Consider the following 56,657-nt stretch of genomic DNA (forward strand, 5'->3'; position numbering starts at 1 on the left):
CGCCAGCGCCGAGCGCTTGCCGCTGCGGCACAGCAGCAGGGCCACCACGTCCTTGCCGCCGATTTTCGCTTCCAGTTCGCGCGCGAAGCGCGGGTTGCGGGTCAGCGCGGTGCCGGTGGCCCAGGCCACGTGCAGGCTGCCGGGCACGTGGCCGACGAATGTGCGCTCCTCGGCGGAGCGCACGTCCACCAGCACGGCGCGCCGGGTGGAAAACAGTTCCCAGGCCACGGCGGGCGGCACCCCGCCGGCATACGGCAGGCCGGCGGCTTCGGCGGCGGCCTTGACAGCGGCCAGTTCGGGCGGGAGGGTAGGAATGGCGTCAACTTGCATGTTCAGAACCTTCACGTTGGATGGCGATAGGCGGCATCGCCGTTGACGTGAATATACGATTTCCCGACCAGCGGTAAAACGAATAAAAACAACTTCCCTCAGCAGGAAAAGTTATAAAGCGCAGGACAGTAGCGGGCGTCCCCAGGCGATGGCGCTGGGGAGTGCGGGAGGCAATAAAGGGGAGAAGTGCGGCGATGCAGGAGGCAATGCGGAGAAACGAAGAACGGCCCGGTCTACGGTGCGACCGGGCCGTCAGAGCCGGCCGGGCAGTGCTGCCCGGGGCCGGCTACCGGACAGTGATTAGCTGGCCTGGATGTTGGAAGCTTGCTTGCCTTTCGGGCCTTGCGTGACTTCGAATTGAACTTTCTGACCTTCCTTGAGGGTCTTGAAACCGTTCATGTTGATTGCGGAGAAGTGAGCGAACAAATCCTCGCCGCCATCATCAGGAGTGATGAAGCCAAAACCTTTGGAGTCATTGAACCACTTAACAGTACCTGTTGCCATAAAAGAACTTTCAATTTAAAAACGGATCACACGAGCCATAAAAGCAAGAAGCTTCCTGCCCCCTCCTCACGCCTCACTTTGCTTATCAACATGTACATTACTGCACGAGCCGATAACGCATTGTTAGCGGACCAATTTTGAAAGTCAAGCGGTTTTGTGGGCATTTTGCTACTTTCCAGAAAATTGGCTGATATGCAACTCTTGATTTTGGCGAACGCGCCTGCATCTGCAGCCCAACGAGAAGTGGCGTAAGATGGAAAGCAATTGGCAGTGCGGCACGAAATGGGCATTGCAGGAACCGCGAAAGCATTAGAATATAAGCGTATGGCAACCAAGCATGACACAGACGCCGTCCTGGAGCGGCAAGCGCTGAAACCGCCACCCCTGTACCAGGTGGCGTTGTTAAATGACGACTATACCCCGATGGAATTTGTCGTCGCCATCATCCAGGAGTATTTCAACAAGGACCGCGAAACCGCGACGCAAATCATGCTGAGCGTGCATCGCTACGGTAAGGGCGTGTGCGGCGTGTTTTCCAAAGACATCGCCTGTACCAAAGTGGAGTTTGTATTAACGCATGCGCGCAAGGCAGGCCATCCCCTGCAGTGCGTGATGGAGGAAGTATGATTGCGCAGGAATTAGAAGTGAGTTTGCACATGGCTTTCGTCGAGGCGCGCCAGGCCCGTCACGAATTCATCACGGTCGAGCATTTGCTGCTGGCGCTGCTGGACAATCCATCAGCGGCCGAGGTGTTGCGCGCCTGCGCCGTCAATATTGAAGATCTGCGCAAGACCCTGACCAATTTCATCGGCGATAACACGCCCACCGTGCCAGGGACCACCGAGGTGGATACCCAGCCCACACTGGGCTTCCAGCGCGTGATACAGCGCGCCATCATGCACGTGCAGTCGGCTTCCAACGGCAAGAAGGAAGTCACCGGCGCCAACGTGCTGGTGGCCATCTTCGGCGAGAAGGATTCGCATGCGGTCTACTACCTGCACCAGCAGGGCGTGACCCGCCTGGACGTGGTCAACTTCATCTCGCACGGCGTGCGCAAGGACCAGCAGGCCGACGCCGCCAAGGCGTCCGAAGGCGGGGAAGAAGGCGCGCCGGGCGGCGAGGGCCAGACCAAGGAAAGCCCGCTGGACCAGTTCACCCAGAACCTGAACAAGCAGGCCGCCGACGGCAAGATCGATCCCCTGATCGGCCGCGAGGACGAGGTCGACCGCGTGATCCAGATCCTGTGCCGCCGGCGCAAGAACAACCCGCTGCTGGTGGGCGAAGCCGGCGTGGGCAAGACCGCCATTGCCGAAGGCCTGGCCTACCGCATCACCCAGGGCGACGTGCCCGAGATCCTGCAGAACGCCGTGGTCTATTCGCTGGACATGGGCGCGCTGCTGGCCGGCACCAAGTACCGCGGCGACTTCGAGCAGCGCCTCAAGGCCGTACTCAAGCAGCTCAAGGACAATCCGAACGGCATCCTGTTCATCGACGAGATCCACACCATCATCGGCGCCGGCTCGGCCTCGGGCGGCACGCTGGACGCGTCCAACCTGCTGAAACCGGCCCTGGCCAACGGCCAGCTGAAATGCGTGGGCGCCACCACCTACACCGAGTTCCGCGGCGTGTTCGAGAAAGACCACGCCCTGAGCCGCCGCTTCCAGAAAGTGGACGTGAACGAGCCCACCGTGGAGCAGACCGTGCAGATCCTGCGCGGCCTGAAGTCGCGCTTCGAGGAACACCATGGCGTGAAATACTCGTCGTCGGCGCTGTCCACGGCGGCCGAGCTGGCGGCCCGCTTCATCAATGACCGCCACCTGCCGGACAAGGCCATCGACGTGATCGACGAGGCCGGCGCGGCCCAGCGCATCCTGCCCAAGTCCAAGCAGAAGAAGACCATAGGCAAGACCGAGATCGAGGACATCATTTCCAAGATCGCGCGCATCCCGCCCCAGACCGTCAACCAGGACGACCGCAGCAAGCTGCAGACCATAGACCGCGACCTGCGCAACGTGGTGTTCGGCCAGGATCCCGCCATCGAGGCGCTGTCGTCGGCCATCAAGATGGCGCGCGCCGGCCTGGGCAAGACCGACAAGCCTATCGGCTCCTTCCTGTTCTCCGGTCCCACCGGCGTCGGCAAGACCGAGGTGGCCAAGCAGCTGGCCTTCATCCTGGGCATCGAACTGATCCGCTTCGACATGTCGGAGTACATGGAGCGCCACGCCGTGTCGCGCCTGATCGGCGCGCCGCCGGGTTATGTCGGCTTCGACCAGGGCGGCTTGCTGACCGAGGCCATCACCAAGAAGCCGCACGCCGTGCTGCTGCTGGACGAGATCGAGAAGGCCCATCCGGACATCTTCAACATCCTGCTGCAGGTGATGGACCATGGCACCCTGACCGACAACAATGGCCGCAAGGCGGACTTCCGCAACGTGATCATCATCATGACCACCAATGCGGGCGCGGAAAGCCTGCAGAAGGCCTCGATCGGCTTCACCACGGCCAAGCAGGCCGGCGACGAAATGGGCGACATCAAGCGCATGTTCACGCCGGAGTTCCGCAACCGTATCGACGCCATCATCAGCTTCCGCGCGCTGGACGAGGAAATCATCCTGCGCGTGGTGGACAAGTTCTTGATGCAGCTGGAAGAGCAGCTGCACGAGAAGAAGGTGGAAGCCATCTTCAGCGAGAAGCTGCGCAAGTTCCTCGCCAAGAAAGGTTTCGACCCGCTCATGGGCGCGCGTCCGATGTCCCGTCTGATACAGGACATGATACGCAAGGCGCTGGCCGACGAGCTGCTGTTCGGCCGCCTGGTCGCCGGCGGCAAGGTGACCGTGGACCTGGACGAGAAAGACCAGATCAAGCTGGAGTTCCCGGAATCCGATCCGGCGCCGACCATCCCGCCCGAGACGGTGGAAGTGGATTAAGCGTTTCCTCTCCCAAACAAAACCGCGTTCGCCGAACGCGGTTTTTTTACGTCGAAAAAATGGTATTGCCGGATAAAAAGCTGTGACAAAATCAATGTCTTGATTCATCTCACAGCCCGCTCCGTCCATGACCATTTCCCGTACTCTCGCCGTCTTGCTGGCTTCGGCCGGCCTGTTCCCCGCTGTCCACGCCGCCGACGCTTATTACCGCTTTCCCGCCATCCGTGGCGACAATATCGTGTTCACGGCCGAGGGCGATTTGTGGCGCGCCAGCGCGCGCGGCGGCCAGGCCCAGCGCCTGACCACCCATCCGGCCGCCGAAACCAATGCCGCCATTTCGCGCGACGGCCACTGGATCGCGTTCTCGGCCTCCTACGAAGGCCCGCAGGAAGCGTACCTGATGCCGATAGGCGGCGGCCTGCCCAAGCGCCTGACCTTCGAGAACGGCGCCGTCACGGTGCTGGGCTGGACCGCCCAGGGCGAGGTGCTGGTCAGCACCCTGGACAGCAAGGGACCGTCGGCGCACCGCATCGTGGCCGCCGTCAAGCCGGACAGCCTGCAGCGCCGCGTATTCGCCGTGGCCGACGCCAACGATGCCGTGCTGGACGACGATGGCAAGACCCTGTACTTCACCCGCTTCGGCCTGGCCCTGACCAACGATAACGTCAAGGGCTACCGCGGCGGCGCCCATGCCCGCCTGTGGCGCTACACCCTGGGTGCGCAGGAAGCCGAACCGCTGCTGGCGTCCGACCCGGGCAACAACAAGCGCCCCATGTGGTGGCAGGGCCGCTTGTATTTCATCAGCGACCGCAGCGGCGCCGACAACCTGTGGTCTTCCGCGCCGGACGGCAGCGACCTGCGCCAGCTGACCACCCATGTGGACTGGGACGTGCGCAACGCCCAGCTGGGCGACGGCCGCATCGTCTACCAGCTGGGCGCCGACCTGCACGTGCTGGACTTGTCCAAACAGGGTGCGGCGGCCGACCAGGCGCTGCACTTCAACCTGGTGTCCGATTTCGACCAGACCCGCGCGCGCCAGATCCGCTCGCCGCTGGACAACCTGACCAATGTGCAGCTGGCCGGCAAGGACGAACGCATCGTGCTGACCGCGCGCGGCCGCGTGACGGTGGCCGGCACCGGCCAGCGCCGCCGCGTCGAGATCGCGGTGCCGGAAGGCGCGCGCGCCCGCGAGGCCGTGTTCAGCGCCGATGACAAGTGGGTGTATGCCATCGTGGACAGCACTGGCGAGAACGAGATCTGGAAGTTCGCCGCCGACGGTTCCGGCCATGGCGAACAGCTCACCCGCGACGGCAACAGCCACCGCTGGCAGCTCTATCCTTCGCCGGACGGCAAATGGCTGGGCCATACGGACAAGAAAGGCCGCTTCTGGCTGCTGGACCTGGCCACCAAGGCCAACACCCTGATCGACGATGCCGGCAAGTCCGGCGTCGACAAGCACGATGAAATCCTGTGGTCGCCCGACTCGCGCAACCTGGCCATCGTGCGCGCCGCCAGTACGGAGCAGCGCGAGCAGATCGGCCTGTACAACCTGGACAGCAAGCAGCTGGCCTTCGTCACCAGCGACCGCTACACCTCGCGCTCGCCCGTGTTCTCGCCGGACGGGCGCTGGCTGTATTTCCTCTCCGCGCGCAACTTCAACCTGGCCAACGGCTCGCCCTGGGGCGACCGCAACATGGGCCCCGTGTTCGACAAGCGTACCGGCATCTACGCGCTGGCGCTACAGCCGGGCAACCGCTTCCCGTTCAAGCCGGACGATGAGCTGAACAAGCCGGGCGAGAAGCCGGCCGAGGATGCGGTGGAAAAAGTGGCGGAAAAGGCGGCGGAAAAAGCGGTGGAGAAGGCCGCCGAAAAGGCTGGCGAAAAAGCGGGCGACAAGGCTGCGGACAAGAAGCCCGCTGCCAGGGGCCTGCCACCCATCGTGTACGCGGGCCTCAAGGAGCGCCTGTATGAAGTGCCTGTCGCGCCCGGCAATTACCGCGCCCTGAACGTGGACGACAAGCGCCTGTACTTCCTGGACAGCGAAGGCGAGGGCAAGAGCAGCCTGAAGACGCTGGCCATTGCCGGCAACGGTCCCCAGCCCGAGGTGTTTGCGGCTGGTGTGCGCGAGTACGACCTGGCCTTGAATAAGAAGCACATCTACTACCGCACCGGCCCGGCCGGCAGCCCGGGCGGCGACATGGTCATCGTGGAAGCGGCGGCCAAGGCGCCGCAGGATGTCAGCAAGGCCAAGGTCAAGGTGGACGACTGGACCTTCACCTCCAATCCGCGCCTGGAATGGAAGCAGATGTTCAACGACGCCTGGCGCATGCACCGCGACTTCCTGTATGACGCGAAAATGCGCGGCGTGAACTGGAGCGGCGTGCGCGACAAGTATGCGCCGCTGGTCGAGCGCGTGACCGACCGCGCCGAGCTCAATGACCTGCTGGGCATGATGGTCAGCGAAGTGGGCGCGTTGCACTCGCAGATCCGGCCCGGCGACCTGCGCCGCGCCAATCCGGAAGGCACGCCGTCCGGCCTGGGCGCGGTGCTGAGCCGCACGGCGGAAGGCTACCGCGTGGACCGCATCTACCGCAGCGAAGCGGAGCTGCCGTCCGAGCGCGCGCCGCTGGCGCAGCCGGAAGTGAATGTGCAGGAAGGCGACATCATCACGGCCGTCAACGGCAAGTCCGTGCTGGAGGCGCGCGACATTTCCGACCTGCTGCTGAACCAGGCCGACAAGCAGGTGCTGCTGCAGGTCAAGCATGGCGCGGCCGCGCCCCGTTCCGTGATCGTGATCCCGGTCAGCATGGCCAAGCAGACTTCGCTGCGCTACGGCGACTGGGAACTGGGCCGCGCCGCGCAGGTCGAGCAGGCGTCCAGGGGCCGCATCGGCTACCTGCACCTGCGCGCCATGGGCCCGCGCGACATCGCCTCGTTCGCGCGTGACTTCTACGCCAACGTCAACCGCGACGGCCTGATCATCGACGTGCGCCGCAACAACGGCGGCAATATCGACAGCTGGGTGATCGAAAAGCTGCTGCGCCGCTCGTGGGCCTTCTGGTCGTCGCCCGGCGTGCAGCCGGCCGGGAACATGCAGAACACCTTCCGCGGCCACCTGGTGGTGCTGGTCGACGAGCTGACCTATTCGGACGGCGAAACCTTCGCGGCCGGCGTCAAGGCCCTGGGCCTGGGGCCGCTGGTGGGCAAGCGCACGGCCGGCGCCGGGGTCTGGCTCAGCGATAACACTTCGCTGAGCGACAACGGCATGGCGCGCGTGGCCGAGAACGGCCAGTTCAGCACCGCCGACGGCCAATGGCTGATCGAAGGCGTGGGCGTGACACCGGACGTGGAAGTGGACAACCTGCCGCACGCCACCTTCGAAGGGCGCGACCGCCAGCTGGAAGTGGCGATCGAGCTGCTGGAGAAAAAGCTCAAGGACCAGCCGGTCAAGCCTTACCAGCCGCAGGCCATACCGTCGCTGAAAAAATAAGGTGGACCCGCAAGCCGGTGTCCGGGAATGGACAGTGTCAGCGTTCATTCCCGCACACGTCAGGCCGGATGGCGCGTGCGCAGCGCGGATTTCCCGTGGCATGGAGATTGCAGAGACGGGAAAACTTTCGCTTTACGGACGCAGACCATGGAATTGAAGGATATACGCACCGGCTGGCGCATGCTGGCCCAGGAACCGGGTTATACGGCGGCGGCGCTGCTGGGACTGAGCCTGGGGCTGGCCGCCTGCTTGCTGCTGCTCGGCTATGCGCGCCACGCATGGCAGTACAACGCCCACATCCCGCAAGTGGAGCGGCTGTATGTGGTGGCGCAGCGCTACAACGCCGATCCCGTCCGCCCCAGCTACGATGCGGCGCCGCTGCTGCTGCGCGCCGCCGCGCTCAAGCTGCCGGGCGTGGCGGACGCCACCAGCTACGTGCCCTCGCGCCCCGAGCAGCGGCCGCTGGCGGTGCGCATCGAGGGCCGGCTGCACGAGCTGCGCGGCCTGGCCGTGCTGCCCGGCTTTGCCGCCATGCTGGGACTGCAGGCGCGCCACGGCGACCTGCAGGCGGCCCTGGAGCGCCCGGAGAGCATCGCCATCACCGAGCAGGCCGCGCTGCGCCTGTACGGCCGCGCCGACGCTGTCGGCAGCACCCTGCAGGCCGAGGGCCAGGTGCTGCGGGTAGGCGCCGTGGTGCGCCAGCCGCCGGCCAGCACCACCATCCCGTTCGAACTGCTGATAGGGACCGCGTCGGTGCTGCTGGAAGCGCAGCTGCGCAGCGAGATGCTGACCGGGGAGCAGGGCTGGGTGGGCCGGGTGCTGGTGAAGGTCCGCCCGGAAGCGCGGCTGGCCGATATCGCAACCGGACTGCAGCGCGCCGTGGACGCCGCCCCCAGCGTGCAGAACATCCCGCCCGAGGCGCGCGCCCTGCTGGCCGGGCGCAAGGTGATGGATATCGAACTGCGGCCGCTGCGCGAGGCTTATTTTGACCACCAGCTGGCCAGCCACGGCCCGGTGCTGCCAGGCCCGCGCGCCGATCCCGCCGTGCCGGCGGCGCTGGCCGCGCTGGCGCTGCTGATACTGGCGCTGGCGGCCGTCAACTACGTCAACCTGGCCACCGTGCGGGTGCTGCGGCGCCAGCGCGAGGTGGCCATGCGCAAGGTGCTGGGCGCCGGTGCCGGCCGCGTCGCGCTGCGCTTCGTGGCCGAGTCCCTGCTGCTGTCGCTGCTGGCCAGCGTGCTCGGGCTGCTGCTGGCCTGGCTGGTGCTGCCGCTGTTCTCGCAGCTGATGGAGCGCGACTTGTCGGATCTCGTGTCCTGGTCCGGCGTGGCTGCCGCGCTGGCGCTGGGCGTGGCGCTGGGATTGCTGACGGCCGCGAGTCCCGTGCTGGCGGCGCTGCGCGTGCACCCCTCGCGTGTGCTGGCTGGCCGCCCGGAGACCGAATCGCGCCTCAGCGCACGCCTGCGGCGGCTGCTGACCGTGCTGCAGGTGGGCGCCGCCATGGGGCTGGCCGGCGTGACGCTGGCCATCGCCTGGCAAACCGGGTACGCCATGCGCGCCGCGCCCGGCTTCGATCCGGCGCCGCTGCTGGTGGTGGACTTGCCGGAGCCGGTGCGGTCCAGCGCCAAGGCGCGCGCCTTGCTGGCGGCGCTCAAGGCCCAACCGGGCGTACAGGGCGTGGCGGTGTCCGAGGATGCCGTGGGGCGCCAGGACGGCGGCTGGAGCCGCGAGCTGACCCGGCCCGGCGGCCCCGCCGTGTCCATGGACATGAAATCGGTCAGCGCCAATTTCTTCCAGCTGTACCGCATTGGCCCCCTGGGCGGACGCCTGTTCGATGCGTCCATCGACCAGGAGGACGACCAGATACCGGTGGTGCTCAACGCCCTGGCCGCGCGGCAGCTGGGCTGGCCCGCGCCGCAGCAAGCGGTGGGCCAGACAGTGCTGTTCACTAACTTTGACGGCAAGGTGGTCCACAAGCGCATCGTGGGCATCGCGCCTGAGCTGCGCTTCCGTTCCCTGCGCGAGGCGCCGCGCACCACGGCCTACGAACTATGGACGGCAGGCGCCACCCTCACGGTGCGCGCCGGCGTGCCGCTGGAACAGGCCGAGGACATGGTACGCCAGCTGTGGCCGCGCTACTTCCCGGATGCCATCCTCAAGATGCAGCGCGCCTCCGCCATCCTGGCGGCCAATTACGCCGACGATGCGCGCCTGGCCAGGCTGCTGGCCATCGCCAGCGGCATCGCGCTGCTGATCGCTGCTTGCGGCACCTATGCGCTGTCGGCCCACACGGTGCAGCGGCGCGCCAGGGAAATCGTGCTGCGCAAGCTGCACGGCGCCGGACGCGCGGCAGTCGGCCTGCTGCTGGCGCGCGAGGCCGCCATGCTGTTGCTGCTGGCGGCGCTGGCAGGCTTGCCGGTGGCGGCCGTGGCCATCCAGCGCTACCTGGGCGGCTATGTGGAGCGCGCGCCCATAGGCGGCTGGACCCTGTTGCTGGCGGCGGTGCTGACCGCGGTTATATCGGCGGCCGCCATCGCGCGCCATGCCTGGATCGCCATGCGCATACCGCCGGCCCGCGTGCTGCACGGCTAGCCGTTTGTTACAGGCTGGCCAGCTGCTTGAACTGGGCGGCGCGGCGGCGCGAGACTTCCACCGCCAGCTCCGTTTCCAGCAGCAGGTCCAGGCCGCCTGCCTCGTTGGGCGTCACGCTGCGCACGAAGTCCAGGTTGACGATGTGCTTGCGGCTGGCGCGGAAGAAGCGCCGCGGGTCCAGTTTTTCTTCCAGCTGGTTGAGGGAGCGCAGCATCAGCGGCCGGTGCTGGTCGAAGTAGACGCGGGTGTAATTGCCATCCGACTCGAACAGGCGGATATCCTTGAGGCCCACGAACCAGCAGCGTTCGCCGTCCTTGATGAACAGCTTTTGCGCGCCGTCGGCCAGGGCGGGCGGGCGCGCGCTGGCAATGCGGGTGCCGCAGCGCTGCAGCGCGGCAGCCATGCGGGCGGCCTGTATCGGTTTTTGCAGGTAGTCCAGGGCATTGACTTCGAAGGCTTGCAGGGCGTAGCGGTCGAAGGCGGTGGTGAAGATCACTTCCGGCACGTGTTCCAGCGCGTCCAGCACGTCGAAGCCGCTGCCGCCCGGCATTTGCACGTCGAGGAAGATCAGGTCCGGCTTGAGGGCGGCGATCTGCTGTACGGCGTCGGCCGCGTTGACGGCCTCGCCCACGATCTCCACTTGCGGATGGGCGGCCAGCAAGCGGCGCAGCTCGGCGCGCGCCAGGCGCTCGTCGTCGACCAGCAGCGCGCGGATGGCGCCGCTGGCGGCGCCGCCGTGATCCATGCCGGCGGTGGTCATCGCGCCGCTCATGCCGCCTCCGGAAGGGTCAGTGTGGCGCGCACCCAGCCGCTGTTTTCGCTCAGGTCCAGGCGCGCCTGCTCGCCCAGGGCCAGGGCCAGGCGCTTGCGGGTGTTGACCAGGCCGACCTTGGTGGAGTTGGCGAAGGGGACGATGGCGCCCGCGTTGGCGATTTCGATGTAGATCTGGCTGTCCTGGCGGTAGGCGCGGATGCGGATCTCGCTGCCGCTGGGGCTGGCCTCGACGCCGTACTTGACCGCGTTTTCCACCAGCGTTTGCAGCGACATGGGCGGAATGCGCACCCGTTCCAGCCCGGGGCCGATCTCCACGCTCACGCGCATGCGCTCCTCGAAGCGTATCTTCTCGATCTCCAGGTAGGACTGCACGGCTTCCATCTCGGCCTCCAGCGGCACCGTGTCGTGCTGGCCGGACTGCAGCGCGTAGCGCATCACGCTGGCCAGCTGGTCTATCATGCGGGCCGCCGCGTCCTGGTCCTCGTACACCAGGGCGCGCACGCTGTTCATGCTGTTGAAAAAGAAGTGCGGGTTGACCTGGGCCTGCAGGGCGCGCAGCTCGGCGTCCTTGGCGCTGACTTCCAGGCGCAGCGCCTCGGCCTCGAAGCGGTTGGCGCGGCGCAGCGACAGCACCGAGTTGTAGAGGATGGTCCAGACGCTGTCCACCAGCAGCCAGTAGAAAATGGAGCCGGGCAGCCAGTCCAGGCTCTTGACCGGTCCGTGCGGCTGCAGGACCAGGTAGCCCAGCGCCACGCTGAAGGTCTGCAGGCAGGCCAGCACCAGCATGGCAGGGGCCAGCGAATTCCATTGCGGCCTGGCGCCCAGCCAGCCGCGCCGTTTGAGCAGGCGCCGCCAGGCATGGCTCCACAGCAGGCCGGCCAACCCGGCCCAGCTGGCGATGGCGGCGATGCGCCAGGTGAGCTCGCCGACCGCATTGAACATCAGCTGCATCAGGGCGAAGAGTGTCCAGCCCAGGACCTGGAGTATCCAGTACCAGTTCAAACGGGCCAGCAGGGGAGGGCGGGTTTGCATGGTCTTGCTCAGTTCAGGAAGTTATCGATGCGAGCATACATCCAAGCCGGGTCGTCGACCATGATGAAGTGCTTGGCGGTGTCGCTGATGTCGATTTTTACCCCTGGCAGTTTTGCGTACTGGTCGGTGTAGACGCTGACCAGCGCGTCGCGCGGCGCAAAGGCCTGGAACGCGATCCAGCTGCCCAGCACCAGGGTCGGAGCCTGGATGCGCGGCATGGCGGGGCGCAGGTCTTCCGACATCATGTCGGCCATGGAGTCGATCACGGTGTTGCGGTCGGACTGCTTGACCCATGCCGCGACGCGTTCGATGTTGGCCTCTCCGCTGACCATGGTGGCGGCGTTGCGCCGGGCGTTGTCGTCAAAACTTTGCGCGGGTGCGGCTTTGATCTGGACGCGCATGCCATCCGCGATCTGTTTGAGCTGGGCGCCGGTGATGTTGGGCACCTGGCGCGCGCCCAGCGCCGGCAGGGCGTCGACGATGATGAGGCGTCCCACCTGCTCCGGGTGGTCGGCGGCCAGCTTCATGCCGAGGAAGCCGCCCATGCTGTGGCCGATGATGACCGGCTTGCCCAGCTTGTTGTCGCGGATGTAGTCGCTCAGCTGCTGTTCGACCTGCGGCAGCAGTGGACCTTCGATGGCGGGCTGGCCGGGGAAGCCGGCCAGCGTCAGCACATGGCACTGGCGGGTGGCGCCGCACAGGTGCTGGACCGTGCCGTCCCACACGCTGCCCGGCGAGGCCAGGCCGGGGATCATGATGACGGGCTGGCCCTGGCCGGTCACTTCGGCCTTGAAGGCGGGGTGGCCGGCGGCGCGGGCCGCCGGGGCGACCGCCAGCAGCAGAGTGGTGGCAATGGCGGCAACGGTGGCGAGGCGTTGGGTAATGGTGTTCATGGCTGCTCTCCTGATTTGGGTTGTCGATGGAGACATCCTAGGGCCGCCAGGGGGCGGCATGCCAGCGCGCCGGGATGAACGGTGCTAGGCCGTGATGAGCGGCGCCGCCGCACCGGTGTACACGGCCACGCTGGCATGCAGCCATGCGGTGATGGTGTCCAAAAGATGCGGCCGATGGCGTGGCCCTGTCCAGCCAGTGGTACAAGGATGGGGGCGGCAAAAGCAGGCGCTTGCTCCCCCAGCACACGCCATCGCTCCGCTGCCTGGGAAAACTCCCAAGCAGCGTGGATCATTCAGTGCCTTCCTCGCGCAGGCGCCGCCACAGCGTGGTCCGGCTGATGCCGAGGTACTGGGCCGCCGCATCGCGCCGGCCGCCGAAGCGGGCCAGCACCTGCGCCGCGCTTTCCCGCAACACCGGGGTGGATGCAGGAACAGCCGCCAGCTCAGGCGCCACGCCCAGCACAAAGGCAGGCGTCAAGGCTTGCAGCGGCTCGGCCGCCAGGAACAGCGCCAGCCGCTCGGCCAGGTTGCGCAACTCACGCACATTGCCCGGCCAGGCATGGCGCTGCAGCAGCGGCGCGCACGCCGCCAGCTCGGCCGACAAATCCGGATGCGCGCGGGCGCCCAGCGCCGCCATGGCATTCCTCAAGGACCACTCCAGCAAGGGCACGATATCCTGCGCCCGTTCGCGCAGCGGCGGCAGGGACAAACGCAGCACGGCCAGGCGGTAAAACAGGTCGGCCCGGAAGCGCCCCTCGCGCACGCGCTGCTCCAGGTCGCAATGGGTGGCGCTGATGATGCGCACATGGACCGGCACCGGCCGCGTGCCGCCCACCCGCACCACCTCGCGCTCCTCCAGCACCCGCAGCAAGCGGGTTTGCAGGGGCAGCGGCATCTCGCCTATCTCGTCGAGGAACAGGGTGCCGTGGTTGGCCGCCTCGAACAGCCCCGCATGGCCGCCGCGCCGCGCGCCCGTGAACGCGCCTTCCTCGTGCCCGAACAGTTCCGATTCCAGCAGCGATTCCGCGATGGCCCCGCAATTGACGGCCACGAAGGGCCGGTTCTGCCCCAGGCTGCGCGGCCCCTCGCGGTGGATGGCCTGCGCCACCAGTTCCTTGCCGCAGCCGGTCTCGCCCTGCAGCAGCACGGTGGCGGGGGAGCGCGCATACAGCAGCACGGCCTGGCGCAGCTTTTCCATGGCGTCCGATTCGCCGCGCAAGTCGTTCAGCCCATGCCGGGCGCGCAGGGTGCTGGCCACCGCCACGCGCTGGTGGCGGCCGGCCTCCAGCTGGGTCAGGCGCGCCACCTCCAGCGCATCGTCGAAGGCCTGGCGTATCGAGGTGGCGGAATACACGAACACGCCGGCCAGTCCGGCTTCCTCGGCCAGGTCCGTGATCAGGCCGGCGCCCACCACGGCCTGTATGCCGGCCGCTTTCAGTTCGGCGATCTGGGCCCGGGCATCGGCCTCGGTGACGTAGGTGCGCTGTTCCAGTTCCAGCCCGAAGGTGCGGGCGAAATCGTTCAGCTCCGGCATGCGGTGCTGGTAGGTCACCACGGCGATGCGCGCGGACAGGCGGCGCGCGCGCGCCAGCGCCTGCATCATGTCGTAGCCGCTGGCCTTGGCCACCACCACCGGCACCGGCAGCCGTCCCTTCAGGTAGGCCGCGTTGGAGCCGGCCGCGATCACGGCGTCGCAGCGCTCGGTGGCCAGGCGTTCGCGGATATGGCGCGCGGCTTCGTCGAAGCCCAGGTGTATGGGTTCGATGTTGGCCAGGGCGTCGTATTCCAGCGTGATGTGGCGGAACAGGTCGGACAGGCGCGACACGGACACGGTCCAGATGACCGGCTTGTCCTGATCAGGTGTAGGGGAAGGGCGCATGTTTCAATTGTAGTTCACAATGTTACGATGTTTCAAATTGAAACAGCAGGCAATATCTAAGTGCTTGATTTGAAAGATTCCGGGGCTTGGCACAGGCTTTGCACTAAATTGGCCACGCAAACCAGAAAGGCCACACCATGACCCTGCATTCCGCCGGCGCCGCTTTCCGCAAAGCCGTACTAGAAGAATCCCCACTCCAGGTGGTGGGCGCCATCAACGCCAACCACGCCCTGCTGGCGCAGCGCGCCGGCTTCAAGGCCATCTACTTGTCCGGCGGCGGTGTCGCGGCCGGCTCGCTGGGCCTGCCCGACCTGGGCATCTCCAACCTGGACGACGTGCTGACCGACGTGCGCCGCATCACCGACGTGTGCGAGCTGCCGCTGCTGGTCGATGCCGACACCGGCTTCGGCGCCTCCGCCTTCAACGTGGCGCGCACCGTCAAGTCGCTGATCAAGTTCGGCGCAGCGGCCACCCATATCGAGGACCAGGTCGGCGCCAAGCGCTGCGGCCACCGTCCCGGCAAGGAAATCGTCAGCCAGCAGGAGATGGTGGACCGCATCAAGGCCGCCGTCGACGCCCGCACCGACGAGAACTTCGTCATCATGGCCCGCACCGACGCGCTGGCGGTGGAAGGCCTGGACGCCGCCATCGCGCGCGCCGTGGCCTGCGTGGAGGCGGGCGCCGACATGATCTTCCCCGAGGCCATGACCAGCCTGGAGATGTACAAGCAGTTCGCCGCCGCCGTGCAGGTGCCCATCCTGGCCAACATCACCGAGTTCGGCTCCACGCCGCTGTTCACCGTGGACGAGCTGCGCGGCGCCGACGTCGGCCTGGTGCTGTACCCGCTGTCGGCCTTCCGCGCCATGAACAAGGCGGCCGAGAATGTGTACGGCGCCATCCGCCGCGACGGCACCCAGCAGAACGTGGTGGACACCATGCAGACCCGCGCCGAACTGTACGAGCGCATCAACTACCACAGCTACGAACAAAAACTGGATGCGCTGTTTGCAGCCCAGAACGCAGCCCAGAAAAAATAAGGAGATTCCCATGAACGAGACCACCTTCAAACCGAAAAAATCCGTGGCCCTGTCCGGCGTGGCGGCCGGTAACACGGCCCTGTGCTCGGTCGGCAAGAGCGGCAATGACCTGCACTACCGCGGCTACGACATCCTGGACGTGGCCACCACCTGCGAGTTCGAGGAAATCGCCTACCTGCTGGTGCACGGCAAGCTGCCGGCCGAGGCCGAGCTGCGCGGCTACAAGGCCAAGCTGCGTTCCCTGCGCGGCCTGCCGCAAGCGGTGAAGACGGCGCTGGAGGCGCTGCCCGCGTCGGCCCACCCCATGGACGTGATGCGCACCGGCGCCTCGGTGCTGGGCTGCGTGCTGCCCGAGAAGGATGACCACAACGTCCCCGGCGCGCGCGACATCGCCGACCGCCTGATGGCTTCCTTCGGCTCCATCCTGCTGTACTGGTACCACTACAGCCACAATGGCAAGCGCATCGAGGTCGAGACCGACGACGACTCCATCGGCGGCCACTTCCTGCACCTGCTGCACGGCCAGCAGCCGCGCGAGAGCTGGGTGCGCGCCATGCACACTTCGCTGATACTGTACGCCGAACACGAGTTCAACGCCTCCACCTTCACCGGCCGCGTGATTGCCGGCACCGGCTCCGACATCCACTCGGCCATCACCGGCGCCATCGGCGCGCTGCGCGGTCCCAAGCACGGCGGCGCCAACGAATTCGCCTTCGAGATCCAGAAGCGCTACGAGAATCCGGACGAGGCGGAAGCCGACATCCGCAGCCGGGTCGCCAACAAGGAAGTGGTGATCGGCTTCGGCCACCCGGTGTACACCATCTCCGACCCGCGCAACGTGGTGATCAAGGAAGTGGCGCGCAGCCTGTCCGAGGAAGCGGGATCGATGAAGATGTACGACATCGCCGAACGGCTGGAATCGGTGATGTGGGAAGTGAAGAAGATGTTCCCCAACCTGGACTGGTTCTCGGCCGTGTCCTACCACATGATGGGCGTGCCGACCGCCATGTTCACCCCGCTGTTCGTGATCTCGCGCACCTCGGGCTGGGCCGCCCACATCATCGAGCAGCGCATCGACAACAAGATCATCCGCCCCAGCGCCAACTACGTGGGACCGGAAGACCTGCCCTTCGTGCCGCTCAAGGACCGCAAATGAACACGCTCTACCGCAAGAACCTGCCCGGCACCGCGCTGGATTATTACGATGCGCGCGAGGCCGTGGACAGCATCGCCCCCGGCGCTTACGACAAGCTGCCCTATACCTCGCGCGTGCTGGCCGAGAACCTGGTGCGCCGCTGCGGCCCGGCCGCGCTGGACGCCTCGCTGTCGCAGCTGATCGAGCGCCGCCGCGACCTCGACTTCCCCTGGTTTCCGGCGCGCGTCGTATGCCACGACATCCTGGGCCAGACTGCGCTGGTGGACCTGGCCGGCCTGCGCGACGCCATCGCGGCCCAGGGCGGCGATCCGTCCCTGGTCAATCCGGTGGTGCCGACCCAGCTGGTGGTGGACCACTCGCTGGCGGTGGAGTGCGGCGGCTACGACCCCGACGCCTTTGCCAAGAACCGCGCCATCGAGGAACGCCGCAACGAGGACCGCTTCGATTTCATCAACTGGACCAAGAAGGCGTTCAAGAACGTGGACGTGATCCCGCCCGGGAACGGCATCCTGCACCAGATCAACCTGGAGCGCATGTCGCCCGTGATCCAGGTCAGCGAGGGCGTGGCCTATCCGGACACCCTGGTCGGCACCGACTCGCACACGCCCATGGTGGATGCGCTGGGCGTGATCGCCATTGGCGTCGGCGGCCTGGAGGCGGAAAGCGTGATGCTGGGCCGCGCCTCCTGGATGCGCCTGCCCGACATCATAGGCGTGGAGCTGACCGGCAAGCCCGGTCCCGGCATCACCGCCACCGACACCGTGCTGGCCCTGACCGAATTCCTGCGCAAGGAAAAAGTGGTGTCGTCCTACCTGGAGTTCTACGGCGAAGGCGCGGCCCACCTGACCCTGGGCGACCGCGCCACCATCGCCAACATGGCGCCCGAATTCGGCTCCACCGCCGCCATGTTCTACATCGACGAGCAAACCATCAAGTATTTGCGCCTGACCGGCCGCGACGAAGAGCAGGTGCAACTGGTCGAACGCTACGCCCGCCACACGGGCCTGTGGGCCGACAGCCTGCGCGGCGCCGAGTATGAGCGCGTGCTGCGCTTCGACCTGTCCACCGTGGTGCGCAACATCGCCGGCCCATCCAATCCGCACAAGCGGGTGCCGACCAGCGAACTGGCCGCGCGCGGCATCAGCGGCCCGGTCGAGCGCCAGCCCGGCCTGATGCCGGACGGCGCCGTCATCATTGCCGCCATCACCAGCTGCACCAACACCAACAACCCGCGCAACATGATCGCGGCCGGCCTGCTGGCGCGTAACGCCAACCGCCGCGGCCTGCTGCGCCAGCCCTGGGTCAAGACTTCGCTGGCGCCCGGTTCCAAGGCCGTCACCCTGTACCTGGAGGAAGCCGGCCTCCTGCCGGAGCTGGAGCAGCTCGGCTTCGGCGTGGTGGCCTATGCCTGCACCACCTGCAACGGCATGTCTGGCGCGCTCGACCCGGCCATCCAGCGGGAAGTGGTGGAGCGCGACCTGTACGCCACCGCCGTCCTGTCCGGCAACCGCAATTTCGACGGCCGCATCCACCCCTACGCCAAGCAGGCCTTCCTGGCCTCGCCGCCGCTGGTGGTGGCCTACGCCATCGCCGGCACCATCCGCGTCGATATCGAGAAGGACCCGCTGGGCCTGGATGCCGATGGCCGGCCGGTGCTGCTGGCCGATATCTGGCCGTCCGATGAGGAAATCGACGCCATCGTGGCGGCCAGCGTCAAGCCGGCCCATTTCAACAAGGTCTACATCCCCATGTTCGCGCGCCAGGCCGACGATGGCGAGGCCGCCAGCCCGCTGTACGACTGGCGTCCGCACACCACCTACATCCGCCGCCCGCCGTACTGGGAAGGCGCGCTGGCAGGCGAGCGCACCCTGCGCGGCATGCGCGCGCTGGCTGTCCTGGGCGACAACATCACCACCGACCACCTGTCGCCCTCGAACGCCATCCTGCCGGACAGCGCGGCCGGCGAATACCTGGCCAAAATGGGCTTGCCGGAGGAAGACTTCAATTCCTACGCCACCCACCGTGGCGACCACCTGACCGCGCAGCGCGCCACCTTCGCCAACCCCACCCTGAAGAACGAGATGGTGCGCGATGCCGACGGCAAGGTGATTGCCGGTTCGCTGGCCCGCATCGAGCCGGAAGGCACGGTCACGCGCATGTGGGAAGCCATCGAGACCTATATGGAGCGCAAGCAGCCGCTGATCGTGATTGCCGGCGCCGACTACGGCCAGGGTTCCTCGCGCGACTGGGCCGCCAAGGGGGTGCGCCTGGCCGGGGTGGAAGCCATCGTGGCCGAGGGCTTCGAGCGCATCCACCGCACCAACCTGGTCGGCATGGGCGTGCTGCCGCTGGAGTTCCCGCCCGGCGTGAACCGGTTGACGCTGGGCCTGGACGGCAGCGAGACCTACGACGTGCTGGGCCAGCGCACCCCGCGCGCCACGCTGACGCTGGTGGTGCACCGCCGCAGCGGAGAGCGGGCCGAGGTGCCCGTCACCTGCCGCCTGGACACGGCGGAAGAAGTCTCCATCTACGAAGCGGGCGGCGTGCTGCAGCGCTTCGCCCAGGACTTCCTGGAATCGGCCCAAGCGGCCTAACCCTGTCATTCCCGCGTACGCGGGAATCCATGCTGAGCATGCGATCACGCACCCTCAAACTCGGCATAGGCTCCCGCGTTCGCGGGAGCGACGCGCGTGACGGATAACACTACGATGACCTATCTACCCCAAATCAAGATTCCCGCCACCTATATGCGCGGCGGCACCAGCAAGGGCGTGTTCTTCCGGCTGCAGGACTTGCCGGCCGCCGCGCAAACGCCAGGTCCGGCGCGCGACGCCCTGCTGCTGCGTGTGATCGGCAGCCCCGACCCCTACGGCAAACAGATAGACGGCATGGGCGGCGCCACCTCCAGCACCAGCAAGGCCGTGATCGTGGCGCCCAGCACACGGCCCGATCACGATGTTGATTATTTGTTTGGCCAGGTGTCCATAGACAGCGCCTTCGTCGACTGGAGCGGCAACTGCGGCAACCTGTCGGCCGCCGTGGGGCCGTTCGCCATCGCGGGCGGCATGCTGGACCCATCCCGCGTGCCGCACGACGGCGCGGCCGTGGTGCGCATCTGGCAGGCCAACATCGCCAAGACCATCATCGCCCACGTGCCCATCACGGGCGGCCAGGTGCAGGAAACCGGCGGCTTCGAACTCGATGGCGTGACCTTCCCCGCCGCCGAAGTGCAGCTGGAGTTCATGGACCCGGCGGCAGAGGAAGAGGGCGGCGGGGCGCAGGTAAGCTCGGCGATGTTCCCCACCGGCCAACTGGTCGATATGCTGGAGGTGCCCGGCGTGGGCACGCTGCGCGCCACCATGATCAACGCCGGCATCCCCACCATTTTCCTGGACGCCGCCCAGCTGGGCTACAGCGGGACCGAGCTGCAGGACGCCATCAACGGCGACCCGGCCGCACTGGCGCGCTTTGAAACCATACGGGCCCACGGCGCGGTGCGCATGGGCCTGATCGCAACGCCGGAACAGGCCGAGCAGCGCCAGCACACGCCCAAGGTGGCCTTCGTGGCGCCGCCGGCCGCCTACACTGCCTCCAGCGGCAAGCAGGTGGCGGCCGGGGATATCGACCTGCTGGTGCGCGCGCTCTCGATGGGCAAGCTGCACCACGCCATGATGGGCACGGCGGCGGTGGCGATCGGCGCCGCCGCCGCCATTCCAGGCACCCTGGTCAACCTGGCGGCGGGCGGCGGCGCGCGCGAGGCGGTGCGCTTCGGCCATCCCTCCGGCACCCTGCGGGTGGGCGCCGCCGCGCTGCAGCAGGATGGCCAGTGGCGCGTGACCAAGGCCGTCATGAGCCGCAGCGCGCGCGTATTGATGGAAGGCTGGGTAAGGATTCCAGTCCTGGACTAGGCCGGGTGTGGCGTGGCGGAGATGGCCAAGCGGATGAATGTGGTTTATGATCCGTCAACTACGTTGCTGATCCATCATGAAGGGCAGCGTGCTTTCCTGGGTGCTGCCGTGTACATGAGTCAAGTCCTGATCCATCCCGAGCGCATGGCCGAGGCCCTGCGCCTGATCGGCCTGCCCGCCTGCATCTGCGATGCGCAAGGTAGGGTCATGGCCGCCAACGCCGAGCTGGACGAGCTGCTGGGCGCCAGCCCGCTGGGCGGCTCGGTCGCCGACCTGTTCGTGCGCCACGTGCGCTCCGAGATCCGGCTGCAGCTGGACCAGGTGTGCGGCCCGGCCGGCGCGGCGCGCCATTGGGACAGCTTCCTGGCGCGCGCCGGCGGGCAGTACCTGGCGGTCCAGGTGTGGGCCAAGCCGGCCGGCGAGGGCGCCGCCCTGGTGTTCAACGACACCACCAGCCTGCAGCGCGACCAGCGCGCGCTGCGCAAGGCCCTGCTGGAGCAGCAGGCCATCCTGGAAAACGCCGCCATGGGCATCCTGTTCACGCGCGACGAACGCATCCAGGAATGCAATATCCGCGCCGCCGAAATGCTGGGCTACCAGCGCCACGAGCTGGAGGGGGAGGCCAGCCGCATCGTGCACCTGTCCGACCAGGAGTTCGACCGTTTCGGGCAGGACTGCGTGCCGCCGCTGTCGCGCGGCCAGTCCTTCAGCTGCGAGTGGCAGCTGCGGCGCCGCGATGGCTCACTGTTCTGGGCCCGCCTGTTCGGGCGCGCCATCGATCCCTCGCAGCCGGACGACGGCACCGTGTGGATCATCGAGGATATCCACGAGCAGCGCATGGCGGCCGACGCCGCGCGCCAGCTGCTGCTGGAGCAGCAGGCCATCCTGGACAACGTCTCGGACGGCATCCTGTTCAGCAAGGATGGCGTCATGGTCAGCTGTAACGCGCGCATGGCCGGGATGTTCGGCTACCTGCCGGAGCAGATGGCCGGCCTGCCGGCCGTCACCGTGTTCCTCTCGCCGGAGGAGCACGCCGCCTTCATGCGCGAGGCGGCGCCGCTGCTCGACGCCGGCCAGCCGTTCGAAAAGCAGGAACACCAGTTCCGCCGCCAGGATGGCTCGCTGTTCTGGTGCCGGGTGCGCGCCCACGCGGTGGACCATCGCCGCGACGACGGCGGCACCATCTGGATACTGGAGGACGTCAGCCAGAGCCGCATCACCCGCATGGAAATCGAGGCCATCATGGTCAACGCCTCGATCAGCATCCTGTTCACCAAGAATCGCGTGCTGACCCGCTATAACCGCGGCTTTGCCGAAATGTTCGGCTACGACGGCGACTCCGGCCTGGGCCTATCGGCCGCCGCCCTGTACCCGACCCGGGACGCCTATGAACGCCTGGGCGCCGAAGCGCAGGTGTTCCTGGTGGCCGGCAAGCCGTTCCAGACCGAGCTGGAAATGCAGCGCCGCGACGGCAGCCGCCTGTGGGCGCAGCTGATCGGCTACCAAGTCAATCCGGCCGAGCCGGCCCAGGGCACCATCTGGATCGTCGAGGACCGCACCGAGCAAAGGCGCGACGAGGAAATGCTGCGCAACGCGCTGCTGGAAAACCAGGCCATCCTGGATAGCGCGGTGCTGGGCATCTCGATGGTCGAGCATGGCCGCAACCTGCGCGCCAATGCCCGCATGGAGGAATTGTTCGGCTATGCGCCGGGCGAGATGAACCAGCTCAGCGTGCAGGCCTTCTACGCCGACAAGGACGCCTGGTGCGTGGCGCGCGCCGAGACCGCCCGCGATTTCGAGGCCGGGCGCGTCAACGTGTCCGAATATGAGCTGGTGCGCAAGGATGGCAGCACCTTCTGGGCGCGACTGTCGGGCCGCCCCATCGATTTGAACAATCCGCGCGGGCGCTCGGTATGGTTGGTGGACGACATCACCGCGCGGCGCGAGGCGCACGAGGCGGTGGCGCGTGCCCGCGACGAGCTGGAACGCCGGGTGCAGGAGCGCACGGCCGAACTGGCCGGGGCCAACGCCCAGCTGCAGGGCGAGATCGTGGAGCGGCGCCAGGCCGAGGCGCGGGTGCACCACATGGCCTACCACGACACCCTGACCGGCCTGCCCAACCGCGCCCTGCTGGCGGACCGCCTGGACCGCGCCATGGCGGCCGCCGCCCGCGGCCAGCGCCGCCTGGCCGTGATGTTCATCGACCTGGACCGCTTCAAGACCATCAACGATTCGCTGGGCCACATGATGGGCGACCAGCTGTTGAAAGAGGTGGCGAGCCGGCTGTGCGCGGCCGTGCGCGTCAGCGACACCGTGGCGCGCCTGGGCGGCGACGAATTCGTGGTGCTGGCGCCGGGACTGCGCCACACCGAGGAGGCGGCCCAGGTGGCCGAGAAAATCCTGGAATCCCTGTCCAGCAGTTTCGCGCTCGATGAACACAACCTGCACATCACGCCCTCGATAGGCATCTGTTTGTACCCGGATGACGGCGCCGACGTCGACACCCTGATGCGCCAGGCCGACGCCGCCATGTACCACGCCAAGGGCGCCGGCCGCAACAACTACCAGTTCTACACGCGCTCCATGAACCAGGCGGCGGCGGCCCACTTCGAGCTGGAAAACAGCCTGCGCGCGGCGCTGGCGGGGGAGCAGTTCGAGCTGCACTACCAGCCCATCATGGACATCGGCACGCGCCGCCTGCACGCCATGGAAGTGCTGCTGCGCTGGCGCCGCGACGACGGCCAACTGGTGCGGCCGGACCGCTTCATCCCCATCATGGAGGAGACCGGGCTGATCGTGCCGGTGGGCGAGTGGGTGATACGGGCCGCATGCCGCCAGCTGGTCGCGTGGCGCGGCCAGGGCATGCAGCCGGTGCCGCTGGCGGTCAACCTGTCGGCGCGCCAGTTCATGCACCGGGGGCTGACGGGCGCCATCCGTTCCATCCTCGAAGAGACCGGCATAGCTCCGGGCCTGCTGGAACTGGAGATCACGGAAACGGCGCTGATGCACCATGGCGAGCAGACCCTGGACATCCTGGGCCAGATCAACGCGATGGGCATACGCCTGTCGATAGACGATTTCGGCACCGGCTATTCCAGCCTGGCCTATCTGAAGCGCTTCCCGGTCCACAAGATCAAGATAGACCGGGCCTTCATCAAGGACCTGGAGCACAGCGCCGAGGACCGCGCCATCGTGGCGGCCATCACGGCGCTGGCGGACAGCCTGCAGCTGTCGGTGGTGGCGGAGGGCGTGGAGACCGAAGCCCAGTACGCGCTGCTGCAGCGCCAGGGCTGCCAGTACGCGCAGGGCTACCTGTTCTCGCAGCCGGTGCCGCACCAGACCGCCCAGCTGCTGCTGCCGAGGGACTAGTCCAGCGTGGCCACCACCGGCGCGTGGTCGGACGGCTGTTCCCATTTGCGCGGCGCGCGGTCGATGTGGCACGCGCTGCAGCGCGCCGCCAGCGCTGGCGACAGCAGGATGTGGTCGATGCGCAGGCCTTTGTTGAGGCGGAAGCCCAGGCCACGGTAGTCCCACCAGCTGTAGGACTTGTCGGCCTGCTCGAACAGGCGGAACGCATCCTTCAAACCGAGATCGATCAAGCGCGCCAGCGCCGCGCGCTCCTGCGGCGACACGTGCACCATGCCCTCCCATGCGGCCGGGTCGTGCACGTCGCGGTCTTCCGGCGCGATATTGTAGTCGCCCATCACGGCCAACTGTGGATGCCGCGCGGCTTCCTCCTGTATCCATTCGTGGAAGGCGGACAGCCAGGCCATCTTGTACTGGAATTTTTCGGAATCGGGCGCCTGGCCGTTCGGGACATAGGCGCACACCACGCGCACGCCGCCCACGGTGGCGGCCAGGATGCGCTGCTGCGCGTCCTCGTAGCGCGGATTGTTTTTCACCACGTCGGCCAGCGGCTGGCGCGCCAGGATGGCGACGCCGTTGTAGGTCTTCTGGCCGCTGTAGGCCACGTGGTAGCCGGCCGCCTCGATGGCGGCCACCGGGAACTTGTCGTCGGTCAGCTTGGTCTCCTGGATGCACAGCACGTCGACCGGGTTCTCGTCCAGCCACTTGAGCAGGTGGGGCAGTCGCACATTGAGGGAATTGACGTTCCAGGTAGCTAGTTTCATGTTCGGTTCCGGAGCAAAGGCGGCATTCTACCGCAGCGCCAGTAGTAGTCCGCCTCCTACTCATACACTGCATGCGCGCCGATATGGGCGGACGCTGCGGACCGCTACGCTGTAGCGATCAGAGAAGGACTTCAGCCCATGAACAAGCTCACCGTACCCGATCCTAACCACCATCCTGCCGGCGGCTGGGGCTCCGTCAAGGCCGTCGGCAGCGCCCTGCTGCGCGAACACGTGCTGTTCGAGGGCAGCGCCATCCTGTCCCACCAGAACAAGCCGGACGGCTTTGCCTGCGTGGGCTGCGCCTGGGCCAAGCCGGCCAACCCGCATCCGTTCGAATTCTGCGAGAGCGGGGCCCGCGCCACCGCCTGGGAGGTGACCCGAAAGCACATCGGCGCGGACTTCTTCCGCCAGCATTCGGTCACCGAGTTACAAACCTGGAGCGACCATGAGTTGGAAGCGGCCGGACGCCTGACCGTGCCGCTGCGCTGGGACGCGGCCAGCGACCGCTATGTGGAAACCAGCTGGGAGCAGGCCATCGCGCACATTGCCGCCGAGCTGCGCGCGCTGGCGCCGCCTTCGGTGGTGTTCTACAGCTCCGGGCGCGCCTCGCTGGAGGCATCCTATATGTACCAGCTGCTGGCCCGCATGTACGGCAATAACAACTTGCCGGACAGTTCCAACATGTGCCACGAGAGCACCTCGGTGGCGCTGCCGGAAAGCATAGGCGTCCCTATCGGCACCGTGGTGCTGGACGATTTCGAGCACACCGATTGCATCTTCTTTTTCGGCCAGAACGTCGGCACCAACAGCCCGCGCATGCTGCACCAGCTGCAGGATGCGCGCCGGCGCGGCATCGAAGTCATCACCTTCAATCCGCTGCGCGAGACCGGCCTGGTGCATTTCGCCAATCCGCAGTCTCCCACCGAAATGCTGAGCAGCGCCGAAACCGCGATCAGCACCCAGTACCACCAGCTGATGGCGGGCGGCGACAGCGCGGCGCTCATGGGCTTGTGCAAGGCTGTGCTGGCGCTGGATGACGCAGCGCAGGCGTCCGGTGCGGCGCGGGCGCTGGACCAGCCTTTCATCGCCGCGCACACCAGCGGCTTCGAGGAGTTCAAGGACGCCGTGCGCGCCGCGCCGTGGAGCGAGATCGAGCGCATCAGCGGCCTGGCGCGCGCCGACATTGAAAAGGCCGCCGCCGTCTACGCCAGGGCGGAGAAAGTGATCGGCATCTTCGGCATGGGCCTGACCCAGCACCGCAATGGTGTGCAGGCGATACAGATGCTGGTCAACTTCCTGCTCCTGCGGGGGAACATGGGCCGCACCGGGGCCGGCATCTGCCCGGTGCGCGGCCACTCCAACGTGCAGGGCCAGCGCACGGTCGGCATCACCGAGAAGCCGGAGCTGGCGCCACTGGACCAGTTGGAGCGCCAGTTCCACTTTACGCCGCCGCGTGAGAAGGGTCTGGATACCGTCGGCACCTGCGAGGGCGTGATAGCCGGTTCGGTGCGCGCCTTCATCGGCCTGGGCGGCAATTTCGTGCGCGCCGTGCCGGACACCGAACGGCTGGAGCAGGCCTGGCGCCGTTTGCGCCTGACGGTGCAAGTCTCCACCAAGCTCAATCGCAGCCACTTGGTGCATGGCGAAGTGGCTTACATCCTGCCCTGCCTGGGCCGCATCGAAATCGACCGCCAGGCCGGCGGCGAGCAATCGGTCTCGGTCGAGGACAGCACCGGCTGCATGCATGGATCGCGCGGCCGCGCCGAACCGGCCGGGCCGCAGCTGCGCTCCGAGCCTGCCATCATCGGCGCGTTGGCGCAGGCGCTGCTGCCGCACACTCCGGCCGTGCCGTGGCAAGCCTGGGTCGATGACTACAGCCGCATCCGCGACGCCATCGCCGAAACCTGGCCTGAGATTTTCCACGATTTCAATGCGCGCATGTGGCAGCCGGGCGGTTTCCGCCGCCCGGTGCCGGCCTCGGAACGGATCTGGAAAACGGAAACCGGGCGCGCCCGTTTCATCCTGCCGGACACGCTGGAGGAGGATCCCGACCAGGCGCCCGTGGGCGGCGATGTGCTGCGTTTGTTCACGCTGCGCAGCGACAGCCAGTTCAACACCACCGTGTACGACCTGGACGACCGCTTCCGCGGCATCAAGGGCGACCGCCGCGTGCTGCTGATGGCGCCCGAGGACATGCAGCGCCTCGGTCTTGCCGAGGGCGACAAGGTCGATGCGCTGGGTGTGGCCAGCGACGGCGTGGCGCGCCGCGTCGACGGCCTGCGGCTGGTGGCCTACAACACGCCGCCCGGCTGCGTGGGCGGCTACTACCCCGAATGCAATCCGCTGCTGCCGCTGTCGCATCATGCGAAGCGCAGCCACGTGCCGGCCGCCAAGTCGATTTCCATCCGGCTGGCCAGGTCACATGCGGCTTGAGGCTGCCGCCGGGAGCGTGCCGGCATGGACCAGGCGGCATACTTGTTAGCAGTGCGGTTGGCAGCGGCCAGCGCCGCAATGCTGGCTGCCGCCGCGCGCGGCGTGTCTGCCGCCACCGCGCCGGTGGCGCAGGCGCCCGTACACCAGGATGCGTTGCGTCCTGCCGGACTGCAGGCGCAGCACATCCTCGACCTGTGGCATGTCACGCTGACCCTGTGCGCGGTGGTGTTCGTGGCCGTGCTGGGCGCCTGCCTGCTGGCGCTGTGGCGGGCGCCGCGCGCCAGCGAGCAGACGGCGCCCGACCTCGCCGGCCTGAAGACACCGGAGCGGCGCCTGCACCGCAGCGTGGCCTGGGCCACCGCGCTGTCCTTCGCCGGACTGGTGTTCCTGCTGGTGGCCGACCTGCTGGCCGGCCGCGCCCTGGCCCAGCTGCCGGCTGCCGGCGCGGTGCGCATCGAACTGACCGGCCACCAGTGGTGGTGGGAAGCGCGCTACCTGGACGAGGACCTGGCGCGCAGCTTCAGCACCGCCAACGAGCTGCACCTGCCGGTGGGCCGCGCCGCCATCATCACCCTGCGCAGCGATGACGTGATCCACACCTTCTGGGTGCCCGGCCTGCACGGGAAAAAGGACATGATCCCCGGCCGCAGCGCCGAGCTGCGCCTGCGCGCCGACCAGCCGGGGGTATATCGCGGCCAGTGCGCCGAATTCTGCGGCCTGGAACACGCGCAAATGGCCATGCTGGTGGTGGCTGAATCCCCGGAAGCTTATGGGCGCTGGGCCGCCGGCCAGCGTGCACCGGCCGCGCCGCCATCCGATGCCGGCAGCCAGCGCGGCCTGCGCGTGTTCATGGACAGCGGCTGCGCCAGCTGCCACGCCATCGCCGGCACCGAAGCGCGCGGCAGGCTGGGACCGGACCTGAGCCACCTGGCCAGCCGCCAGACCATCGCCGCCGGCGCGCTGCCCAACCAGCGCGGCCACCTGGGCGGCTGGATAGTCGACGCACCCAGGATCAAGCGCGGCGCCGCCATGCCGCCCAACGTGCTGCATCCGGACGACCTGCAGGCGCTGCTGGACTACCTGGAGGACCTGCAATGAGCCAGCAAGACGACGCCCGCCTGCTGGAACAGGCCTGGAGCGATCCGCCCGGCTGGCGTGGCCACATCAGCGCCATCAACCACAAGACCATCAGCCGCCGCTTCATGCTGGCCACCTTCGCCTTTTTTGTGGCGGGTGGCATCCTGGCGCTGCTGATGCGGCTGCAGCTGGCCCAGCCGTCCTCCACCCTGGTGGGCCCGCGCCTGTACAACCAGCTGTTCACCATGCACGGCACCACCATGATGTTCCTGTTCGCGGTGCCGGTGATGCAGGCGGTGGCGGTCTACCTGACGCCGCTGATGATAGGCGCCCGCAGCATCGCCTTCCCGCGCTTGAACGCCTATGCCTACTGGATTTTCGTGTTCGGCGGCGTGATGCTGTATGCGGCCTTCCTGGCGCAATACGGCCCGGACGTGGGCTGGTTCGCCTATGTGCCGCTGGCCGGCAAGGCCTATTCGCCCGACAAGGGCACGGATTTCTGGGCCCAGATGATCACGTTCACCGAGCTGTCCGGGCTGATGGAGGCGGTGGTGTTGATCGTCACCATCCTCAAGATGCGCGCGCCCGGCATGCACCTGAACCGCATGCCGCTGATGGTGTGGGGTGTGCTGGTGACCTCGGTGATGATCCTGTTTGCCATGCCGGCCGTGATGCTGGCCAGTACCGCGCTGATTACCGACCGCCTGGTGCAGACGCGCTTCTACACGCCGGAATACGGCGGCGATGCGCTGCTGTGGCAGCACCTGTTCTGGTTCTTCGGCCATCCGGAGGTGTACATGATCTTTATCCCGCCGCTGGGCTACATCTCCACCATCATCGCCACGTTCGCGCGCAGGCCCATCGTCGGTTATCCGGCCATGGTGCTGTCGCTGATCGCCACCGCCTTCCTGGCCTTCGGCCTGTGGGTGCACCACATGTTCGCCACCAATTTGCCGGAGCTGGGCAAGACCTTCTTCACGGCCGCCAGCCTGCTGATCGCGGTGCCGACGGCGGTGCAGATCTTCTGCTGGATCGCCACCCTGTGGACGGGACGCCTGCACATGCGCACGCCGCTGCTGTTCGTGCTGGCCTTCTTCGCCATCCTGCTGCTGGGTGGCCTGACCGGCTTGATGCTGGCCAGCGTGCCGCTGGACCTGCAGCTGCACGACACGTATTTCGTGGTGGCGCACCTGCACTACGTGCTGCTGGGCGGGGCGATCTTCCCCCTGTTTGGCGCCTTTTATTACTGGTTCCCCAAATTCAGTGGGCGCATGCTGGACGAGACCCTGGGGCGCTGGAACTTCTGGCTGTTTTTCATTGGCTTCAATGTGACCTTCTTCCCCATGCACGTGCTGGGATTGCAGGGCATGCCGCGCCGGGTCTACACCTATGGCGCGGAGATGGGATGGAGCGGCATGAACCTGGCCGCCAGCTGCGGCGCGCTGATGATCGCCGCCAGTGTGCTGCTGTTCATCGTGAACGTGGCGCGGGCGCTGCGCCGGGGCGGGCAGGCGCCGGCCGATCCCTGGGGCGCAGGCACGCTGGAGTGGAGCGTGGCATCGCCGCCGCCGGCCGCCAACTTCGAGCGGGTGCCGGTGGTGCACGGCCAGTATCCGTTGTGGGAGGGGCAGGGCGCACCTGCGTACGTGAGCGGGCTGGCGGCGTCGCGGCGCGAGGTGCTGCTGACTTCCGTGGTGGAGGCGGCGCCGGAGACGCGCATGGAATTGCCGTCGCCCTCGCCGTGGCCGTTCTGGAGCGCGGTCGCCACCACAGTGATGTTCGTCGGCTCCATCTATACGCCGTGGGCCGTGGTGTGGGGCACGGTGCCCATCGCTATTGCGGCCACCATCTGGTTCTGGCCCGGCAGGGCCGGGACCGAGCGGCGCCACAGTACGGAGCAAGCGCCATGAACGTCCAGGCTCCCAAGACCCTGGAGGTGTCCCGGCTGCCCACCTTTGGCTTCGGCACGCGCAGTCCGATGTGGTGGGGCACGCTGGGCCTGATCGCCATCGAGGGCATGGTCTTCGCGCTGGCGGTCATGTCGTATTTCTATCTGCGCGGGCAGGCGCCATCCTGGCCGGATGGCGGACCGGCGCCCGACCTGTTGTGGGGCACGCTCAACACGGCCGTGATGCTGGCCAGCGGCCTGCCGAACTGGTGGACCAAACGCGCTGCCGAGCGCCTGGACCTGCATCAGGTGCGGCTGGGCATGATAGTCTGCGTGGCGTTCGCGCTGGTCATGCTGGCGCTGCGCTGGCTGGAGTTCGGCGCGCTCAACGTGCGCTGGGATACCAGCGCCTACGGCTCCATCGTGTGGATGCTGATGGGATTGCACACCACGCATCTGCTGACCGACGCCTACGACAGCATCGTGCTGGCCGTGCTGCTGCATACCGGGCCGGTGGAGGGCAAGCGCTATGCCGACGCCAGCGAGAATGCGGCCTATTGGTACTTCGTGCTGGTCAGCTGGATGGCGGTGTATGCAGTGGTCTATTGGGGGGCGCGGTTCTAGCCGCGAACAGGGATGAGGATGCCATTGCGCCCAACCGTGCCGTCGGGCCTGCCGCTGCCGTCGATGCTGTTGCAGCCGCAGTCTCCGCCCGTGCCGCGTCAGCCTGCCTTGGCGCTGCGGACAATCACGCTATTGATATCGCTGACGCTGGCTGGCCGGGCGGGTGCGCACGGCCTGCAGGCGGCGGGCGATGCGCCCGGCTGGGGCGCCGAGCCGTGGGTGCTGGCCTGCCTGCTGCTGTCGGTGCTCCTGTATGCGGCGGGCTGGCTACGCCTGAAATCGCGCTCGCGGCGCGGGCAGCCGCTGCGCCGCGCGCAGGCGGCCTGGTTCGCTGTCGGCTCGCTGTCGCTGGCTGTCGCGCTGGCCTCGCCGCTCGATGGCGCAGGCGGCGTCTCGTTTGCCGCCCACATGGTGCAGCACGAAGTGCTCATGATCGTTGCAGCGCCGCTGCTGGTGCAGGGCCGCCCCCTGGGCGTATGGGCCTGGGGCCTGCCGCGCGGGCTGGTGCGGCGGCTGGGCGCGGGACTGCGCAGCCGGCCGTGGCAGTTGGCCTGGCGCCAGCTGACCCGCCCCCTGCACGCCTGGCTGCTGCACTTTGCCGCCTTGTGGCTGTGGCATGTGCCGGCCCTGTTCCAGGCCGCGCTGCTGCATCCGGCCGTGCACGCGATGCAGCATGCCAGTTTCCTGTTTTCCGCGCTGCTGTTCTGGTGGGCCGTGCTCGACAACCACCACGGACGCGGCGCCGCGCTGGCCTTCCTGTTTACCACCATGCTGCACACCGGCGCGCTGGGCGCGCTGTTTGCCGTGTCCGGCCAAGTCTGGTATCCGGCCTACGGCGGCAGCGCAGCGCAGTATGGCTTGTCCGCGCTGGAGGACCAGCAGCTGGGCGGATTGATCATGTGGGTGCCGGGCGGCCTGGCCTACGTGATCGCAGGCTTGATGCTGTGCGCGGACTGGCTCGCGCCGCGCGCGCGGGGAGCCGCGCCATGAAAGTCCGGTGCCTGCTGGCCTGCGCTGCGGCTTGCGCCTGCGTGGCCGCCTGCGATCCTGCCGGCCGCAGGGTGCCGGGCGCCGACGCCGCACGCGGCAGGGCGCTGCTGGCCAGCTACGGCTGCGTGGCCTGCCACCGCATCCAGGGCATGGCGCCGTCCGGCAGCCTGGTGGGGCCGCCGCTGGAGCATATCGCCGGCGCCAGCTATGTGGGGGGGGTGCTGCCCAATACCACCGAGGGCATGGTGCGCTGGATCATGCACCCGCGCCAGGCCAGCCCGGGCACCGCCATGCCCGAGCTGGGCGTATCGGAAGGCGAGGCCCGCGACATGGCGGCTTACCTGTACAGCCAATGAGGCCAACCATGAAGCCTGTCATGCACGCCCTGCACACCCTGAAGCCACAGCTGAAGACCCGCATCAGGACCGTGCTGGCGACGCTGCTGGCCGCAGCCGGACTGGCAGCGGGCACTGCCGTCGTGGCCATCCTGGGGGGATGGTATGACGTGGCCGCACTGGGCCCGCACTGGCAGCCGGTGTTCAGCGTGATCGAGCTGGCCATGCGCCGCTCGGTGCGCTACCACGCCAGCGGTATCGCGGCGCCGCCGCGCACGGGGGCGATGGCGCGGCGCGGCCTGGCCGTGTACCGCGAGCGCTGCCTGGTGTGTCACGGCGCTCCCGGCGTGGCGCCCGATGCTGCCGGCCTGGCCATGCAGCCGCAGCCCGGGCCGCTGGTGCACATGACGCAGCGCTGGCAGGCCAATGAGCTGTACTGGATCATCCAGAATGGCGTCAAGATGAGCGGCATGCCGGCCTGGCGCCAGCATTTGAGCGCTGGCGATATGTGGGCGCTGGTGGCCTTCATCGAACAGCTGCCGGGCCTGTCGCCGCGCGATTATGCGGCGCTGGCGGCCGCCACGCCACCGTCTTCGGCCTTGCCCGCGCTGGAACCGCCGCATTTCCAGCTGCCTTATACACACATGCCGGCCAGCGCCGAGCGCGGCAAGCTGGCGCTGGCGCAGTACGGCTGCCAGTCCTGCCACGTCATACCTGGCATCACCGGGTCGCAAGTCGATGTCGGACCGCGCCTGGACAGTCTGCCGGGACAGCGCTACATCGCAGGCCGGCTACCCAACGATGCGGCCAGCCTGGCGCACTGGCTGCGCCATCCGCAGCAGGTCAAGCCGGGGTCGGCCATGCCGGACCTGGGCGTGAGCGCGCGCGATGCCGATGACATGGCCGCCTATCTGCTGTCGCAGCCCTAGTGTCCGGCCGATTCCTGCGGTACTCAGCGGGTGGGCTGGTTCGTGTTAGTGTTACCGCTGTTGCCCGCGCCGGAATTGCCGGTGCCTGACGTCCCTGTACCGGAGGTGCCGCTTGCGGAGGTGCCGCTTCCGGAGGTGCCGCTTCCGGAGGTGCCGCTGCCGGATGTGCCGCTGCCGGAACTACCGCCGGCGCCGGTAGTCCCGCTGCCGGTTCCGGTCCCGCTGCCCGAGGTGCCGGTCCCGCCGGACATGCCGCCAGCGCCCGAGGTGCCGCCAGTCCCCGTCGGGCCGCCCGAGGTCCCGCCCGCGCCGGTGGTGCCTGCGCCGGCCGCTCCGGTGGCGCCACTGCCGCCCGCAGTGCTGTTGCCGGCGCCGGTGTTCGGGCTGTCGTTAGCAACCGGCTGGCCGTTGTTTTGCCGGCACCCTCCCAATGCAGCCGCCGCCAGCATGGTGATCAATAACGCTTTGCCGATGGATGAGGTATTCATGTCTGCTCCTTTATCAAGGTTGAGGCACCGTATCAGCCAGTGCATGCCTGCCATCCTATGCCGGGGCGGGGGCGACTCGTATCGGCGTACCCGCGCCCTGGGTGTAGGACTGCTCTCGCGCCGCTTGAAACAAGGACTGCCGCCATGCTGCTAGACCGCCGCGCCACGTCCCGCGCGCCCCAGCACGGCGCCGCCAGGCCCGGCCTGTGGCGCTTTGTCGGCCCCGGCTTCCTGGTGGCGGTGGGCTACCTCGATCCCGGCAACTGGGCCACCGACCTGGCGGCCGGATCCGGCTACGGCTACCAGCTGCTGTGGGTGGTGGTGCTGTCCAGCGCCATGGCCATGCTGCTGCAGACCCTGTCCGCGCGGCTGGGCATCGTGACCGGCATGGACCTGGCCCAGGCCAGCCGGCGCTACGCGCCGCGCGGCACGCTCACGCTGCAATGGCTGCTGTGCGAGCTGGCCATCTGCGCCTGCGACTTCGCGGAAGTGGTGGGCACCGCCATCGCCCTGCAGCTGCTGTTCGGACTACCGCTGATGTGGGGCGTGCTGGTCACCGTGGCCGACGTGCTGCTGATCCTGCTGTTGCAGCAGCGCGGCTGGCGCTACCTGGAGGCACTGGTGGCCAGCCTGTTCGCGCTGGTGCTGGGCTGCTTCATCGTGACCGTGGCGCTGGCCGCGCCGGACTGGGGCGCGGTGGCCGGCGGCCTGCTGCCGCGCACGGAGATCCTGGCCAACCACGGCCAGCTGTACGTCGCCATCGGCATCATCGGCGCCACCGTGATGCCGCACAACCTGTACCTGCACTCGGCAGCCGTGCGCCGCCACCCGGCCGGCGCGGAAGGGCCGCGCCAGGCCATGCGTTACGCCACCATCGACGTGATGCTGGCCCTGAGCCTGGCGCTGCTGGTCAACGCCGCCATCCTGGTCACGGCCGGCGCGGTGTTCCACGCCCACGGCCACCATGCCGTGGCCGAGCTGCAGGAAGCGTATCACCTGATCGGACCGGCCACCGGCGCTGCCGTCGCCAGCGTACTGTTCGGGGTGGCGCTGCTGGCGGCCGGACAAAGCTCGTCCCTGACCGCCACCTTGGCCGGACAAGTCATCATGGAAGGCTTCGTGCGGCTGGCCTGGCCGCCCTGGGCGCGCCGCTTGATCACGCGCCTGATCGTGGTGCTGCCGACGGTGGCGGTGATCCACTGGCAGGGCGACGGCGGCATCGCCCGGCTGCTGGTGCTGAGCCAGGTCGTGCTCAGCCTGCAGCTGCCGTTCGCCATGCTGCCGCTGATCGCCTTTACCTCCAGCCGCCGCGTGATGGGCGGGCATGCCAACGGCCGCGCCGTCACCGTGATCGCCGCCGTCATGCTGGTGCTGATCACCGCCCTGAACGTGCGGCTTGCGTGGCAGGCGCTGGGCGGCGGCTAGCCAGGCGCCAGGATCTGCTCGCACACATCGCGGGTGACGCTGTCGCCGGCCATGTCGGCCGCCGCGATCAGCACCGTGTAGCTGGCGATCTCCATGTTCTCGAACACATAGGCCGACATCGAGCCTTTCACCACCTCGTCATCGACCATCATGCCGCTGACAGCCTGGCCGAAAGCCATCAGCTTGCCGCCCACGTCCTTCATGGTGGAGGCGCTGCTGCCCAGGCGCTGCAGGCATAGTTCCAGCTGGGCGCGCTGCCAGCGGTTTTCATCGATGTGCTGCACGATGCGCTCGCGCAGCACCGGGTAGTTGTCCAGGCGTTCGGCCTGCGATTCCAGCATGCTCTCGGCCTGCTGTTCCATGGCGTGCGCATCGCGCAGCCAGTCGGTCAAGTGTTCCTTGCTGTTGGTGGCCATGGCGCTCTCCTTCGCATCAACGGGCGGCGGGCGGCGCCAGGCCGTCCTGCTGCAGGGAGCTGCGCGCGCCCAGTTCAGCGCCCGTCACCGGCTCGGCGGCCGGATCGGACATGGTGCGTAGCGCCATCCGGTTCAGCAATTCCTCTTCCTCGGCGCTGACGGCCACCGTGGCGCTGCCGTCGCCGCCGTCCACGCCCACCTGCCGCTCGCGGTCGCTTTCGACCTGCCAGTCGCCGCCCGAATTCCAGGGGCCGTGCAGCTCCGGCCCGCCCTGCGACATGTTGTAGTACACGCTGGTAAAGGCCGGCACGCCGTCCAGTTTCCCGGGCGGGAAGTTGGGCTGGATGGCGTATAGCGCTTTCTCGAGCGATTTCTGGTGCGCGATCTCGCGCGTCATCAGGAAGCCCAGCGCCTCGCGCACGCCGGGATCGTCGGTCAGGCTGATCAGGCGTTCGTACACCAGCTTGGCCCTGGCCTCGGCCGCGATGTCGGAGCGCAGGTCGGCCGTGGGTTCGCCGATGGTGTCGATGTAGGCCGCAGTCCACGGCACCCCGGCCGAGTTGACCAGCGGCGCGCCGCCGCCGTACAGCACCTGGGTGACGTGGCTGTCGTTGCCGCCCGCCGTGATGCTGCGATACAGCTCGGCTTCCCCGTCCACGCCCTCGGCCAGCCGGCCGCGCGCGCCCTTGTTCAACATCACCACGATGCTGCCGATCACTTCCAGGTGGCTGAGTTCCTCGGTGGCGATGTCGAACAGCATGTCCTTGCGGCCCGGGTCATCGTCGGCCAGCGCTTGGGTGAAGTAGCGGCAGGCCGCTGCCAGTTCTCCCTGGGGGCCGCCGAATTGTTCCAGCATGAGGTTGGCCAGGCCCGGGTTGGGCTGGGACACGCGCACGGTGTACTGCAGCCGTTTGTTGTGAGCAAACATAAGTCCTCCATTTCATGGTTGAGCCGGCCGAAAAGCAAGTGCCGTACGGCCGATGGACCATGTTGCGCGCGCCCGCGCACCAGTGATATAGGGGCCGGCTGCAGGGGGCTGTAGGAGGATGGCGTGGGACGGATTTTACAGTTGCTAGCAAAGCACTAGCCGCGCCAGTCTCGGCGGGACGAGAAATTTACACATCTTTATACAGTTTTGTATAAAAAAACATCAGAATGGGGTAGGCGTGTTGCTTTCCAGGCTCTAAAATGTTGCAAAAACTGTTAAATGCAAAAAAAATTGCTGAAATAGCTTTATTGTTGTCACATTGGTACTAAAATGGGTTAACAAGCAAACAAAATCGCAATATACTTACAGAAAAAGGCGTACAGAATGCTTGTTTCTGTTTCGCAACTAAAACTGGGGCAATACTGTGTAGTGTTACGTTGTAACCTGTAAATAAGTGGTACCATTTGGAAACACTTTTTATTAACAGCGGTATATGCTGAAAGCTTTCAAAAAGGAATAAGATGCGTGCTGCATTTGAAGCATGGGCGCAACGCGACGGTCATATCGTGCGTCGGCGCGAGGACAAGCCAGATGAGTATCTGGTCTTCGAAACCCAACGCCGCTGGGTAATCTGGCAAGCGGCGCTGGAACACGGCAAATCGCCTGCCGGCCGCAAGTCCGCCGCGCAGAAGGAAGCCGCCAAGGCCGCCGTGCAGCGTGCGCCGGCCATCACCGCCGACGAGGCGTCGGTGCGTAACCAGGTCCTGAACGAAGTGCTGGATGCCTTCTCGTCCCTGGGTGGCCAGGGCGGCATGGATGACATCCTCAAGGTCGTCCAGAGCCTCAAGAAAAAGCAGGACCAGGTCGAGGAGCGCGCGCCGGCCGCCAAGGTGGCGGCCACCGCCCGCCAGTAAGCCGGCCGTGCGCTACCGCCACTACAAGGGTGGCCTGTACGAGGTCTTGTACGAGGCCACCCTGGAGTCGGACCTGAGTCCGATGATAGTCTACCGTGCCGAAGCGAACGGCACGGTATGGGTGCGGCCGCGCGAAGTTTTCTTCGAGATGGTGGAAGTGGACGGCGTGCGCGTGCCGCGTTTCGCGCCGGCCGACTGAGGGAGCCGCCATGGCATACCGCTACGCTTGCGGCGCGCCGGCGGTCCTGGTCGCGCTGCTGCTGTCTGGCTGCGCCACCGTGACCGAACCGGTGGACCAGAACCTGCTGGTGCAGACCGTGCTCGACCACCGCGAGATCGAGGGCGTGGGTTGCGTGCTGGCCAACGACGTGGGACGCTGGTTCGTGACCACGCCGGCCCGCGTCACGGTGCGCAAGAGCGCCGGCCCGCTGCGGGTCGACTGCAAGAAGGAAGGCGCGGCCTGGGCCTATGAAAAAGTGGACTCCAGGAGCAACGCCACGCTGTGGGGCAACCTGGTGCTGACGGCCGGTGTCGGCTACTTCGTCGACAGGAACACCGGCGCCGGCTACGACTATCCTTCCACGCTGACGGTGCTGATGCGGCCCGCGCAGGAGCCCGACAACGGGCCGCCGCCCGTTCCTGGCGTCACGCTGTATTGAAAAAGGGCGATCTTCGGATCGCCCTTTTTGTTATCCGCCGGGGCGGCTTACATACCGCGGCTTACGCGGCCCGACCTACGCGGCCCGACCTACGCGGCCCGACCGATCAAGAAATTGCTCAGCAGCGGCACCGGGCGGCCGGTGGCGCCCTTGGCGCCGCCCGATTTCCAGGCGGTGCCGGCGATGTCCAGGTGGGCCCAGGTGTACTTGCGGGTGAAGTTCTCCAGGAAGGCCGCCGCCGTGCACGAGGCGCCGCCGGGCGAGCCGATGTTGGCCAGGTCGGCGAAGTTGGATTTCAGCTGCTCGTTATACAGCTCGCCGATCGGCAGGCGCCAGGCGGTGTCGCTGGCGGCGCGGCCGGCGGCCAGCAGTTCCTCGGCCAGGGCGTTGTGGGCGTCGTCGTCGCGCGTGAACAGGCCGCTGTTGTGGTGGCCCAGGGCCACGATGCAGGCGCCGGTCAGGGTGGCGACGTCGATCACGGCGGCCGGCTTGAAGCGTTCGGCGTAGGTCAGGGCGTCGCACAGGATCAGTCGGCCCTCGGCGTCGGTGTTGAGGATCTCGATGGTCAGGCCGTTCATCGAGGTGACGATGTCGCCCGGCTTGGTGGCGCGGCCGGACGGCATGTTCTCGCACGAAGCGATCACGCCGATCACGTTCAGCTTCAGGCCCATCTCGCCGATGGCGCGGAAGGTGCCCAGCACCGAGGCGGCGCCGCCCATGTCGTACTTCATTTCATCCATGCCGGGGCCGGGTTTGAGCGAGATGCCGCCGGTGTCGAAAGTGATGCCCTTGCCCACCAGGACCACGGGCGCCTCCTTGGCCTTGCCGCCCATGTGCTTGATGACGATGAACTTGGGCGGCTGTTCGCTGCCGTTGGTGACCGACAGGAAGCTGTTCATCTTCAGCGCTTCGAGCTGCTTGCGGTCCAGGATCTCGACCTCGAACTTGTAATCCTTGCCCAGTTTTTTCGCGGTCTCGGCCAGGTAGGTCGGGGTGCACACATTGGCCGACAGGTTGCCCAGTTCCTTGGTCAGGTCCATGCCGCGCGCGATCGCCACCGCCTGGGCCAGGGCCAGCTTGTTGGCGGCATTGTTGGCCACGGCCAGCGCGACTTTCTTCACGCCGGTGGGCGCCGGATCCTTCTTGCTTTTCTGGCCGTCGGTACGGAACACGGCTTCGTGGCCGGCTTGCACCACGGCGCGGATAGCCCACGCCGTGTCGCGGCCTTTCACTTCATCCAGCGGTAATGCGATAATGGCGTCGCTCGCGCCCAGCGCGGCGAATGCCTTCAGTGCCGCGCCCACCGCGCTGGTATAGCCTTTCTCGCTGACCGCGTCATCGGCGCCCAGGCCGAGCAGCAGCACGCGTTCGGCCGCCACGCCGGGCACGCCGCGCAGCAGCAGGGCTGTGCCGGGTTTGCCGCTGATGTCGCCGGACTTGAGCGCAGCAGTGATGGCACCATTGCCGTCGAGCGCCTGGGCTGCCTGTGTCAGCTTCTGGTTCTCGAACACGCCGACGGCGATGACGCCGCTCTTGGCGGTGGCGATGGTGTTTTTTGTGTCGAATGCTTTTATGCTAAAGTCCATTGGATTCTCCGTGTTGTATACGAATTGCCAGCCACGGGCTTGATAGGCCGGGCTGCTGCTGCCGCTGCTGGTTAAATTTTATTATCGGCCTGTAAGGCCATAACTACCGAATTATAGCTTTCGAATGATTTTTCAACGTGCCCTTACACGCGAAATGACCGCTGCCGCAGGGGCGACCTTCACCATCCTGTTCAGCGTCTTCTTCACCTGGATCCTGATCGGCATCCTGGGCAAGGCGGCCGGCGGCCGCGTCGCCACGGGCGATGTGCTGGCCCTGATCCTGTTCGCCGCCCTGAAATATATTCCAACCATCCTCATTCTCACCAGCTTTATTTCGGTGCTGATGGTGGTCACGCGCAGCTACCGCGATTCGGAGATGGTGGTGTGGTTCGCCTCCGGCCAGAGCCTGACCGCCTGGCTGCGCCCGGTCATGGCCTTCGGCCTGCCCATGGTGCTGCTGACCGCCCTGGTGGCTTTCGTCGCCACGCCCTGGGCCGAGCGCAAAAGCGATGAATACGTCAAGCGCTTCGACAAGCGCGAGGATTTGCAGAAGGTCTCCCCCGGCCAGTTCCGCGAATCGGCCGGGGCCAACCGCATCTTTTTCGTCGAAGGCGTGAGCGGCAAGAGCGCCGTGGTGCAGAACGTGTTCGTCAACACAGTCGATGAAAAAGGCGGCACCGTGATCATCGTGGCCAAGGAAGGCGTGGTCACCAGCGGCGACAAGGGCGAGCGCTTCCTGGTGCTCAAGGAGGGCCGCCGCTACCAGGGCCTGCCCGGCCAGGCCGACTTCCAGACCATGGAGTTCGAACGCTACAGCATGCGCGTCACCAACCAGGCGCAGGACATGGACCCCAACCGCAATACCAATGGCATGAGCCTGGCCGAACTGCTGGCCGCGCGCGGCGATCCCTATGCGGACGCCGAACTGCTGTGGCGTATCGCTTCGCCGTTGACCTGCCTGGTGCTGCTGCTGCTGGCCGTGCCGCTGGGCTTTGTCAATCCGCGCGCCGGCAGCTCGGCCAACCTGATCATCGCGCTGCTGCTGTTCTTCAGCTATAACAACCTGGTGCAGCTGACCGAGGCCAGCGTGCAGCACGGCCGCATCAGCTTTGCCCTGTCGTGGTGGCCGCTGCACCTGCTGGCGGCCCTGGTGGCCGCCGCCATGTTCGCGTGGCGCCTGTACCTGAACCATCCGCGCCATCCGCAAGCGCTGCTGTCCGCGCTCAAGCGCAAGCGCAACGCCAACCACGCCGCACCATGAAGATACTCCAACGTTATTTCGCCGTCTCCATCCTGCAGGCCGTGGCCTTCGTGCTGGTGGCCTTCCTTGCGCTGCAAGCCTTCATCGACCTGACCGGCGAGCTGCGCGAGGTCGGCAAGAATGGCTACACCATCCAGTACGCGCTGCTGTATGTGCTGCTGCGCCTGCCGGGCAACATCACCCTGGCCATGCCGGTGGCGGCCCTGATCGGCACCATCTACATCATGGCGCAATTCGCGGCCACCTCGGAATTCACCATCATGCGCGCGGCCAGCATGACCACCCGCATGGCGCTGTGGATGCTGGCCAAGATAGGCCTGGTGCTGGTGGTGATCACCTTTATCGTCAGCGAGGTGGTGGCGCCGCGCACCTCGCCGCTGGCCGAGAAGATACGCCTGAGCGCGCGTGGCGCGGCGGTATCGGCCGAGTTCCGCTCCGGCCTGTGGACCAAGGATATCGTCAAGAGCAATGGCATGACCGGCGAGGTCACCGGGTCGCGCTTCTTCAACGTGCGCCAGGTCAGCCCTGACGGCCAGCTGGTCGGCGTCAAGCTGTACGAATTCGACACCAGCTTCCGCCTGCGCTCCATCACCCTGGCCAAGGGTGCCACCTTCCAGGGCGGGAATGTGTGGCGCCTGCAGGACGTGACGGAAAGCCTGTTCAGCAATCCGGCCCTGCTCAAGCCGGGCAGCCAGGCCAACCTGGAAAACAACTATGCGCAGGATACCGGCGTGGTGAGCACCACCACCAGCGCCACCAAGGACCTGATTTCGGAAATCACGCCCAAGATCATCTCGGTGGCCGGCTCCGATCCGGAGCGCATGTCGGCCAACGAGCTGGCGGCCTATACCCGCCACCTGCAGGAAAACAAGCAGGAGACGGAGCGCTTCAAGATCGCCTTCTGGAAGAAGCTGTTCGACCCGCTCTCCATCTTCGTGCTGATGGCGCTGGCGCTGCCCTTCGCCTATTTGCACACGCGCAGCGGCGGCGTGAGTCTGAAGATTTTCATTGGCATCATGATAGGGGTCAGCTTTATGCTGGTAAATACGCTGTTTTCGCACATCGGCATGCTGAGCACCCTGCCGGCCCTGCTGACGGTGATGATACCGAGCCTGTTATTCCTGCTGCTGGCGCTCGGCGCCCTGTGGTGGGTGGAGCGGCACTGATGGCGCGCGCACTGGTCCTGTTTGCCCACGGCGCCCGCGCCGCCTCCTGGGCCGCGCCCTTCGAGCGCCTGCGCGACCTGCTGCGCGCCCGCCAGCCGGAACTGCGGGTCGAGCTGGCCTTTTTGGAACTGATGGAGCCGCGCCTGCCGGCGCTGGCCGCGCAGCTGGCGGCCGAGGGGATAGCCAGTCTGACGGTGGTGCCCATCTTCCTGGGGCAGGGCGGCCACGTGCTGCGCGACCTGCCGCTGATGATAGAGCAGCTGCGCCTCGATCATCCGGCGCTGCAGGTCAGCGTGGCGCAAGCGGCCGGCGAGCAGGCCAGCGTGCTGAACGCGATTGCCGACTACTGCCTGGCCACGCTCTGATCACTTCCTGCGCGGCGCCAGCTTGATCTCGTACAGCTTGGGCCACATCTTCCCGGTCACGAACAGCCGCTTGCCGGCCGGGTCGTAGGCGATGCCGTTCAGGACATCCTCGCTGCTGGCGGTTTTGCCGTGCTGCGGATACAGCTTGCCCAGGTCTATCCAGCCCACCACTTTGCCGCTGGCTGGATCGATGCGGGCGATCAGGTCCGAGTGCCAGATGTTGGCGTAGATTTCCCCTTCCACCCATTCCAGTTCGTTGAGCTGGTCGACCGGCTTGCCGTCCGCCGTGACCTGGATGCGGCGCTGTTCCTTGAACGTGTCCGGATCGAGGAAGCGCAGCACCGAACTGCCGTCGCTCATGATCAGGCCCTGGCCGTTGTGGGTCAGGCCCCAGCCTTCGCCGGGATAGTAGAACTGGCGCTGGGTCTCGAAAGTGGCCTGGTCGAACACGAAGCCGGTGTTGGTCTGCCAGGTCAGGCCATACAGCTTGCCGTTCATGGAGGTCAGGCCTTCGCCGAAATACTGCGGCGGAATGTCCTTCGACTGCAGCACCTGGCCGGTTTCCAGCTTGACCTTGCGGATCGAGGACTTGCCGTTCAGGCCAGTGCTTTCATACAGCACCCCATCCTGGTAGATCAAGCCTTCGGTGAAGGCTTGCGGGTCGTGCGGATAGCTGCGCACCACGGTGGCATCGTAGACCGGGATGGCCGCCGCCGCCAGCGCGGGCAAGGCCGCAGCCATCAAGAGGGGAAATAAGAGTTTGCTCACTGTTGCCGTTCCTATGCGGGGAACGGCTATTCTAGTCCAAGCCGGCCTCAGTCGGCCACCGCGCCCTGCTCGCGCGCGATGATGGCGTCCAGGGTGGCGCCCGGGTTCTCCAGTTCGTTCTGCACCCAGGCGCGCAGCTCGTCCGATTCCACCAGTTCCAGCGTGCGCTGCCAGGCCTGGGCGTAGCCAGCCGTGTCACCCGCGGCTTCCAGCAGGTCCAGCACCAGCTTGGCCTCCTCGGCGTAGTTGTAGATGGCCGACAGCAGATCTTCCGGCGTCAGGCGCTCGTCCAGCGCGGCCGCATTCAGCAGCACGGCCTGGCTGGCCAGGTAGGCCAGCGGATCGGGCATGTACTGCCTGCCCAGCTGATGGCCGCCGCAGGCGATCACGGCCGGCAGCGCGCGCCGCGCGCACTGCTGGGCCAGCGCCGGCGCGGCCTGGGACAAATGCCGGAACAGTTCGTGGGTGATCACCAGGTCGCCCGTCTTTTCGTTGATGGCCTGGACGTTGTGGAACAGCTGCTCGTCGTGGCGGCCGTCCAGCAGCAGGTGCGCGTCGCGGTCGCGCGCCGCCAGCAGGGCGCGCCGGGCCGGCACGTATTCCTCGGCCAGCTTGGCCCAGCCGGACAGCACATAGCTCAGGCGCAGCGGCCCCGCTTCCGGATGGGTCGCCGGGGCCTCGTCATACAGCCAGAGATAGTCGCGCAGCGCATCCTCGAACTGGCCGGCGGCATGCGCCTGCCAGGCGCGTTCCAGCACATCGTGTACGGTTTCCATGGTGGTCCCTGCTACGTTGAATATTGATTCTAGTACGGAAACGGGACGCGGTGCGCACCGTCCGCACGCCTTGCCGGGGGAGGGGGAAATCAGGCGCGCTGGTGCGGGCGGCACTGCATGGCGTCGCCCAGCATGACCAGCACCGGTCCCTGGCTCTGCCCCAGGCCCCGGCCCTGCGCCAGTTCCGCCAGCGTCAGGCGCTGCACGCGCTGGTCGGCGCGGCTGCAGTTCTCGATCACCAGCACCGGCGTGTCCGGGCGGCGGCCCTGGGCCAGCATGCGCCCGGCGGTGGCGATGGCGATGCTGCCGCCCATGTACTGGATCAGGGTGTCGCTGTCGGGGATGACGTGATGGGCGCTGTGCTCGGGCGCGGTGCTGGAGGTGAAGAAAGCCACGCTGCGCGAGACCCCGCGCTTGGTCAGCGGCTGTTTGGTGGCGGCGGCCGCGGCCAGGGCGGTGGTAATGCCGGGCACCACCTCGACCTCGATGCCGGCTTCCTCCAGCGCGCTCAATTCCTCGTCGGCGCGGCCGAACAGCATGGGGTCGCCACCCTTCAGGCGCACCACCAGCGGCACCTTGCGGGCGTAGCCTATCAGCTGCTGGTTGATGAATTGCTGGGCCGCCGACAGCTGGCCATAGCGCTTGCCGACCAGGATTTTCTCGGCCTGCGGGCACAATTCCAGCATGTCCGCAGTGACCAGGGCGTCATGCAGCACCACGTCGGCCTGCGCCAGCAGGCGCGCGCCGCGTACCGTGATCAGGTCCTGGGCGCCGGGACCGGCGCCGATCAAATAGACTTTTCCGAGTGCTGCCATGGTCATTCCTCTGCGGCGGCGCCGTCGCTCCCGCGCGTGCGAGAGCCATGCCGGGCGCGCCGACCGGCCCGGCATGCATACCCGCATGCGCGGTGCTGCGCCGCTGCGGTATGGTGATGGTAACTTGGAACGAGGTTCTTAGCCCAGGCGTATCATGCCGGCCGCCACGGTCTGGTGCGTCACTTCATCGATCAGGATGAAGGCGCCCGTGGCGCGGATGTCGGCGTAGGCGTCGGCCGCCAGCGGCTGCTGAACGGTCAGGGCGATGCGCGCGATATCGTTCAGTTTCAGACCCTCGGCCGCGTGGCGCTGCTGGGTGTTGATGTCCAGCAGGGACTCGATGCCGGTGACCTTGGCGGCAGTTTGCCTGGTGCCGTGCTTGATCCAGTACTTGCGGCGCAGGTCCAGCGGCTCGTCCGACATCCAGCACACGTCGGCCTGCACCTGCTTGAGCAGGGTGGCCGGCTGGGCGGCGCCGGCCAGCAGGTCGCCGCGCGAGATGTCCAGGTACTCGTTCAGCAGCAGGGTCACCGACTGGCCGGCCACGGCGCTTTGCAGCGAACCGTCGAAGGTGACGATGTCCTTGACCGTGGCGCTCTGGCCCGAAGGCTGCACCACCAGCTGGTCGCCGACGCTGACCTTACCGGCCTCGATGCGGCCCATGTAGCCGCGGAAGTCGTTGGCTTCGTGGCCGTTGTGGCGCGCCACCAGCTGCACCGGGAAGCGGAACGGCGCCGCGTGCGATTCGTCGTACACGGTCAGCGATTCCAGCAGCTCGATCAGGGTCGGGCCCTTATACCAGGACAGCTTGTCGCTGGCTGCCACCACGTTGTCGCCGGACAGGGCTGACAGAGGAATCGGGGTCACGTCCTTCAAGCCCAGCGAGGCGGCGAATTCGCCGTAGGCCTTGACGATGCGGTCATACACATGCTGGTCGTAATTCACCAGGTCCATCTTGTTGACGGCCACGATCACGTGCTCGATCTGCAGTAAATGGGCGATGGTGGAATGGCGCTTGGTCTGTATCAGCAGGTCCACGCCGCCATCCTCGCGCAGCTTCACTTTCGACACGTCGATCAGGATGATGACGGCGTCGGCGGTGGAGGCGCCGGTCACCATGTTGCGGGTGTACTGCTCGTGGCCCGGGGTGTCGGCAATGATGAACTTGCGCTTGGGCGTGGCGAAATAGCGGTAGGCCACGTCGATGGTGATGCCCTGTTCGCGCTCGGCTTCCAGGCCGTCGGTCAGCAGCGACAGGTCGACCGTGTCGCCCACGGTGCGCTTGTGCTTGGAGCGCGACATGGCGTCCAGCTGGTCGGCAAAGATGCCTTTGCTGTCGAACAGCAAACGGCCGATCAGGGTGCTCTTGCCGTCGTCCACGGAGCCGGCCGTGATGAAACGCAGCAGGCCGCTGTCGGCGCTGTCGTTCAGGGTAGGGGAGGTGATTGCGTTCATCAGAAATATCCTGCTTTTTTGCGTTTTTCCATCGAGGCTTCGGAAGTCTGGTCATCCATGCGGGTGGCGCCGCGCTCGGTGATCTGGGTCACGGCCGTTTCGGCGATGATGGCTTGCACGTCGGCGGCGTCGGACGACACCGGGCAGGTGCAGGAAATGTCGCCCACGGTGCGGAAGCGCACCACCTGGGTTTCCACCGTCTCGCCTTCGCGCGCCGGGGTCAGCGGGGTCAGCGGCACCAGCAGGCCGTTGCGCGGGATGACCTGGCGCTCGTGCGCGAAGTAAATCGACGGCAGTTCCAGTTTTTCGCGGGCGATGTACTGCCACACGTCCAGCTCGGTCCAGTTGGAGATCGGGAACACGCGCATGTTCTCGCCCGGATGGACGCGGGTGTTATACAGGTCCCACAATTCGGGGCGCTGGTTTTTCGGATCCCACTGGCCGAATTCGTCGCGGAAGGAGAAGATGCGCTCCTTGGCGCGGGCTTTTTCCTCGTCGCGGCGGGCGCCGCCTATGCAAGCGTCGAAGCCGTGTTCGGCAATGGTTTCCAGCAGGGTCACGGCCTGGGCCGCGTTGCGCGAATCCGTTTGCGGATTGCGCAGGCGCACCGTGCCTTTCTTGATCGAGTCTTCCACCGAACCCACGATCAGGCGCTCGCCCAGCTCGGCCACGCGCTTGTCGCGGAAGGCGATCACTTCCTCGAAGTTGTGGCCGGTATCCACGTGCACCAGGGGGAAGGGGAATTTGCCGGGGCGGAAAGCCTTTTCCGCCAGGCGCAGCAGGACCACCGAGTCCTTGCCGCCCGAGAACAGTAGGGCCGGATTGCTGCACTCTGCCGCCACTTCGCGCATGATGTGGATGGCTTCCGACTCCAGGGCGTCGAGATGGCGCGCGTTGACCGACGCCAGGTGGTTATCTACAAAAGCATTCATCGTCTATCTTTCAGAAATGGCGTCAGGCCGCCACGGATTTGATGCGTATCAGTTTTCCGTCCACGACATGCAGGCCGCATTCCTTGGACTCGGGGTTTTCCCACCACCAGCGGCCGGCGCGCACGTCCTCGCCCGGCTCGATGGCGCGGGTGCAGGGCGCGCAGCCTATCGAGGGGTAGCCCTGGTCGTGCAGGGCGTTGTAGGGCACGTCGTTGGCGCGGATGTAATCCCACACGTCCTGCTCCGACCAGTCCGCCAGCGGATTGAACTTGGTCATGAAGTGGGCCGGATCGTCCTCCTCCACCATCAGCGAACTGCGGGTGGCCGACTGGGCGCGGCGTTGGCCCGTGATCCAGGCCTTGTTGCCGGCCAGGGCGCGGCCCAGCGGCTCGACCTTGCGGATGCGGCAGCATTCGCGGCGCATCTCGACGCTGTCGTAGAAGGCGTTCAGGCCGTTTTGCGCCACGTAGGCGTCCACCGCTTCCTGCTGCGGGCGGTACAGGGTGATGTCATGGCCGTAGTGCTGCTTGACCTTGCCCACCATGTCCAGGGTTTCCTGATTGAGGCGGCCGGTTTCCAGCGAGAAGATGCCGATCGGCAGCTGCGCTTTCAGGATCAAATCGGTCAGCACCATGTCTTCGGCCGCCAGGCTGGAGGCAAACACGGCCGGCGTGAAGTCGCGGGCGATGCGCGCCAGGGTCTGGCTGGTGGCGGCAACGAGGGTATCGAGATTGCTCATGATTCAGATACCGGAGCCCACGTGGGTGCCGGCGTCGGCCACCTGCACCGGACGGGCGGCGCGGCGGAACAGCGGCACTTGCTGGTCGACCGAGGCCTGGTAGGTTTCCGAGAAGTCGGACAATCCCTTCAGGGCGTCATGCACGTCGCGGTCGGCGCGCACGGCAAAGGCGTTGAAGCCCACGCGCTGCATGGAAAATAGCTGGTCGCGCAGCACGTCGCCGATGGCGCGCAGTTCGCCCCGATAGCCCAGGCGCACCCGCAGGTTGTAGGCGATGGAATAGCCGCGGCCATCGGTGAACTTGGGGAAGTCGACCGCCACCACGGGGAACTGGTCGAGTTCCCCTTTCAGCGCTTCCGGACGCTCGTCGCTGGCGAACCAGACGCCGATTTCGCCGGCCGCGCGGCGCGCCGCCAGGCGCTCGTGCTGCACCTGCCACACCTTGAGCGGCACAATGATCTTGCCTTCCGGGACGACAATGGTGGCAGGATCGTGGGCCGGCGCGCCTTCCACCGGCTCGGCCGGACGCAGCACCAGCCAGCCGTCCTCGACGACTTCGCGGTTCCTGATGATCAAATTCTTTACAGCGTCAGACATATTCATCCTCTCCCACCAGGCGACCGGATTCGATCGGCGTGGCATACACGAATTCCTTGAACGGGGCCACGCCCAGGCGCTGGGCGACGTCCACGAAGCGCTCGCCTTCGTGGCGTTCGCGCACATAGACCTGCAGCAGGCGGTCCACCACTTCCGGCATCTGCAGGGCGGAGAACGAGGGGCCGATGATCTTGCCGATGGCGGCGTTGTTGCCTTGCGCGCCGCCCACCGACACCTGGTACCATTCGCTGCCATCCTTGTCCACGCCCAGGATGCCGATATGGCCGATGTGGTGGTGGCCGCAGGCGTTGATGCAGCCCGAAATGTTCAGTTCGATCTCGCCGATGTCGTGCTGGTAATCGATATTGTCGAAGCGCTCGGCAATGGCGGCCGCGATCGGGATGGACTTGGCGTTGGCCAGCGAGCAGAAATCGCCGCCGGGGCAGCAGATCATGTCGTTCAGCAAGCCGATGTTGGGCGTGGCCAGGCCATGCGCCTTGGCTTCCTGCCACAGGGTGTACAGCTGGCTTTGCTCGACGTCGGCCAGCACGATGTTCTGCTCGTGGGTGACGCGCAGCTCGCCAAAGCTGTAGCGGTCGGCCAGGTCGGCCATGAAGTCCATTTGTTCGGCGGTGGCGTCGCCCGGCGGCACGCCGGTTTTCTTCAGCGACAGCACCACGACGGCGTAGCCGGCCTGCTTGTGCGGCTTGACGTTGCGCTGCAGCCAGTTGGCGTAGGCCTTGTCCGTCTCGCGCCCGGCGCGCACATCGATATTTTCCAGCGGCTTGTAGGCGTGCGGCTGGAAATAGGCGGTGACGCGCGCCAGTTCTTCCTCGGTCAGGGTTTCCGGGCCATCCTTCAGGTCTTGCCATTCTTCTTCGACCTGGCGCTTGAATTCCTCCACGCCGATGGCCTTGAGCAGGATCTTGATGCGGGCTTTGTACTTGTTGTCGCGGCGGCCGTACTGGTTGTACACGCGCATCACGGCTTCGGTATAGGTCAGCAGGTGGCGCCATGGCAGGAAGTCCTTGAGCACGCTGCCGATGATGGGGGTGCGGCCCATGCCGCCGCCGGCCATGAACTTGAAGCCGATCTCGCCGGCCTCGTTGTGGACCACGGTCAGGCCGATGTCATGGATGGCGATGGCGGCGCGGTCTTCCAGGGCGCCGTTGATGGCGACCTTGAACTTGCGCGGCAGGGCGATGAATTCGGGGTGGAAGGTGCTCCACTGGCGCAGGATCTCGGCAAACGGGCGCGGATCGATGATTTCGTCGGCGGCCACGCCGGCGTATTCGTCCGAGGTCACGTTGCGGATGCAGTTGCCGGAAGTCTGGATGGCGTGCATTTCCACCGAGGCCAGGTCGGTCAGGATGTCGGGGGTCTGCTCCAGCTCGACCCAGTTGAACTGTATGTTCTGGCGTGTGGTGAAGTGGCCGTAGCCGCGGTCGTACTTGCGCGCGATGTGGGCAAACATGCGCATTTGCTTGGAGGCCAGCAAGCCGTAGGGCACGGCAATGCGCAGCATGTAGGCGTGGCGCTGCATGTACAAGCCGTTCTGCAGGCGCAGCGGCAGGAATTCGGCTTCGGTCAGCTCACCGGACAGGCGGCGCCGTACCTGGTCGTGGTACTGGGCGATGCGCTCGCGTACGATAAGATGGTCGTATTGGTCGTATTGATACATATTCTTCCTAGGTGGTGGCTTGCTAGAATCCCCAAACTAGCCGCAATAGTAATAAACTTCAGCTTTATTCCAAACGACTAAGTCTTTATTTGCTTATATGCGTTACAGGTATAAGCTTGAGCATAATTCACATAGCAGCCGCCCTGATGAATCTTCACCAATTGCGCTTTGTGCGCGAAGCCGTACGCCAGAACTACAACCTGACCGACGCCGCCAAGGCCTTGTTCACTTCCCAGCCCGGTGTTTCCAAGGCCATCATCGAGCTGGAGGAAGAGCTCGGCGTCGATATCTTCACCCGCCACGGCAAGCGCATCCGCGGCTTGACGGAGCCGGGGCGGCTGGTGCTGGAGTCGGTCGAGCTGATCATGCAGGAGATCGACAGTCTCAAGCGCATCGGCAAGGAATACGCGGCCCAGGACAGCGGCAGCTTCACCATCGCCACCACCCATACCCAGGCGCGCTACACCCTGCCCAGGGTGGTGCAGGCCTTCATGCTGAAGTTTCCCAAGGTAAGATTGTCTTTATTGCAAGGAAATCCCCAGCAAATCGCGGAAATGGTGCAGCGCGACCAGGCCGACCTGGCCATTGCCACGGAATCGATTGCCGGCGTGAGCGGCCTGATCACGCTGCCGTGCTACCAGTGGGAACACGTGGTGGTGGTGCCGCCCGAGCACGCGCTGCTGCGCTCCAAATCGCTGACCCTGGAGGAAATCGCCGCCTTCCCGCTCATTACCTACGATAGCGCGTTTGCAGGCCGCAGCAAGATAGACCACGCGTTCGCCCTGCGCGGGCTGAAGCTGGACGTGCTGCTGGAAGCCATCGACGCCGACGTGATCAAGACTTACGTGGAGCTGGGCATGGGTATTGGTATCATAGCGGGCATGGCCTTCGATCCGGAGCGCGACAAGAACCTGCGCGCCATCCCGGTGGGCCATTTGTTCGGCATGAACGTCTCGCGCGTGGCCGTCAAGCAGGGCGCCTACCTGCGCAGCTATATCTATACCTTCATCGAGCTGCTGGCGCCCACCCTGAACCGCAAGCTGGTCGAGCAGGCCATGAGCGGCGAAAAAGAACACTACGAACTGTAAGTAATAAGAAAGCAAGAAACATGATCACCAATCAGCTGGCGCAATACTACGCCGTAAGCGCCCCCACCTATGAAGAGGTGTACCACCAGGAAGCCCGCGAAGACGACCTGGCGGACCTGGCCGACCTGCTCGATGAACTGCTGGACGGGCATAAAGTCCTGGAGCTTGGCTGCGGCACCGGTTACTGGACCGACATCATCTCGGAAGTGGCCGATTCCGTGCACGCCACCGACTTCAGCCCGGAAATGCTGGAGATGGCCGCCCTGCGCGAGCTGGACGAGGACGTCGTCCAGTTCAGCCTGCTGGACGCCTACGATCTGCCGGACGGCCTGGAAGGGCAGCACACGGCCATCTTCATGGCCGGCCTGTTGACGCACATCCCGCGCGAGCGCCAGGAGAAATTCATCAAGCAGCTGCGCGCCAAGGTCGGCAAGGACGTGCTGCTGGTGATACTGGACCAGGCTTATGTAGACGGCGTCAGCAACCCGACCGCGCGCACTGACCAGGAAGGCAACACCTACCAGATCGTGCAGGCGGCGGACGGCCAGCGCTATGAAATCCAGACCAATTATCCGACCGACAGCTACCTGCGCAAGCGCTTGTCGCCGCTGGCGCGCGAAATCCGCACGGAGCGGCTGGAGCATTACTTTCTCCTGAGTTGCCGCCTGAAATAAGATCAACTTCGCTTATCTGCACAAAGCCGCCGGCCCATCCGGCGGCTTTGTGCATTTATGACGCCGAAAAACAACAATATTGGCTATGTCACATTGTTGAAGTAATTGATAGGCATGATGCGCTGCGTGGAAGCAATACGGGCTTTTTCTTTCAACTCAAGTAGAGAACATCAAGTGAAAAAACTTACTCTGGCAGCAATGATCATCGGCGGCTTCGCTGCAACGGCTCAGGCACAATCGAACGTCACCATCTACGGTATCGCCGACGTCGGCATCGTGAGCGAGCGTGGCGGTGCTGCCGGCAATGTGACCAAGGTAACCAGCGGCGTGGGCAGCCAGTCGCGCCTGGGCTTCCGCGGCACCGAGGACCTGGGCGGTGGCCTGTCCGCCATCTTCCAGCTGGAAGCCGGCGTGAAACTGGACGACGGCGCGCTGGACAACACCAACAGCCAGCTGTTCAACCGCCAGGCCTTCGTCGGCCTGAAAAGCAAGGAAGCCGGCACCCTGACCCTGGGCCGCCAGTACACCATGTACTACAACGCCCTGAGCCAGGTGGGCGACCCGTTCGGCGCCGGCTACGCAGGCAGCGCCAAGAACCTGTTCCCGACCACCGGCGCCCAGACCCGCACCAGCAACGCCATCGTCTACGCCAGCCCGAACTTCGACGGTTTCTCGGGCGAAGCCCTGTACTCGCTGGGCGAGCAGGCTGGCGACAGCAGCGCCGGCCGCCAGTTCGGCCTGGGCCTGAACTACTCGCAGGGCAAGCTGAACACCCGCCTGGTGTACAACAACCGCAACAGCGACACCGTGGCCTCCGGCACCACCGCCGCCGTGTCGCGCGACATCGGCCGCAACACCCTGTTCGTGATCAACTACGATTTCGACGTGCTGAAAGCCTACTTCGCCTACGGTTCGGACAAGGGCTACAACAGCGCCGCCCTGCCGGTGGCCAACGCCTACAACTACAAGACCGCACCCAAGCCCAGCCTGGACAGCAGCGACATCCTGGTTGGCGTGCAGATCCCGGTGGCGCCGGCCGGCACCGTGGTGGCTTCCTACATCCGCAAGGATGACAAGTCCTTCAACCAGGACGCCGACCAGTGGGCCCTGGGCTACCTGCACGCCCTGTCCAAGCGTACCAACGCCTACGTCGCCTACGCCAAGATCAAGAACAAGAACGGCGCCGGCTACACCGTCGGTAACAACAATGAAGCCGGTAGCGGCGACAAAGCCTTCAACCTGGGCATACGCCACGCGTTCTAAGCGTTAGGCCCCGGGCTGGGCCGGCAGCGGCAGGCTGATCGTGATCAGCGTGCCGCCATTGCTGGCGATGGCAATGTCGCCATGCAGGGCCCAGACCCGCTCACGCATCCCGATCAGGCCGAACGAGGCCGCCTTGTTCATGTCCTGCTCGGCGATGCCGTGTCCGTCATCCTGGATTTCCAGCAGTAATCCCTCCGGGCCGCGCCGCAGGCGCAGGCTGACGTGCCGTGCGCCTGCATGACGTGCGATATTGGTCAAGGCTTCCTGCACGATGCGGTAGATGGCCGTGCTGTAGACCTCGTTCAGTTCCAGTTCCTCCTCGTCCGCCACCAGTTCGCAGGCGATGCCGTGCCGGTCGGCGAAATCCTGGCGCAGGCTTTCCAGCGCAAAATACAATCCCCCCTCGTCAAGCGCGCGCGGCCTCAGGTTACCGGCGATGCGGCGCAGCGAGGTGATGGCCGTCAGCAGCAGGCCATCCATGCTGTGCAGCAGGCGCTGGGTGGCCGGGCCGGCGCCCGGCTGCTGTTGCAGCAGGGTCAGGTCGACCCGCAGGGTGGCCAGCAGCTGGCCCAGGTCGTCGTGCAGTTCACGCGCGATGTGGGTGCGCTCCTCCTCCCGTATGGTCTGCAGCGCGGCCGACAGCTCGCGCAGCTGGGAATAAGATTGCTGCAGCTGTTCCTGGATCTGCTTGCGTTCGGTAATGTCGCGCAGTATCACCGTATAGATACTGCGTCCGTCCTCGCTGGCCGAGGAAATCGATCCCTCCAGCGGAAAATACTGGCCGTCCGCCTTGAGGCCGGTGACTGCGTAATCGGCGGCGCGCCGGCCCGTTACGCCCAGGCGGATGCCGGTGGCGCCGAAATAGCCTGTGGCGGCGCCGTCGGCCGGCATGCGCTGGTCGCGCGGCAGGAAGTCGCTGAGCGGCGCGCCCTGCATGGCCTCCAGCGTGGTGCCGAACATGGCGGCGGCGGCCGGGTTGGCCATCAGAATGCGCTGCTGATCGTCGGTGGAGATGATGGCCTCGCTGGCGTGCTGGATGATGCTGCGGCCGCGCTCCTGGGCGCTGGCGGCCGCCCGCCAGGAGGGCAGGGCCAGGCGCCAGGCCAGGCGCGCGGCCAGCAGCAGGCCGGCCCCGGCCAGGACGCGCAGCAGCTTGCGGGAGGTGGTGGTATCGGGCATGGATGGCCTGGCCGGAACGATCGGACGTCCGGCCAGACTATCGCGGGGCGGGGCGGGGTGGCTTGATGTGCCGCAGGAGTGAGAGGGCTTTCCTGGTGGATTACATTTGCTTGAACAGGTGCAGGAAGCTGCGGCTGACTTCCAGCTTGTCGCTGCGGCCCTTGATCATGACCAGGTGGCGGCCGCGTATGTCGCGCGTCACGCCCTCGATGGCGTTGACATTGACCAGCGTGGCGCGGTGTATCTGCCAGAACAGGGCGGGATCAAGTTCCTCGGCCAGGTCGCGCACGGGCTTGCGTATCAGGGCTTCGTAGCGCTCGGTCTGGACGCAGGTGTATTTCTCGTCCGAGCGGAAGAACAGGATTTCCTCGACCGGTATCATGCGCAGGTCCTGGCCTATGCTGGCCTGTATCCATTGCAGGTACTTGGGCTTGGGCGCGGCGATCTTTTCGGCCAGCTGCGACAGCATGGCCGTCACGCTGGCGTTGACATCGGCCGGCGCGGAAGGCTTGTCCAGCCGGGTCTTGAGGCGGTCCACCGTGATCTTCAGGCGTTCCGGCTCGGACGGCTTGAGCACATAGTCCACCGCGCCGCGCTCGAAGGCTTCCACGGCGTAGGCGTCATAGGCGGTAACGAACACGATATGGCTTTTGTTGCCGATCTCGGCAGCCGCTTCCATGCCGGTCTTGCCGGGCATGCGAATATCGAGGAAGGTAAAATCCGGCTTGAGCTGCTCGACCAGTGCGATGGCTTCGTCGCCATTCTTGGCTTCGCCCAGGATGTCCAGCTCGGGCCAGACTTGTTCCAGGCGCATGCGCAGCTGGTCGCGCATCAGGCGCTCGTCGTCTGCAATGATTGCGGTAGGCATGGGTGCGTTATGTGTTTGGTGAATTGGTTAATTATTCAACGAATCCGGGCGGCTGGCAACCGGCGGGCTTATTGCTTGGTCTTGGACAGCTGATACGGCACTTCGATGGTGGCAATCACGCCGCTGGGGCTGTTGGCGGCAATCAGCAACTGGGCCTGCTCGCCATGCAGCAGCTTGAGCCGCTCGCGGATATTCGACAGGCCCAGGCCGGTGCCGGTGCTGGGAATGGCGCCGAAACCCAGGCCGGTATCGGCCACGATCACGCGCAGCTTGCTGTGCGCCACCTCGGCGCGCACCGTCAGGGTGCCGCCTTCGGGCTTGGCTTCCAGCCCGTGCTTGATGGCGTTTTCCACCATGGATTGCAGCATCATCGGAGGGAAGGCCGCCGTGCGCAGGCCCTCTGGCACGTCGAAATCGACCGTGAGGCGCTCTTCCATGCGCATTTTCAGCAGGTTCAGATAGGCTTCCACCATGTCGGCCTCGCGGCCGAGGTTGGTCACCAGATTGCTGTCACGCATTTGCGGCAGCACGGCGCGCAGGTATTTGATCAGGCTGCGCTGCATGGCGGAGGCGCGCGGCGGATTGGTCTCGATCAGGTGTTCGACCGAGGCCAGGGTGTTGAACAGGAAATGGGGCTCGACCTGGGCTTGCATCATCTGCATCTTGGCTTCGCTGAGCTGGCGCTGCATGGATTCGCGCTCGGCGGCCGCGTTGGCGCTCTGGGTTTCCGCTTCGGCGCGCTTCTTGCCGCCCATCAGCGCCTTGGTGCCGAACAGGGCCAGCACCAGCAGCGAGACGAAACTCTTGAACCAGGTGGAGGCCTGGCCGTGATAGCGCTTGACCTTCTGTTCGGCGGCGTCGTCCACGGCTTCCTCTATGGCGTTGGACAATTCTTCACCGATTTGCGGCGGCAGTTCGATGTGGACTTCTTCGCCGGGCAAGGCGGGCAGGGCAGGTACCGAAGCTGAGCCCTTGGCGCCGCTGCCGCCTTTGCCATGGCTGGGCGTAGCCGGGGTTTCCGGTGTGGCGGGGGCTTCGGGCGGCTGCGGCGGTTCCGCAGGCTCGGCTGGCTCTACCGGATCACCGTGTTTGCTTCCTTGCTCGTCCTTGTTGCGCAGCCGGCCGCGGGGATTGAAGTGGATGCCGCTGTCGTCGATCAGGATGTTGGTGTCGGCGCCTTTCTTGTTGGCGCGCTTGCTGGTGACGATTTCCTCATCCGGGCTGGATGAAAACAGCTCCTCCTGCAGGATGGAGCCTGCAATCAGTGTCAGCACCGCGAACACGAGGAACTTCCACCATGACAACTCGGTAACCCAGGTGGCGACGGCGTCGAACCCCCTGTGCAGCCACGACAGCAGGGTTTTCAGCACTTCTTGAATCTTGGGCAGAGGGAACATATATCAGGTACTCGGAAGCCATATTGGAATGATGCAACTCTACCGGCTGCGGCCCTCGCACACCACAGGATTGCGACAGACGGCAAAAAGCTGGCGCTGGAAGGAAAAATCGGCTATAGTTCCGTCCCTCGCAAGACAACGCAGCAAAACGCGAAGTTGAACGGGGTTGACGAGATAAACAAAACGCTGCATAATCTCGCTTCTGTGCTGAGCGAACACAACGCTTCGTCAGCGACGCAGGACCGAAGTTCTTTAACAATTTACAGTCGATAAGTGTGGACGTTTGATG

The 56,657-nt window shown here is 66.2% G+C and carries 48 protein-coding genes (1 of these 48 only partly in view); 26 read left to right on the plus strand and 22 right to left on the minus strand.

Going from position 1 to position 56,657, the window contains the following annotated elements; genetic code table 11:
* Nucleotides 1-330 carry the 5' portion of a rhodanese-like domain-containing protein gene (locus tag ACLB1G_RS22750; RefSeq protein ID WP_491629522.1) on the minus strand. The gene continues 138 nt to the left of window position 1, outside the view, so 330 of the gene's 468 nt are visible here — the first part of the coding sequence; its start codon is at nucleotides 328-330; its stop codon lies beyond the left edge, outside the window.
* A gap of 300 nt (nucleotides 331-630) precedes the next feature.
* Entirely contained in the window at nucleotides 631-834 is a 204-nt protein-coding gene (gene cspE / locus ACLB1G_RS22755; protein WP_107141363.1) for a transcription antiterminator/RNA stability regulator CspE, read from the minus strand.
* 324 nt (nucleotides 835-1,158) lie between these two features.
* Here cspE and clpS point away from each other — a divergent pair, with 324 nt between their 5' ends.
* The 4 genes from clpS (at nucleotide 1,159) to ACLB1G_RS22775 (ending at nucleotide 9,843) form a co-directional block, all read left to right on the plus strand.
* Entirely contained in the window at nucleotides 1,159-1,461 is a 303-nt protein-coding gene (gene clpS / locus ACLB1G_RS22760) for an ATP-dependent Clp protease adapter ClpS (RefSeq protein ID WP_491629523.1), read from the plus strand.
* Nucleotides 1,458-3,761: an ATP-dependent Clp protease ATP-binding subunit ClpA gene (clpA, locus tag ACLB1G_RS22765; RefSeq protein ID WP_491629524.1), complete on the plus strand. Its 2,304-nt coding sequence runs from the start codon at nucleotides 1,458-1,460 to the stop codon at nucleotides 3,759-3,761. The genes clpS and clpA overlap by 4 nt, the downstream gene beginning before the upstream one ends.
* A 127-nt stretch (nucleotides 3,762-3,888) precedes the next feature.
* Nucleotides 3,889-7,251, plus strand: coding sequence for a S41 family peptidase (locus ACLB1G_RS22770; RefSeq protein WP_491629525.1), 3,363 nt, complete (start codon nucleotides 3,889-3,891; stop codon nucleotides 7,249-7,251).
* Nucleotides 7,252-7,398: 147 nt separating this feature from the next.
* On the plus strand, nucleotides 7,399-9,843 hold the full coding sequence (locus ACLB1G_RS22775) for an ABC transporter permease (protein ID WP_491629526.1): 2,445 nt from the start codon (nucleotides 7,399-7,401) through the stop codon (nucleotides 9,841-9,843).
* 7 nt (nucleotides 9,844-9,850) lie between these two features.
* Here the strand turns inward: ACLB1G_RS22775 and ACLB1G_RS22780 are convergent, their stop codons facing one another.
* The 4 genes from ACLB1G_RS22780 to prpR form a co-directional block, all read right to left on the minus strand.
* Nucleotides 9,851-10,615 (minus strand): LytR/AlgR family response regulator transcription factor, encoded by a 765-nt coding sequence (locus ACLB1G_RS22780; RefSeq protein WP_491629527.1) that lies wholly within the window; start codon nucleotides 10,613-10,615, stop codon nucleotides 9,851-9,853.
* Nucleotides 10,612-11,649 carry a sensor histidine kinase gene (locus ACLB1G_RS22785; RefSeq protein ID WP_491629528.1) on the minus strand — a complete coding sequence of 346 codons (1,038 nt, stop codon included), beginning with the start codon at nucleotides 11,647-11,649 and terminating at the stop codon, nucleotides 10,612-10,614. The genes ACLB1G_RS22780 and ACLB1G_RS22785 overlap by 4 nt, the downstream gene beginning before the upstream one ends.
* 8 nt (nucleotides 11,650-11,657) lie before the next feature.
* Nucleotides 11,658-12,542, minus strand: coding sequence for an alpha/beta fold hydrolase (locus ACLB1G_RS22790; RefSeq protein WP_491629529.1), 885 nt, complete (start codon nucleotides 12,540-12,542; stop codon nucleotides 11,658-11,660).
* 289 nt (nucleotides 12,543-12,831) lie between these two features.
* Nucleotides 12,832-14,421, minus strand: a complete 1,590-nt coding sequence (prpR, locus tag ACLB1G_RS22795) for a propionate catabolism operon regulatory protein PrpR (protein ID WP_491629530.1) — start codon at nucleotides 14,419-14,421, stop codon at nucleotides 12,832-12,834.
* 137 nt (nucleotides 14,422-14,558) lie between these two features.
* Here prpR and prpB point away from each other — a divergent pair, with 137 nt between their 5' ends.
* The 5 genes from prpB (at nucleotide 14,559) to ACLB1G_RS22820 (ending at nucleotide 23,891) form a co-directional block, all read left to right on the plus strand.
* A complete protein-coding gene (prpB, locus tag ACLB1G_RS22800; protein ID WP_491629531.1) occupies nucleotides 14,559-15,458 on the plus strand; it encodes a methylisocitrate lyase in 900 nt (299 codons plus the stop codon).
* Between the two features lie 10 nt (nucleotides 15,459-15,468).
* A complete protein-coding gene (prpC, locus tag ACLB1G_RS22805) occupies nucleotides 15,469-16,614 on the plus strand; it encodes a bifunctional 2-methylcitrate synthase/citrate synthase (protein WP_491629532.1) in 1,146 nt (381 codons plus the stop codon).
* A complete protein-coding gene (gene acnD, locus ACLB1G_RS22810) occupies nucleotides 16,611-19,208 on the plus strand; it encodes a Fe/S-dependent 2-methylisocitrate dehydratase AcnD (RefSeq protein WP_491629533.1) in 2,598 nt (865 codons plus the stop codon). The genes prpC and acnD overlap by 4 nt, the downstream gene beginning before the upstream one ends.
* Before the next feature lie 114 nt (nucleotides 19,209-19,322).
* Complete coding sequence (gene prpF, locus ACLB1G_RS22815; protein ID WP_491629534.1) at nucleotides 19,323-20,522, plus strand: 2-methylaconitate cis-trans isomerase PrpF; 1,200 nt, start codon at nucleotides 19,323-19,325, stop codon at nucleotides 20,520-20,522.
* Nucleotides 20,523-20,636: 114 nt separating this feature from the next.
* Entirely contained in the window at nucleotides 20,637-23,891 is a 3,255-nt protein-coding gene (locus ACLB1G_RS22820; protein WP_491629535.1) for a bifunctional diguanylate cyclase/phosphodiesterase, read from the plus strand.
* Here the strand turns inward: ACLB1G_RS22820 and xth are convergent.
* Nucleotides 23,888-24,652: an exodeoxyribonuclease III gene (xth, locus tag ACLB1G_RS22825; protein ID WP_491629536.1), complete on the minus strand. Its 765-nt coding sequence runs from the start codon at nucleotides 24,650-24,652 to the stop codon at nucleotides 23,888-23,890. The two genes, ACLB1G_RS22820 and xth, sit on opposite strands and share 4 nt — an antisense overlap.
* 138 nt (nucleotides 24,653-24,790) lie before the next feature.
* On the opposite strand from xth, the gene ACLB1G_RS22830 reads away from it, so the two are divergent.
* The 7 genes from ACLB1G_RS22830 to ACLB1G_RS22860 all read left to right on the plus strand — a co-directional run bounded on the left by ACLB1G_RS22830 (nucleotide 24,791) and on the right by ACLB1G_RS22860 (nucleotide 32,928).
* Entirely contained in the window at nucleotides 24,791-27,085 is a 2,295-nt protein-coding gene (locus tag ACLB1G_RS22830) for an FdhF/YdeP family oxidoreductase (protein WP_491629537.1), read from the plus strand.
* Nucleotides 27,086-27,109: 24 nt separating this feature from the next.
* Nucleotides 27,110-28,183, plus strand: a complete 1,074-nt coding sequence (locus ACLB1G_RS22835) for a cytochrome c oxidase subunit II (RefSeq protein WP_491629538.1) — start codon at nucleotides 27,110-27,112, stop codon at nucleotides 28,181-28,183.
* On the plus strand, nucleotides 28,180-30,072 hold the full coding sequence (gene ctaD, locus ACLB1G_RS22840; protein WP_491629539.1) for a cytochrome c oxidase subunit I: 1,893 nt from the start codon (nucleotides 28,180-28,182) through the stop codon (nucleotides 30,070-30,072). Before ACLB1G_RS22835 ends, ctaD begins: the two co-directional genes overlap by 4 nt.
* The gene (locus ACLB1G_RS22845; RefSeq protein ID WP_491629540.1) at nucleotides 30,069-30,674 is read left to right on the plus strand and encodes a cytochrome c oxidase subunit 3; all 606 of its coding nucleotides are present in this window, start codon (nucleotides 30,069-30,071) and stop codon (nucleotides 30,672-30,674) included. The genes ctaD and ACLB1G_RS22845 overlap by 4 nt, the downstream gene beginning before the upstream one ends.
* Before the next feature lie 132 nt (nucleotides 30,675-30,806).
* Complete coding sequence (locus tag ACLB1G_RS22850) at nucleotides 30,807-31,664, plus strand: cytochrome c oxidase assembly protein (RefSeq protein ID WP_491629541.1); 858 nt, start codon at nucleotides 30,807-30,809, stop codon at nucleotides 31,662-31,664.
* Nucleotides 31,661-32,020 carry a c-type cytochrome gene (locus tag ACLB1G_RS22855; RefSeq protein WP_491629542.1) on the plus strand — a complete coding sequence of 120 codons (360 nt, stop codon included), beginning with the start codon at nucleotides 31,661-31,663 and terminating at the stop codon, nucleotides 32,018-32,020. The genes ACLB1G_RS22850 and ACLB1G_RS22855 overlap by 4 nt, the downstream gene beginning before the upstream one ends.
* 8 nt (nucleotides 32,021-32,028) lie before the next feature.
* Nucleotides 32,029-32,928, plus strand: a complete 900-nt coding sequence (locus tag ACLB1G_RS22860) for a c-type cytochrome (protein WP_491629543.1) — start codon at nucleotides 32,029-32,031, stop codon at nucleotides 32,926-32,928.
* 23 nt (nucleotides 32,929-32,951) lie between these two features.
* On the opposite strand, the gene ACLB1G_RS22865 is transcribed toward ACLB1G_RS22860, so the two are convergent.
* Nucleotides 32,952-33,416, minus strand: a complete 465-nt coding sequence (locus tag ACLB1G_RS22865) for a hypothetical protein (RefSeq protein ID WP_491629544.1) — start codon at nucleotides 33,414-33,416, stop codon at nucleotides 32,952-32,954.
* Nucleotides 33,417-33,560: 144 nt separating this feature from the next.
* Here ACLB1G_RS22865 and ACLB1G_RS22870 point away from each other — a divergent pair, with 144 nt between their 5' ends.
* Nucleotides 33,561-34,841: an Nramp family divalent metal transporter gene (locus ACLB1G_RS22870; RefSeq protein WP_491629545.1), complete on the plus strand. Its 1,281-nt coding sequence runs from the start codon at nucleotides 33,561-33,563 to the stop codon at nucleotides 34,839-34,841.
* Here the strand turns inward: ACLB1G_RS22870 and ACLB1G_RS22875 are convergent.
* Complete coding sequence (locus ACLB1G_RS22875) at nucleotides 34,838-35,257, minus strand: ferritin-like domain-containing protein (protein WP_491629546.1); 420 nt, start codon at nucleotides 35,255-35,257, stop codon at nucleotides 34,838-34,840. The genes ACLB1G_RS22870 and ACLB1G_RS22875 overlap by 4 nt on opposite strands.
* Before the next feature lie 16 nt (nucleotides 35,258-35,273).
* Nucleotides 35,274-36,185, minus strand: coding sequence for a manganese catalase family protein (locus ACLB1G_RS22880; RefSeq protein WP_491629547.1), 912 nt, complete (start codon nucleotides 36,183-36,185; stop codon nucleotides 35,274-35,276).
* A gap of 521 nt (nucleotides 36,186-36,706) precedes the next feature.
* On the opposite strand from ACLB1G_RS22880, the gene ACLB1G_RS22885 reads away from it, so the two are divergent.
* From ACLB1G_RS22885 to ACLB1G_RS22895, 3 genes are read left to right on the plus strand one after another with little or no spacing between them, the layout of a single operon-like run.
* The gene (locus ACLB1G_RS22885; protein WP_491629548.1) at nucleotides 36,707-37,099 is read left to right on the plus strand and encodes a phiTE_015 family protein; all 393 of its coding nucleotides are present in this window, start codon (nucleotides 36,707-36,709) and stop codon (nucleotides 37,097-37,099) included.
* A 7-nt stretch (nucleotides 37,100-37,106) separates the two neighbouring features.
* Nucleotides 37,107-37,298, plus strand: coding sequence for a DUF1653 domain-containing protein (locus tag ACLB1G_RS22890; protein ID WP_491629549.1), 192 nt, complete (start codon nucleotides 37,107-37,109; stop codon nucleotides 37,296-37,298).
* 10 nt (nucleotides 37,299-37,308) lie between these two features.
* Nucleotides 37,309-37,758, plus strand: a complete 450-nt coding sequence (locus ACLB1G_RS22895; protein ID WP_491629550.1) for a hypothetical protein — start codon at nucleotides 37,309-37,311, stop codon at nucleotides 37,756-37,758.
* Nucleotides 37,759-37,847: 89 nt separating this feature from the next.
* Here the strand turns inward: ACLB1G_RS22895 and ACLB1G_RS22900 are convergent, their stop codons facing one another.
* Nucleotides 37,848-39,344 (minus strand): leucyl aminopeptidase, encoded by a 1,497-nt coding sequence (locus ACLB1G_RS22900; protein WP_491629551.1) that lies wholly within the window; start codon nucleotides 39,342-39,344, stop codon nucleotides 37,848-37,850.
* A gap of 154 nt (nucleotides 39,345-39,498) precedes the next feature.
* On the opposite strand from ACLB1G_RS22900, the gene lptF reads away from it, so the two are divergent.
* Genes lptF through ACLB1G_RS22915 form a run of 3 tightly spaced genes read left to right on the plus strand, consistent with a single transcriptional unit; the run spans nucleotide 39,499 to nucleotide 42,136 of the window.
* Nucleotides 39,499-40,605, plus strand: a complete 1,107-nt coding sequence (lptF, locus tag ACLB1G_RS22905; protein WP_491629552.1) for an LPS export ABC transporter permease LptF — start codon at nucleotides 39,499-39,501, stop codon at nucleotides 40,603-40,605.
* Entirely contained in the window at nucleotides 40,602-41,771 is a 1,170-nt protein-coding gene (lptG, locus tag ACLB1G_RS22910) for an LPS export ABC transporter permease LptG (protein WP_491629553.1), read from the plus strand. Before lptF ends, lptG begins: the two co-directional genes overlap by 4 nt.
* Nucleotides 41,771-42,136 carry a sirohydrochlorin chelatase gene (locus ACLB1G_RS22915; protein WP_491629554.1) on the plus strand — a complete coding sequence of 122 codons (366 nt, stop codon included), beginning with the start codon at nucleotides 41,771-41,773 and terminating at the stop codon, nucleotides 42,134-42,136. Before lptG ends, ACLB1G_RS22915 begins: the two co-directional genes overlap by 1 nt.
* Here ACLB1G_RS22915 and ACLB1G_RS22920 read toward each other — a convergent pair whose 3' ends face one another.
* From ACLB1G_RS22920 to ACLB1G_RS22955, 8 genes are all read right to left on the minus strand, one after another.
* A complete protein-coding gene (locus ACLB1G_RS22920; RefSeq protein WP_491629555.1) occupies nucleotides 42,137-42,904 on the minus strand; it encodes a glutaminyl-peptide cyclotransferase in 768 nt (255 codons plus the stop codon).
* Between the two features lie 47 nt (nucleotides 42,905-42,951).
* On the minus strand, nucleotides 42,952-43,680 hold the full coding sequence (locus ACLB1G_RS22925; RefSeq protein WP_491629556.1) for a hypothetical protein: 729 nt from the start codon (nucleotides 43,678-43,680) through the stop codon (nucleotides 42,952-42,954).
* A gap of 89 nt (nucleotides 43,681-43,769) precedes the next feature.
* Nucleotides 43,770-44,495, minus strand: a complete 726-nt coding sequence (gene cobA / locus ACLB1G_RS22930; protein WP_491629557.1) for a uroporphyrinogen-III C-methyltransferase — start codon at nucleotides 44,493-44,495, stop codon at nucleotides 43,770-43,772.
* Nucleotides 44,496-44,633: 138 nt separating this feature from the next.
* On the minus strand, nucleotides 44,634-45,950 hold the full coding sequence (locus tag ACLB1G_RS22935; RefSeq protein WP_491629558.1) for a sulfate adenylyltransferase subunit 1: 1,317 nt from the start codon (nucleotides 45,948-45,950) through the stop codon (nucleotides 44,634-44,636).
* Nucleotides 45,950-46,882, minus strand: a complete 933-nt coding sequence (gene cysD / locus ACLB1G_RS22940) for a sulfate adenylyltransferase subunit CysD (protein ID WP_491629559.1) — start codon at nucleotides 46,880-46,882, stop codon at nucleotides 45,950-45,952. The genes ACLB1G_RS22935 and cysD overlap by 1 nt, the downstream gene beginning before the upstream one ends.
* Before the next feature lie 22 nt (nucleotides 46,883-46,904).
* Complete coding sequence (locus ACLB1G_RS22945; RefSeq protein ID WP_491629560.1) at nucleotides 46,905-47,621, minus strand: phosphoadenylyl-sulfate reductase; 717 nt, start codon at nucleotides 47,619-47,621, stop codon at nucleotides 46,905-46,907.
* A 3-nt stretch (nucleotides 47,622-47,624) separates the two neighbouring features.
* Complete coding sequence (locus ACLB1G_RS22950) at nucleotides 47,625-48,218, minus strand: DUF934 domain-containing protein (protein ID WP_491629561.1); 594 nt, start codon at nucleotides 48,216-48,218, stop codon at nucleotides 47,625-47,627.
* Nucleotides 48,211-49,899, minus strand: a complete 1,689-nt coding sequence (locus ACLB1G_RS22955; protein ID WP_491629562.1) for a nitrite/sulfite reductase — start codon at nucleotides 49,897-49,899, stop codon at nucleotides 48,211-48,213. The genes ACLB1G_RS22950 and ACLB1G_RS22955 overlap by 8 nt, the downstream gene beginning before the upstream one ends.
* Nucleotides 49,900-50,045: 146 nt before the next feature.
* On the opposite strand from ACLB1G_RS22955, the gene ACLB1G_RS22960 reads away from it, so the two are divergent.
* The 3 genes from ACLB1G_RS22960 to ACLB1G_RS22970 all read left to right on the plus strand — a co-directional run bounded on the left by ACLB1G_RS22960 (nucleotide 50,046) and on the right by ACLB1G_RS22970 (nucleotide 52,924).
* Nucleotides 50,046-50,987: a CysB family HTH-type transcriptional regulator gene (locus ACLB1G_RS22960; protein WP_491629563.1), complete on the plus strand. Its 942-nt coding sequence runs from the start codon at nucleotides 50,046-50,048 to the stop codon at nucleotides 50,985-50,987.
* Between the two features lie 20 nt (nucleotides 50,988-51,007).
* Nucleotides 51,008-51,661 (plus strand): class I SAM-dependent methyltransferase, encoded by a 654-nt coding sequence (locus ACLB1G_RS22965; protein ID WP_491629564.1) that lies wholly within the window; start codon nucleotides 51,008-51,010, stop codon nucleotides 51,659-51,661.
* 174 nt (nucleotides 51,662-51,835) lie between these two features.
* Nucleotides 51,836-52,924 (plus strand): porin, encoded by a 1,089-nt coding sequence (locus ACLB1G_RS22970; RefSeq protein WP_491629565.1) that lies wholly within the window; start codon nucleotides 51,836-51,838, stop codon nucleotides 52,922-52,924.
* A gap of 3 nt (nucleotides 52,925-52,927) precedes the next feature.
* Here the strand turns inward: ACLB1G_RS22970 and ACLB1G_RS22975 are convergent, their stop codons facing one another.
* The 3 genes from ACLB1G_RS22975 to ACLB1G_RS22985 all read right to left on the minus strand — a co-directional run bounded on the left by ACLB1G_RS22975 (nucleotide 52,928) and on the right by ACLB1G_RS22985 (nucleotide 56,368).
* Complete coding sequence (locus tag ACLB1G_RS22975; protein ID WP_491629566.1) at nucleotides 52,928-54,103, minus strand: PAS domain-containing sensor histidine kinase; 1,176 nt, start codon at nucleotides 54,101-54,103, stop codon at nucleotides 52,928-52,930.
* 100 nt (nucleotides 54,104-54,203) lie between these two features.
* Entirely contained in the window at nucleotides 54,204-54,971 is a 768-nt protein-coding gene (locus ACLB1G_RS22980) for a LytR/AlgR family response regulator transcription factor (protein WP_491629567.1), read from the minus strand.
* Nucleotides 54,972-55,039: 68 nt separating this feature from the next.
* On the minus strand, nucleotides 55,040-56,368 hold the full coding sequence (locus ACLB1G_RS22985; protein ID WP_491629568.1) for a sensor histidine kinase: 1,329 nt from the start codon (nucleotides 56,366-56,368) through the stop codon (nucleotides 55,040-55,042).
* Between the last annotated feature and the right edge of the window lie 289 nt (nucleotides 56,369-56,657).

The sequence above is a fragment of the Duganella kummerowiae genome, assembly GCF_053572355.1.

Bases quoted from the DNA above. Each gene is read 5' to 3' on its own strand.
- cspE (WP_107141363.1), bottom strand. From the start codon at position 834: ATGGCAACAGGTACTGTTAAGTGGTTCAATGACTCCAAAGGTTTTGGC.
- clpS (WP_491629523.1), top strand. From the start codon at position 1,159: ATGGCAACCAAGCATGACACAGACGCCGTCCTGGAGCGGCAAGCGCTG.
- clpA (WP_491629524.1), top strand. From the start codon at position 1,458: ATGATTGCGCAGGAATTAGAAGTGAGTTTGCACATGGCTTTCGTCGAG.
- ACLB1G_RS22770 (WP_491629525.1), top strand. From the start codon at position 3,889: ATGACCATTTCCCGTACTCTCGCCGTCTTGCTGGCTTCGGCCGGCCTG.
- ACLB1G_RS22775 (WP_491629526.1), top strand. From the start codon at position 7,399: ATGGAATTGAAGGATATACGCACCGGCTGGCGCATGCTGGCCCAGGAA.
- ACLB1G_RS22780 (WP_491629527.1), bottom strand. From the start codon at position 10,615: ATGAGCGGCGCGATGACCACCGCCGGCATGGATCACGGCGGCGCCGCC.
- ACLB1G_RS22785 (WP_491629528.1), bottom strand. From the start codon at position 11,649: ATGCAAACCCGCCCTCCCCTGCTGGCCCGTTTGAACTGGTACTGGATA.
- ACLB1G_RS22790 (WP_491629529.1), bottom strand. From the start codon at position 12,542: ATGAACACCATTACCCAACGCCTCGCCACCGTTGCCGCCATTGCCACC.
- prpR (WP_491629530.1), bottom strand. From the start codon at position 14,421: ATGCGCCCTTCCCCTACACCTGATCAGGACAAGCCGGTCATCTGGACC.
- prpB (WP_491629531.1), top strand. From the start codon at position 14,559: ATGACCCTGCATTCCGCCGGCGCCGCTTTCCGCAAAGCCGTACTAGAA.
- prpC (WP_491629532.1), top strand. From the start codon at position 15,469: ATGAACGAGACCACCTTCAAACCGAAAAAATCCGTGGCCCTGTCCGGC.
- acnD (WP_491629533.1), top strand. From the start codon at position 16,611: ATGAACACGCTCTACCGCAAGAACCTGCCCGGCACCGCGCTGGATTAT.
- prpF (WP_491629534.1), top strand. From the start codon at position 19,323: ATGACCTATCTACCCCAAATCAAGATTCCCGCCACCTATATGCGCGGC.
- ACLB1G_RS22820 (WP_491629535.1), top strand. From the start codon at position 20,637: ATGAGTCAAGTCCTGATCCATCCCGAGCGCATGGCCGAGGCCCTGCGC.
- xth (WP_491629536.1), bottom strand. From the start codon at position 24,652: ATGAAACTAGCTACCTGGAACGTCAATTCCCTCAATGTGCGACTGCCC.
- ACLB1G_RS22830 (WP_491629537.1), top strand. From the start codon at position 24,791: ATGAACAAGCTCACCGTACCCGATCCTAACCACCATCCTGCCGGCGGC.
- ACLB1G_RS22835 (WP_491629538.1), top strand. From the start codon at position 27,110: ATGGACCAGGCGGCATACTTGTTAGCAGTGCGGTTGGCAGCGGCCAGC.
- ctaD (WP_491629539.1), top strand. From the start codon at position 28,180: ATGAGCCAGCAAGACGACGCCCGCCTGCTGGAACAGGCCTGGAGCGAT.
- ACLB1G_RS22845 (WP_491629540.1), top strand. From the start codon at position 30,069: ATGAACGTCCAGGCTCCCAAGACCCTGGAGGTGTCCCGGCTGCCCACC.
- ACLB1G_RS22855 (WP_491629542.1), top strand. From the start codon at position 31,661: ATGAAAGTCCGGTGCCTGCTGGCCTGCGCTGCGGCTTGCGCCTGCGTG.
- ACLB1G_RS22860 (WP_491629543.1), top strand. From the start codon at position 32,029: ATGAAGCCTGTCATGCACGCCCTGCACACCCTGAAGCCACAGCTGAAG.
- ACLB1G_RS22865 (WP_491629544.1), bottom strand. From the start codon at position 33,416: ATGAATACCTCATCCATCGGCAAAGCGTTATTGATCACCATGCTGGCG.
- ACLB1G_RS22870 (WP_491629545.1), top strand. From the start codon at position 33,561: ATGCTGCTAGACCGCCGCGCCACGTCCCGCGCGCCCCAGCACGGCGCC.
- ACLB1G_RS22875 (WP_491629546.1), bottom strand. From the start codon at position 35,257: ATGGCCACCAACAGCAAGGAACACTTGACCGACTGGCTGCGCGATGCG.
- ACLB1G_RS22880 (WP_491629547.1), bottom strand. From the start codon at position 36,185: ATGTTTGCTCACAACAAACGGCTGCAGTACACCGTGCGCGTGTCCCAG.
- ACLB1G_RS22885 (WP_491629548.1), top strand. From the start codon at position 36,707: ATGCGTGCTGCATTTGAAGCATGGGCGCAACGCGACGGTCATATCGTG.
- ACLB1G_RS22895 (WP_491629550.1), top strand. From the start codon at position 37,309: ATGGCATACCGCTACGCTTGCGGCGCGCCGGCGGTCCTGGTCGCGCTG.
- ACLB1G_RS22900 (WP_491629551.1), bottom strand. From the start codon at position 39,344: ATGGACTTTAGCATAAAAGCATTCGACACAAAAAACACCATCGCCACC.
- lptF (WP_491629552.1), top strand. From the start codon at position 39,499: ATGACCGCTGCCGCAGGGGCGACCTTCACCATCCTGTTCAGCGTCTTC.
- lptG (WP_491629553.1), top strand. From the start codon at position 40,602: ATGAAGATACTCCAACGTTATTTCGCCGTCTCCATCCTGCAGGCCGTG.
- ACLB1G_RS22915 (WP_491629554.1), top strand. From the start codon at position 41,771: ATGGCGCGCGCACTGGTCCTGTTTGCCCACGGCGCCCGCGCCGCCTCC.
- ACLB1G_RS22925 (WP_491629556.1), bottom strand. From the start codon at position 43,680: ATGGAAACCGTACACGATGTGCTGGAACGCGCCTGGCAGGCGCATGCC.
- cobA (WP_491629557.1), bottom strand. From the start codon at position 44,495: ATGGCAGCACTCGGAAAAGTCTATTTGATCGGCGCCGGTCCCGGCGCC.
- ACLB1G_RS22935 (WP_491629558.1), bottom strand. From the start codon at position 45,950: ATGAACGCAATCACCTCCCCTACCCTGAACGACAGCGCCGACAGCGGC.
- cysD (WP_491629559.1), bottom strand. From the start codon at position 46,882: ATGAATGCTTTTGTAGATAACCACCTGGCGTCGGTCAACGCGCGCCAT.
- ACLB1G_RS22945 (WP_491629560.1), bottom strand. From the start codon at position 47,621: ATGAGCAATCTCGATACCCTCGTTGCCGCCACCAGCCAGACCCTGGCG.
- ACLB1G_RS22950 (WP_491629561.1), bottom strand. From the start codon at position 48,218: ATGTCTGACGCTGTAAAGAATTTGATCATCAGGAACCGCGAAGTCGTC.
- ACLB1G_RS22955 (WP_491629562.1), bottom strand. From the start codon at position 49,899: ATGTATCAATACGACCAATACGACCATCTTATCGTACGCGAGCGCATC.
- ACLB1G_RS22960 (WP_491629563.1), top strand. From the start codon at position 50,046: ATGAATCTTCACCAATTGCGCTTTGTGCGCGAAGCCGTACGCCAGAAC.
- ACLB1G_RS22965 (WP_491629564.1), top strand. From the start codon at position 51,008: ATGATCACCAATCAGCTGGCGCAATACTACGCCGTAAGCGCCCCCACC.
- ACLB1G_RS22975 (WP_491629566.1), bottom strand. From the start codon at position 54,103: ATGCCCGATACCACCACCTCCCGCAAGCTGCTGCGCGTCCTGGCCGGG.
- ACLB1G_RS22980 (WP_491629567.1), bottom strand. From the start codon at position 54,971: ATGCCTACCGCAATCATTGCAGACGACGAGCGCCTGATGCGCGACCAG.
- ACLB1G_RS22985 (WP_491629568.1), bottom strand. From the start codon at position 56,368: ATGTTCCCTCTGCCCAAGATTCAAGAAGTGCTGAAAACCCTGCTGTCG.